The following is a 57671-nucleotide window of genomic DNA, read 5'->3' on the forward strand; positions in this document are numbered from 1 at the left end:
TGCCGACGAATTGATCGATGACGTATTGACCATAGCACTCTTCCCTCAGGTGGGCTGGAAATTCCTCGAAAACCGTCACAACCCAGATGCATTTGAGCCAAAGCCTTCAGCATCTCAATCTAAACAAACAAATACAGAGAAAAGTAAAATGACACAACAACCAAGCACGTACACCATTACCGTCAACAACCAAACGTATGTGGTTGAAGTCAATGAAGGCGGCGATATCACCCAAGTCGCACCAGCTGCTGCACAACCTGTAGCAATCGTCCCAGCGCCGGCTGCCAACGCCGAGCCAATGAATGCACCACTGACTGGTAACATATGGAAAATTCACGCCAAACCAGGTGATACCGTAGAAGAAGGCCAAGTCCTGCTGATACTTGAAGCGATGAAAATGGAAACCGAAATCCGAGCTCCACGTACAGGTCAAATTGCCAGCATTGAAGTCTCTGAAGGCGACGCCGTTGATGTCGGTGCTCCACTACTGCAAATCGCCTAAACAGGAGCTTGTCCCATGGAAAAAGTCTTTGCTCTAGTCAATGATTTTGGTTTGTTCCACCTTGAGGTGGGACAAGCCATTATGATCATTGTCGGCTTACTGCTGCTGTATCTGGCGATCGTCAAACAGTTTGAACCTTTGTTGCTAGTACCGATCGGCTTTGGTGGTATTCTTGCCAACCTTCCCGATGCGGGGCTTGCAATGTCAGCAGTGGAAAACGCGCTGCATGCTGCCAAACCGGAAGTGATGTCTGCCTTTGCCTCGGCACTGAATCTGACTGTGGATTCCGCCGCTGAAATCAAAGCAGCGCTTGCAAGTGCCACGCCCACTCAGCTTACCAATATCCATTTGCTGGCTGAAGAGTATCAATACTCTGATGGCATGTTGTACCTATTTTACAGCGTAGCCATTGCCTCTGGTGCAGGTCCTTTGGTGATCTTTATGGGTGTGGGCGCAATGACTGACTTTGGCCCACTGCTCGCCAACCCGAAAACCTTACTACTCGGCGCTGCCGCGCAGTTTGGCATCTTCGCCACCGTCCTCGGTGCGCTGACCTTAAGCAACTTTGGTCTCATGGACTTCAGCGTTGCCCAAGCAGCCGCAGTTGGTATTATCGGCGGCGCGGATGGTCCAACCGCTATTTACGTGTCTAGTTTGCTAGCGCCTGAGCTTCTCGGTGCGATTGCCGTGGCTGCATACTCTTATATGGCGTTGGTGCCGCTGATTCAGCCACCTATCATGCGCGCGCTCACCACACCATCTGAGCGACAAATTACCATGCAGCAGCTACGTAAAGTAGGCAAGCTAGAGAAAGTATGTTTCCCACTTTTGCTACTTGTACTCATCGCTATGCTCCTGCCTTCGGCAACACCGCTGTTGGGTATGTTCTGCTTTGGTAATCTGATGCGTCAATGTGGCGTGGTCGAACGTCTTTCTGATACTGCACAAAATGCGCTAATCAACATTGTGACGATCTTCCTTGGCCTTTCTGTTGGCTCAAAGCTGATGGCCGATAAGTTCCTTCAGGCAGAAACCATCGGCATTTTGGCCCTGGGAATTGTGGCATTCTGTATCGGCACTGCAGCGGGCGTTCTCATGGCGAAACTGCTTAATCGTTTTACCACCAATCAAGTTAACCCTTTGATTGGTTCAGCTGGCGTTTCGGCGGTGCCGATGGCGGCTCGCGTCTCAAACAAACTCGGCCTTGAAGCCAATGCGCAAAACTTTTTGCTGATGCACGCCATGGGTCCTAACGTTGCTGGGGTAATCGGCTCAGCGGTCGCTGCTGGTGTGATGATCAAATATGTGATCGGTTAGACAAATTGTAGGAAGAGGCTGACAAATGCTATCTAGACTAGATCGAGATCAGTTCTCTTCCTACTTTAGTTTTATAAATTCATCATTCTCAATTTGCCGCGAAGATCACATGCAAAACCAAGCCTTCTATCACCATTTCTGCAGAAACATGACTTTTCGCCAGCGTGTTTGGGCACTGTTGTTTGTGGTCGTGAGTATTCAGTTACTATTGATTGGTGGCTACTTTCACTACATTTTATCCGATACTCTGACGCATCAAGTCAGCACACGTGCGGTGATTCAAGCGCGAGAAATTGCCAGTGATCCACAGTTAATCACGGCGATTGCAGAGCACAATGACGCTGAAGTGGTAAAGCAAATCTCCCGCTTACAGAAAATCTCCGATGCAGACTTTATTGTGGTGGGCGATGACCAAGGCATTCGTCTTGCTCATCCGGATAATCAAAAAATCGGCTATCCGATGCAAGGCGGTGATAACGAACGAGCATTAGAGCAAGGCGAACACTATTACTCGATTCGTAAAGGTAGCCTTGGCTTTGCGATTCGGGGCAAATCTCCGGTGATCTCCCCACAAGGAGAGATTATCGGCGTGGTATCGATCGGTTATTTATTAGATACCGTCAGTTCTTGGTTACTGTTCTACTCATATCCGTTTTTCTTCGCACTACTCATCATTTTGGCCTGCTCAACCTTGGGCGCGTGGGCCTTTTCTCGTCATGTTAAGAAACAGATGTACGGCATGGAGCCTGAAGAAATTGCCCTCTCACTTCGAGTGCAAAATTCGGTGCTGGAAGCGGTGTATGAAGGCATTGTTGCTGTTGATAAACAAGGGAGCTTTCTGTCCGCAAACCAAGAAGCCCTACGTATTCTTGGGATTGCGCACCATTTAGACTATCTTCGCGGACGCATGGTCAACGAATTTATTACCCCATGCGAATTTTTCTACGGCGTGAAAATGAATGGTGACCAGGACATTCAAGAGCGTCAACATGAGGTCATAACCTGTAACGGCGAGACCTTAGTTGCAACACGAGTTCGCATCTGGGAAAACGATAATGATGTTGGCTGGGTAGTAAGTTTTCGACCACGTAACGACAAAAGTACGCTCAATTATCAGCTCAACAATATTCGCCAACAAACCGATAATCTGCGCGTGCTAAGTCATGAGTACGCTAACAAACTTTCCACTATTAGTGGATTGATACAAATTGGTGCCTATGACCAAGCGCTAAAAGCGATTCGTCAAGAAACCGAAACTCATCAACAACTTATTGATTTCATCTCGCAAACCTTCAACTCAAAAGTCATCGCAGGTCTGCTACTTGGTAAATACACCCGCGCCCATGAGTTGGGGTTAACCCTTGAGTTTGACCCATTTTGCCAGCTACACCATCCTCCAACGCGAATTACCGAAGACGAACTCGCCGCGATCATCGGTAATCTGCTCGACAACGCCTATGAAGCCACGCTTAAAAATCCAAGCAGCGATAAACAAATCACCATTTTGCTTTCGGATTATGGTGAAAATGAGCTGATTGTCGAAGTGGCGGATAATGGCACCGGAATTTCGCCCAAAATCGCAGAGTCCCTATTTGAAAAAGGGGTCACAAGCAAAGAGCAACCAGGCCACGGCATCGGACTCTACCTTGTTCATCACTTTGTCACCCGTGCTGGCGGCACGATTGTGGTTGATGACGCAGAACCAGCCGGAACAATTTTTTCTTTATTTATTCCTAACGTGAGTACAGAAGATGGAAACCTATGACGTATTGATCGTCGAAGACGAAACCAACATCGCCGAGTTTCACTCGTATTATTTGCAGCAAACACTGCGCTTTCGACCGATTGGCATTGCCAAAAGCGTGGCGGAAGCTAAAAAGATGATTCAATTGCTTAAGCCGAAACTGGTATTGTTGGATAACTATCTTCCAGATGGCAAAGGTATTGATTTACTGAAGGAAATAACGGCTTCAAAAAGCTCGCCGGATGTCATTTTTATCACAGCTGCGAATGATATGGAAACAGTGCGCGAAGGGGTAAGATGTGGTGTCTTTGACTACCTATTAAAGCCGATTTCGTACGACCGTTTAGCCGACTCGCTGGAGCGCTACCTGAAATACACAAGCTCATTGAAGGCCAACGACAGTATTAACCAGCGCCATGTTGATGAATTGTTTAACTTTCAATCTAAAACTGCGCATCTTCAGCAATTACCTAAAGGTATTGATGAGCTGACGCTTGATAAGGTCACTGAAGCTTTTGATCAAAGTGAAGAACTTTATACCGCTGACACTCTAGGTAAAGAAGTGGGTATCAGTAAAACCACCGCTCGTCGCTACCTTGAATTTCTCACTGCGAAAGGCTTTGTCCATGCTGTTATCCAACACGGCCGAGTTGGCCGCCCAGAACGCGTTTATAAGAAGAAATAATGGAAAATTTTGGCAACACGTAACCACAAACTCGCTGCGTGTTGCCAACTCATTACAGAGTCAGATTGGCAGGAATTACTTCCGTACCTTCAGCGATTTCGAGTGGGCTGTCTAAGTTTTCACTGTGCGCCTTGCACAATGGGATCACGTACAGTTGCTGCTCGTCATTTTGGGTTTTCACTAACACGCCATGAGTATGCTCTACAACGCAATTTACCTCACTGCAATATTTGTCTTGCTGAGAACTAAAGTGTTGCCAGTATGAAAGCCACTCTTGCTTCGCTTTATCATTGATGAGTTCATCAGAAACATTACTTACAATCATATGCAGACCATTTTTGTTGTTTGGAATGCCCTGATTAAACCGAAAATTGGTCAGGGAAGTTACGCCTTAGCTCAAATAAAAGCATGAGCTTAATGCCATCTTCGGTTTTTAAGTTTTTAATTGATTTGGTACAGATTGAGTGCTGATTTCCTGCACTCATCATCTCCCAGCTCTATCACGGTAACGGGTACCTTCCAGCTAATCGTTACTCTTAACCACCCTTAGAATCATATCAACAGCAAACTCCTGTCTTTTCTCAGACTCTTGCGTTGGTTCTTCTCCCAAGAAGAGCACCTATTAAAGCCGCATCCTAAAGGGTGCGGCTTACAAGTACAGTAATTCAGGTATGTGGTGAGCGTATTCCTGCTTATTGGTCGGCTCCTTCCTGAAATACCACATCAATTTGCTGTAGTGCATCTTTCAGAGAACCCGCTTCTGGAACTTCGGGTAGACTGAGTAACTGGATGTCATCAATATTGCGCCGCTCCAGCTCGGCCATCAACTCTTCGGTAAAAACACCCTCTGTTGCACCAAAGCACTGAAGGGGAGATGCATTCCAGACCATACCACCCCAAACTTGCTCAGCATCTGCTTCAACTGCAGAGCACTTGAGACCACAGGTTGGACTGCCATCTCTGAAAACAATGCCAACGACTTTATGGTCGTTATCACGGTATGTTTGAATCTGGTCACAGACCTGCTCAGCAATCTTTCGGCAATGTCGGCGAAACATCGGATTGCTGTACATTTTCTTGACTTGTCCCCAGCGCATAGAGCCTAGGTATGTCACTTCCGGGCAAGGCATTTGGTACATCGCGACATCGTTATCGAGCGCCAAGTCGACTAATTCACGAATCACGGCAGGTTGACTTGCCAAACCTCGCACACATGCGTTCTGGTTAAGAATACAGTGTGACAAGAAAACCAGTTTTCCCGAACGGGCATCCTGCAGACTGTCTTTGATTTGCCCTATTTTTCCTGTCATGTTTTCCTCCAAATATCTCAGTTCATCTACAATCCCTTTTGCTGAAGGCGACAACTATTATGTTGCTATCGTTATTATTGCGTTGAAATATATGCAGTCTTTTTGGTTATTTATTTTCAACCGTTGCCTCAATAGGAGATAGAGGGCAAGTAAGTGCCAACGGGTTCATTGTAAAGGCCATGAGTCATAAGGTTTGTCTGGCAGACAACCTGGAGCCCTTGACTCAAACACCAGCGAAAGAGATCGCCATTATTCGAAGGCACAAGAAATCCAAGACCAGAGAATTCAGGCGCGGCACCAATTAATGCCTTCATGTCATCATTGGACTCAGCTACAGCGTGATTAGCCCAACCAATGCCAGTGGAATACCCTGTGATTCTGCCGAGACGTTCAACAACATTGGCCTTTCCTTGTCGGATCGCATCCACTAACTCGCCGGTACGATTATGACCGTGAACGTTGTAACAAAGTTGATTGCAGGCATGTAAATCTTCTACTCCTGCAGGTCGAACGTCATAGCCTGGGATTTTGTTGGCAAGTGGCTTTCCCTGCATGGCAGAGAATGTTTCCCTGCTGGTACCACCATACTTAATGTAAAGCGCAAACGCGTGATAGTGCCACGCAACCACCATCCCCCGTAGCCCCGGGAAGTGCCGTTGTGTTGCTCGCGTCATTAATGCCTTCATAAGCTGCTGCCCAATCGTACCATTCATGACACGAGGTTCGACTGATACAGGACCTACTCCGCCAATTATCGAACGCTCATCAAGGAAAATGCTGCCGACTATATTTCCATCCTGTTCAGCCACTACTGAGTAGAAACTAGGGTGCTCAAGTCGCATAGTCATAAGGATTGTCGCGAATTCTATCGAATGCACTTCTGAAGGAAATCGGTGTTGTTCGGCAAGGCATTTGAACGCCTCGTAATAAATTCTCCCGCACTCTTTGGCATCTTCAATGGTGCCGGGGCGTAGTGTTAATGTCATAGCAATCCATCCTTTTCGGTGGCGGTTACTATTTTTTCTAAGTATAGAATACACGCACGATATAATTCCTTTCTCCCCAAATTGTTAATTTGAAAAAGGCATTTAATATCTGTTGTAATCTAGTGCTTGTGACACCCCCCTGATTTGAGCCTCTCCAGCTAAACTGGATATCGAACAAAGTGACTTTGAATTACCTAATTTCTTTCACGGATAAATCCCTGCTAATCCGTGACTTTTAACCCTCTTAACACCATGTCAACCACAAACTCCTGAGCTTTTTCAAACTCTTGTGTCGACAGAGGTCCACCTTTAATCAGTCTGATTTCAGTATCGAAGTCGGCGTAAAACTGAGTCGACCCCCAAATCAAAAACAGCAGGTGTAAAGGCTCGACTGGACGAATCAGCCCCTGATCTATCCAGGATTGAATAATAGTGGCTTTGCCTGCGGCCCAGTTGACCATAGGAAACTGTATTGAATCAGCAATAATTGGCGCACCTTGAATTATCTCTTGTGCGAAGATCTTTGACTCTTTGGGATGAGTGCGACTGTATTGCATCTTGCCAACAATATAATTTCGCAGCACAACGTCGGGAGGTAATATGGCAGCTTGTTCTGAAAAGCCATCGTTCCATAACGTGAGTATGTCTTTTAACAGCGCCTTATAGATGCCAGCTTTTGACTTAAAGTAATAAAGCAGGTTCGCTTTGGGTAAATTCACTCTGTCCGCGATCGCCTGCACAGACGTACCTTTGTAGCCATGCTTGACGAATTCATCCGCCGCCGCTTGCAAGATTAGCTCTTCATTACGTCGCCTGATCTCACCGACATTTTCTCGTTTCGTTTGCCCTACATCAACAGTCAAGTTGACTCCTTATCTTTCGAATCTGTGTCCATAAACAGCTCATACCGATCCTAGTAGATAACTATTTGTCCGGCAAAACTCATCGACCTGCTTTACAAGATACGCGCCAACCCTGAGAACGTTCAGCTAACCGTTGATATCGGGGGATCGCCATGGCTCAGCTAAACTTGACCTGCATCAAATAAGTGCAATATGTACAAGATTTAGCACCAAGATTGTACACAATCCAGTCAAACCAATAGTTCCCCTCGAAATATTGGGGTTTTCTGGCACGCCTATTATGCTTGATATATAAGCCTTCAAGCTAAAAGTGAAAAGTTATTTTTAAAAATACGACCAATTGGTCAGGTTTTTGCTTTAGTTCTGTTACAAACAAGAAGTTTTCTAGTTCGTACAAGGACTAAACAAATAACAGATTCATCCTTAGCTTGTGCTTTCGCCAAGACAGCGCGAGCTATATGAGGCTCTTGAGTTGACCATATGGACAGGTTTTTAACAATAATGAATAGAGGAAGTTATGTTAGAGCTCATGATTAACAATGATGTCATTCAAGTGACATCAGCAAAAGCAGACACAATGCTTTTGAATTACTTGCGTGAACAAAAACACATGACAGGCTCTAAAGAAGGGTGTGCCAGTGGGGACTGTGGCGCTTGTACTGTCGTGGTGGTTGATCTCGATGACGAACAAAAACTGAGTTATCGACAAATCAATGCCTGCATCACGCCGATTCACGCTCTGCACGGTAAACAGATCATAACTGTCGAGCACCTCAAACAAAACGATCAGCTTCATCCGGTGCAACAAACCGTAGTTGATCATCACGGCTCGCAATGTGGCTTTTGTACACCGGGTATTGTTATGTCGCTCTATGCTCTGTCGAAGCAAGAAGAAGTGCCACAAAACCCAACTCACTATTTGTCTGGCAACCTGTGTCGATGCACTGGCTACGGTCCACTGATTGATGCGGCAAACACAATTGCCGGGAGCCATATTGATGATCCGCTTAGCGTGTACGAAGAATCGGTCAAAACATGGATGGGAACGGTAATCACCACTGACGACTCAAACTATGCTCGCCCACAAAATCGCAAGCAACTTGCCGAGGCAATAAAGAACATGCCTCAGGCAAAAATGATCGCGGGTGGTACTGATTTAGCACTCGAGGTGACCCAGCAACGTAAACCTTTGACGCAACTGATTGATTTGTCCCACGTCGATGACTTACTGACGATCACTGAAACGTCTGCTGGTTGGCGTGTAGGTGCGTCGGTTCCGATGACACAAGTTCATGAGTTCATTAAACAACACTTCCCTACGGCTGATGAAGTTATCGAACGCTTAGGTAGCCTCACTATCCGACACAGAGCAACGCTTGGTGGCAGTCTGGGTCATGCCTCGCCGATTGGCGATATTGCTCCGCTGCTTATCAGCTTGCATGGTCTGATTGAACTAGACGATGGCGAAGACAAAGTACTGCTGGCTCCGGAAGAATATATCACTGGCTATCGCCAAACCGCACTCCAGCCAAACCAGTGGATCAGCGCCATTCATTTGCCTCAACTGGCTAAAAACGAGCGCCACGCCATCTATAAAGTCAGTAAACGCTACGAAGATGATATTGCGACAGTCACGTTAGGCCTGAACATGGCGTTTGATAACAACCACTGCGTCACCAACTGCATTATCTCTGCTGGAGGTGTTGCGGCGAAGTCAGTGCGCCTCAGTGACTTAGAAGCCTTGTTTATTGGTAATCCATTGTCACTTTCCGTCATACAGCTCGCTCAGGAGAAGGTACCTCAGGTTATCCAACCATTAAGTGATGTACGAGGCAGCAATACCTACCGAATTAAGCTGGTCCAAAACCTGCTAAAACGTTTTTATTTAGAGTCTCAGAATATTGAGACAAGGCTGGTGCAAGATGCGTAAGTTAACTCAGGTTGAATCAGGACAAACCATACTCCCAGAATCCCAACAAATCGTGGGGAAATCTTATAAGCATGAGAGTGCCGCTAAACAAGTCAGCGGAGAAGCGCTTTTTGTCGATGACTACGCGACTCCGGCTGGTTGCTTACACGCCGCCGTCATCACCAGCTCCATCGCTAAAGGTCACATTACTCAGCTCGATTTATCCGAAGTCGAGCGTTCTGAGGGTGTGGTTAAAGTACTGACTGAAGCGTCTATTCCCGGCGAGAAAGACATCGGCACAATTCTAAAAGGTGATCCATTGCTGGCGATAGAAAACGAAATTAAGTATTTCGGACAACCTATTGCCCTGATTCTCGCGACGACACACGAACTTGCCTGGAAGGCTGCGAGTCTGGCTAAGATTGACTATGAAGAATCCGACGATCTTGCTCTCACTTATCCGAAAGCCGCTTCACAAGCACCTTTGTTGCCTTCACACCAGATGGGCAAAAAAGTCGGGCAGACCGTCTTTGAACAGGCTCCAATTTATATTCATGGAGACATCCATGTTGGCGGTCAGGAACACTTCTATTTAGAAGGTCAGGTAAGCCTTGCGGAACTCACCGAAGATGGCGGCATCTTCTTGCGCTCTTCAACCCAAAACCCATCTGAAGTACAAAAGTTGGTGGCCGAAGTGTTGGGTATTGATTTCAATCGGGTTACTGTCGATATGCGTCGCATGGGTGGCGGTTTTGGCGGTAAAGAGAGCCAGGCCGCTCAATGGGCATGTTTGGCAGCACTTGGCGCTCATCACACAAGACGCGCAGTAAAAATGCGCCTTCCTCGTTCGTTAGATATGACGGCCACTGGCAAGCGTCACCCTTTCTACAACCACTATCAGATTGCAGCAGACGATCAAGGCCAGATCATCGCAGCGAATATCGAAGTGAACGGTTTGTGTGGCCACTCACCTGACCTATCCGATGCCATTGTCGATCGTGCGATGTTCCATGCAGATAATGCTTACTCACTGGGTCAGGCCTGCGTGGTAGGTAACAGGCTCAAAACCGACACGGTTTCCCACACCGCATTTCGTGGATTCGGTGGTCCTCAGGGCATGATTGTGATTGAAAAGGCCATGCAGGATTTAGCGCTTCAAGTCGGCGAGGATTCTCTCGATATTCGTTACAAAAACCTGTATCGCGATGGAGCGCAGACCACACCTTACGGTATGGAAGTAGAACAGCACAAGGCGCTACTCGATATCGTGCGTCAGTTGGAGATACAAAGCGACTATCGCGAGCGACGCAAAGCCATCAACCAGTGGAACCAACGCAACCCTGCACTGAAAAAAGGACTGGCATTAACACCGGTCAAATTCGGGATTGCGTTTACTGCCACGCATCTTAACCAAGCGGGTGCTCTGATTCATATCTACACCGATGGTACGCTTCAGGTTTCTCACGGCGGAACCGAGATGGGTCAAGGTCTACACACTAAAGTCCAGCAGATTGTGGCTCAATCGTTCGGCATTGATATCAGTAAGGTACTCGTCACATCAACCCGTACGGATAAAGTGCCAAATACCTCACCAACTGCGGCTTCTTCGGGCGCCGATCTTAACGGTATGGCGGCACATAATGCAGCAATGACGATTAAGCAACGATTACTTGATTTCGCCTGTGATTATTACCAAGTGGAAGAAGCTGACATCGTTAATGGTGAGCTCGTCGGCATTGAATCCTCACCGAAATACCAAAAGCCAGTCAGCTGGGCGGAATTGGTTCAGTTGGCCTATCTAAACCGCATTTCACTCTCTGCAAGCGGGTTCTACCAAACGCCGAAAATTGGTTACGACCGAGGCACCCTAACAGGTCGCCCGTTCTTCTATTTCGCTCTTGGCGCGGCCTGTTCAGAGGTAAATATCGACACACTGACTGGTGAGATGCGGGTTGAAAAAGTCGACATTCTTCATGATGTCGGTAACAGCTTGAATCCGGCGATTGATAAAGGGCAAATTGAAGGCGCATTTATTCAGGGTATGGGCTGGTTAACCACAGAAGAACTGGTTTGGGGTGAGAATGGGCATCTTCTGAGTAACAGTCCGATGAACTACAAAATCCCGACCATTGGTGATTACCCGAAACAGATGCGTGTGGATCTTTACGACCAAGCGAATCCGGAATACAGCATCTACCGTTCGAAAGCCGTTGGCGAGCCACCATTCATGCATGCGAACAGTGTCTGGTGTGCGATTTACGATGCGGTTGCCTCTATCAGTCAACATCAATGTACGCCTGCACTGCACGCGCCTGCGACGGGCGAAGAAATCCTTAATGCTTGTGAACATCAACTGCAGTGGCTCGCGGAGCAATCAATGCAGGAGGAATCTTATGTCGTCGAGAAATGATGCCTACCTGTCTAATCCGGGAATGAACTGGTTAGCCGCCTGCCAGCAGCTTGAGCAACAAGGTCAGGCGTACTGTATTGCAACGGTTTTGGCGTATGTGGGTTCAGTGCCACGCTCCAGTGGCGCGAAGATGGTTATCTCTGCTCAAAGCCAGTTCGATACGCTCGGTGGCGGAAATCTGGAGTACCAAGTGATCGCTAAAGCGCGTGAAAGCCTTGCGTTACAGCGCAGTGAACCACTTATTGAACGCTTTGCGTTGTCTGCAGATCTCGGTCAATGCTGCGGCGGTGCCGTACAAGTGATGTTCGAGTTCTTCCAGACACAAACCCCGCAAGTTGCTATCTTTGGCGCAGGTCATGTTTGCCAGGCACTGACCACCATACTTAGTGGATTATCTTGCCATGTGAAAGTCGTCGATAGCCGTCCTGAGTGGCTTGAGCCTTTATCTCAAAAAGGGATAGAAACGTCCCTATATGCTAACCCAGTCGATGCAATGGAAACACTGAAAGACAACTCTTACGTGCTGATCATGACACAAGACCACGCGCTTGATTTTGAACTGACCCAGCAAGCGCTCGAAAGCCAGCGCTTCTCTTATGTAGGCTTAATTGGATCACAAGGTAAAAGCCAGCGTTTCAGGTTCCGTCTTAAAGAACAGCTAACCAACATTAAGTTGCTCGACCAGCTTACCTGTCCAATTGGTCACCCAGACATCTCTGGCAAGTTACCAATGGAAGTCGCGGTATCCGTCTCAGCTCAATTGATGACTCTGTTCAAGACTCATAAAGCATCGGTGCAAGCCAATGACATGCAGCTAGATGACAAACAGCACAATGAAGAGCAGTGGCAACAAGCCAATCTTGCTCGAAAGAATATCAAGGAAAGCCATTAATGAGTGCAGTAAACCACGCTTTGACCCTGAGTGACGAACAACTAGATAGAATTTGTACCAGCAAACGTTGGCAGCAAGAAATGAACATCCGAATGCCGTTTGACTCAGCAGATTCTTTACTTCGCAGTGCAGAGATAGCTTTTACCAAGCTAAAAGAAAGCGACTGGCTCGAAGCCTTTGCAGGCCACCCGATGATTGGCGATCTCAATAGCCTGAAGAAGAAATACTCACAGGGCAAAGACCTCAGTGAAAAAGAGCAAAAGAGCGTTAAGCATGCTTCGACTAACGTGTTGCAAGAACTGCTTACCCTCAACCGCGAATACCACGACAAATTTGGTTTCATTTTTATCGTGTGTGCCACCAATAAAACTGCAGAAGAGATGCTCAACTTACTTAAAGCCCGAATCAATCAATCCAGGGATGAAGAGCTACATCAAGCAGCAATAGAACAACAAAAAATCAGTAACATCAGAATGGAAGCCTTGTTATGAAACAACTCAGTTGTCACGTTCTGGATACCGCTAACGGCAAACCTGCAGCTGGTATTCGAGTTCAGCTAATCAGCCTCAACGATCAGACATCTCTCGGAGAGGCCACTACCGATCAAGATGGTCGTGCCAAGTTCCCTGAAGTAACGCTGGAAAAACAGGGTTATACGCTTCGTTTTCTTGTCGCGCCTTATTGTGACGCGCAATTTGGCAGCGCTTTCTTTCCTCTCATCGACGTGAACTTTAACGTTTATGACGAGGGTAACTACCACATTCCTCTTCTTTTATCCCCATTCTCTTATTCGAGCTACCGGGGAAGTTAGGGTCTGATGATCCTAGTAGAAGAGTTGATTGTTCTTAAGTGAGGTTGTAAGGCTAAGCCCCTTCACAAAGCACAATTCAGAATTAACAGAACGCAAGTTCAGGGATATAGACGTTAAAAGGAATATGACGATGTGGCCACAACTGTATGAATGGCTGGCGCTGTTTATAAAATGGTTTCATGTGATCTGTGGCATCGCATGGATTGGAGCGAGCTTTTACTTCACGTGGTTGGATAACAACCTGGAAACTCCGCCAAAATGGAAAAAAGATAAAGGAATCAAAGGGGACCTTTGGGCAGTGCATGGTGGGGGCTTTTACGAAGTCGCCAAGTACCAGGTAGGACCGGAGAAAATGCCGGAAAAACTGCATTGGTTTAAATGGGAAGCTTACGCAACGTGGCTAACCGGCTCTGCATTGATGATTTGGATGTACTATTTCAACGCTCAAGCTTACCTGATTGATCCCCGCGTTATGGAACTGACCTCGCTTCAAGCAGTTGGTATTGGTGTTAGCGGAATTTTACTGGGTGTCGTGGTGTATGAAGCTCTGATGCGCTCGCCTTTAAGCCGTAACACCGTACTTTTCAGTGCTGCATTACTCGCTTTTGGTGCACTGTTTTTCTACGGCTTTACCCAACTATTTAGCGGGCGTGGTGCGTTTATCCATATGGGCGCATTAATCGGCTCGATTATGGTCAATAACGTGTTTCACAAGATCATTCCCGGACAACGTAAAATGGTCGCTCAAGTTATGGCGGGCGAAGCCGTTGACCCAGCACCTGGCTTGGAAGGAAAACGTCGCTCGATTCATAACAACTACTTCACTCTGCCAGTGATATTTTTGATGATCAGCAATCACTACCCAATGATCTATCAACATCCACTCAACTGGTTGATTGGCTTTTTCGTTATGATCATCAGCGCGTATATCCGTCATTACTTTAACCTTAAACATGTTGGTAAAAATCAGCCAAGCGTCATTTTAAGCGGTGCGTTTGCGATGTTGGTTCTGGCGGTTGTTATAAGTTGGCAGTCAGCTTCACGCAACAATGTACAAGATAAGATGGCAAGTACAGACAGTCCTCACGCAACTGTAAACAATCAGGTATCACTGACTGAGGAGCAGAAGATCGCGAAAAAAATCATCAGTGAGCGCTGTAGCCAATGTCATAGCTCAACCCCAACAGACGATGTGTTCAAGGTCGCGCCAAGCGGTGCTGTGTTTGACAGCTGGCAAGATATCGAACGCTGGAAAGCCCGAATTCTGGTTCGATCAGTCGAAAGTGCTGATATGCCATTTTTGAATAAAACGAACATGACTGACGAAGAACGACAACGCTTAAAAGAAGTGTTGAATTAACCATCATTGTTCAATTAAAAAACAAAGCCACCTGACGTTCAGATGGCTTTTTTTATTCCTAATTCAAACTATTAAAAGCTTTAAGGAAAAGCGTAAAAACGGGTTATTCATGCACTAAATTGAGCAATTTTGCACCATTAAGCAACAGAACTTGCGGTGAAATTTAATCATCTTTCTCCTAACCTCCTGGAATAACTTGACTAAGCAGTCAGGAAACTTGTGGCACAAAGATTGCTCAAGTGTATTCATAAAATAGTACACAACAATGAATACAAGGAAGTCACTATGTCTCAACAGCAAGCCCACGACCTCATTTATGGGTTAGAAGACAAGCCCAAAGCCAGCGCAGCACTTTATGCCGGTCTACAACATGTACTTGCGAGTTTTGTCGGTATCATTACCCCAACTCTCATCATCGGCGGTGTGCTTGGATTAGGCGAGCATGTCCCTTACCTGATTAGCATGGCGTTAATCGTATCAGGGATTGGCACATTCATTCAGGCTCGTCGTATTGGTCCTATTGGTGCCGGTTTAGTCTGCGTTCAGGGAACAAGCTTCGCCTTTCTGAGTTCAGTACTCGCGGCGGGGTTTATTGCCAAATCTCAAGGCGGTGGTCCGAACGAAATTCTGGCAATGATATTTGGCGTATGCTTTGTCGGTGCGTTCGTGGAAATTATCCTGTCTCAGTTTATCAGCAAGCTCAAACGCATCATCACTCCAGTCGTTGCAGGCATTGTGGTGACAACGATAGGCATCTCTCTGATTAAAGTAGGTATGACCGACCTTGCGGGTGGGTTCAACGCCCCAGATTTCGGCTCATGGAATAATCTCGCGTTAGGGACGGTAGTATTAACGACCATCATCGTTCTGAATCGTTCTAAAAACCTGATGATACGGCTGTCGTCAATTCTAATCGGCATGGTATTAGGTTACGTTTTGGCTGCAATGATGGGCATGATCAACTTAGAAGGCGCATTTAATCAGCCTTTGGTCAGCATCCCTGTGCCATTTAAGTACGGGTTTGATTTTGATTGGTATGCATTTGTTCCAATCGCGGTGATTTATGCCATCACGGCAATTGAGTCCGCTGGTGATATTACCGCGAACTGTATTATCACCAAGCAACCGGTATCTGGACCACAATATCTGAAACGTATTAAGGCTGGCATACTCGGCGATGGCGTAAACTCACTTATTGCTGCTGTGTTTAACACCTTTCCAAATACCACCTTCAGCCAGAACAATAGTGTTATTCACCTGACAGGCATTGCAAGTCGCTATGTCGGCTACTTTGTTGCTCTTATTTTATGTCTACTGGGGTTGTTCCCGCTTATCGGTGCCATTCTGACCACCATTCCTAAGCCAGTTATTGGCGGAGCAACATTAGTCATGTTTGGTACGGTTGCTGCGGCAGGCATCAAAATCATCGCGAATGAAGAATTAGACCGAAGAAACTTGATGATCCTTGCGGTTTCGTTCGGCATCGGATTTGGCGTTATGTTGGTTCCTGAAATTCTGGAAGGAATGCCAAAAGTGCTGCAAAGCGTTTTAGGCTCTCCTGTCACCACCAGCGGTATTGCAGCAATTGTAATGACCTTGGTACTGCCAGAAACAGTAACTAAGAGTGAGAGCGAAAACAGTCACAAAGAAGTGAAAAAGGCACTATCAAAACCCGCGTTAGAGAAATAAATGCCTTAAACCTCAAATAAGGTAAAACTTTGACAACCACTCCGATGATTATGACGTCACTCGGAGTGGTAAGTTGCAACGACTTTGCGTGACTCTTTGAGTAGCCAAAAGTTAAAGCATTTCTGCTTCAAAACGAGCGGTACGGGCTTGAGCGATGGTGCAGTTGGTTTCGGACATTAATTCAGCCAACGTTACATTTGGATTCGCTAGCACTAAACGAATCAGCTTAGCTTCCAGCGGTTCTAACTTGTCTTGATGTGCTGCAAGTCCCGCTTCCATCTTTTTGATGACAAAATTCAGTATTTCCGGTTCTTCTGCTTTGATGTGGTCTAAAAATTTTTTCAAATCCAATGCGTCGCCAGTGACCAGCCAGTTTCTTGAACGTCGCACACGCTTCAATTCACAACCTATCTCCATCGCAACCACTTTAGCTCTCTTAACGTGCTCGCCACCGATACGGTGGACCAACGAAGGCAATGAAATGGCTAGTTTGTTGGAATTCATATAAGACGTCATAACAGTAGAAATTGGCGACTATTTTAAACTCAGATTGCCACTTTTTCATCTTTTAGAAAGTTGGGTACATCATTTACATGTTTAGCTTTAACAACTGGGTAAACGGGCTAAAAGAAGAATAGCGAAATTCCCAAAAGCGCGAATAACGTTCCCAGAATGCTTTTAAATCCCACTTTAACCCCTCGTAGTACGTAGATGACGAGAATGAACAATGGACTGGTCGCGATCAACGTTTGAGCAATAGCTGGATTGGCGTCTTTAAAACCACCACTTGAGCTGAAACAAAGCATCTTGCAGTTAACGGGAGTAAGTGTCAAAAAAACTTGATTCATTTATATTTGTATCAAATACTTAAACAACTAATTTACGTAACTTTTTTCATATAGCAACAAGCACGGGTAAGTAAGATGTTTCTAGATTATTTTGCACTTGGGATACTCATTTTCGTTGCTTTGGTCATCTTCTACGGGATCATCGTTATCCACGATATTCCTTATGAAATAGCCAAAGAAAGAGAGCACCCGCACCAAGACGCGATTCATTACGCTGGTTGGGTGAGTTTGTTCACACTTCATGCCCTTTGGCCTTTTCTGTGGATCTGGGCAACATTATGGCGCAAAGAGCGAGGCTGGGGCTTTAAGCAATTAGAACAAGAAACACACGATATCCATCATCGTCTGGAAGAGCTCATTGATGAAGTAAACGCGCTAAAAAATGAAGTATCGATATTAAAAAAACAAACTCAGCAAAAACCTGCTGCTGAACTAAGCAAAGAGGAAAAATAATGGATTTATTGCTGATCCTGACTTATACAGCCTTCTGTATAGCCATTTTCAAAATTTTTAAGATTCCTCTGAACAAATGGTCGGTTCCAACCGCTGTACTGGGAGGAGTCGTATTGATTGGCACGCTAGTGCTGCTGATGAACTACAACCATCCGTTTACTCAAATAGGTAGCCAGACCTACCCTACTACCCCTATTGTTTCGGGTGTGCGTGGCCGTGTCATTGAAGTACCAGTGCAAGCAAACCAACCGTTAAAAACCGGGGATATACTGTTTAGAATCGACCCTACTCCTTTCGAAGCTGAAGTCACACGCTTGGAAGCAAAAGTCAAAGAAGCAAGCCAAGGTGCTTTAGGGCTTCAATCAGGCCTACAAGAGGCTCAGGCAGGTGTAATTAAAGCCCAAGCTGAACGAGATAAAGCGAAGCGGGAGTTTGACCGATACCAAAGAGGGTTTGATCGTGGTGCATTTACAGAACAAGATCTAGATACTCGACGTCAGGCCTACAAAGCAGCAGAAGCCACTCTGGAAGTCGCATTACAGCAAAAAGAGCAAGCACAAATCGCGCTGAACTCAGAAGTGGGCGGTGAAAACACCCAAGTTGCTCAATTGCTCGCAGAATTGCGTAAAGCGGAGTTTAACTTAGAACAAACAGTGGTTCGTGCACCGACAGATGGCTACGTCACTCAACTTGCTCTGCGTCCAGGCGTGATGGCGGTACCATTGCCACTCGCTCCCGCGATGACCTTTGTACACACTGAAGACGCTCAGTTTTACACAGCGGCATTCAGACAAAACTCGCTGCAACGACTTGAACCTGGCTTTGAAGCAGAATTCATGTTCCGAGCGATTCCAGGACGTGTATTTCGCGGAGAAGTGGTTGAAGTAATCCCAGCAATTGGTGAGAGCCAGTTCCAGGCTCGCGGAACCCTATTAGGTACAGATGCACTTCGCACCACTGGACGAGTTTTCGTGAAACTCAAAATCACCGATGACTTGAGTGAATTCCACCTTCCGATGGGTACGGCGGTCGAAGTTGCGGTTTACTCTCATAGCTTCCACCACGTCTCTATCATGCGTAAAGTGCTTATCCGTATGAAGAGCTGGCAAAACTACCTGTACTTAGACCATTAATGGTTAAACTTTATTCACACCCAATAAGGAGCTGATATCAGCTCCTTATTATTTCTCTCTAAGTTTATATTCTCTCATCAGTTTTCCGTCTCACACACCTTACTTTTGTCCCTATCCTCAGCGATACGTGAGTTCAATCACATGCCCTTTCAAATAACAATTGATTAGTCGCATACGGCTTGGTTGTTGCCTGGATTTGATACACAATAAAATTATCAATAATTCAATGTAAGTAAATGATCTTTAAAGCCGATCACTAAGAAGAGGCTCTCTATGAATCTTTCTGTAAAAACGCTTTTAGCTATCTTAACTGGCGCAGTTCTTTACGGTATTGGTGGTTTACCAATGTTTGGTGTACCCGTGTTTGCCAATACAACACTAAAGCCAGCCATGGCGATACTAGCAGTGTACTCGGTATTGTTTGGTCCGATTGCTGGATTCTTGATTGGTATTATCGGCCACTGGCTCACTGACATGATTGCAGGTTGGGGCGTATGGTTAACTTGGGTTGTGGGATCAGGTATTGTGGGACTGGTCATCGGTTTATTCCCCTATCTGACCCGCCACCGCTTAGAAAACGGGGAATTCAACAGGCGAGACTTCAAATTGTTTGTGATATTGGCTCTCGTAGGTAATGTGTTGGGTTATGGTTGCTCCGCATATCTCGATACCATCTTATATTCAGAGCCATTTAATAAGGTATTGACTCAGATGTTAATCGTTTCCGGCGGTAACACGATTCTAATTTCGCTCATCGGATTCTTCATTATCAAGTCCATTGCCAAACGTAATAAGGCTAGCGACAACTTGTCAGAGACTGAATAAAGCCTGCTCACACCGTATACGGAATAGCGTTTAAATTAACAGAAATGCAAAAATGGGATGCATCAGCATCCCATTCGCGTATCCAGATAAAGTGTTAACTCACTAACCAGTAAACACTAACTCCATCTCAATACGCGGGTTTCATTACCTTCTTCTGGTTTTTCAGGAATATTAAGAGAGAACAACAAACTAACCGCTGCCATGCCCGCACCAATATAGAAAACACTTGAAGGCGACACTAACCAAATCACACCGAATGTGACTGGAATAACAACAGCCGCAATGTGATTGATAGTGAATGCTACACCAGCCGTAGATGCCATATCCGCCGGATCTGCAATTTTCTGGAAATACGTCTTTATCGCTAATGCCAGAGCAAAGAATAGATGATCGACAACATACAGAGCGGCCGCCCATTCCGCGGTTTGCACTAATCCGTAACCAACGAACACAAATATCAGACCAATGTATTCAAACGTCAACGCCTTACGCTCCCCGACAATCCCGATGAATCGACCGATACGTTTGGCAAACAGGAAGTTAAACAGGTAGTTGATCAGAAACAGTAAGGTAATGTCCGCAGCCGAATAGCCGAACTTCTCTACCATTAAGAACCCAGCAAAAACGGTGAAAATCTGACGACGCGCCCCACTCATAAAAGTCAGTGCGTAGTACAACCAATAGCGTTTACGCAGTACCAATTTCTTATTCTGAGGCACGGTGGACTTAAACTGAGGAAAAGCAAACGCCATCACCAGAATCAGCACAAAGCCTATCCCACCAGCAATCATATAAACGGTTTTGAAATCTAGCTTGAGTTGTTCCAACATTACCCACAATGCACCATAGGTAATCAGAGACGCAAGCGCACCGACCGAAATGAACTTACCAAGCATCTCCGGCGCTTCGTCTTTAGAAAGCCACTGCAGAGAAAGAGACTGCTTTAACGTTTCAAAATAGTGAAAACCCGTGGACATTAACAAGGTCGTAAAAAGTAAACCGTACAAAGTGGGGAAGTAACCTGTTATTGCCGTGCCGAATGTCAGCATTGCGAGTGAAACTAGCATGAAGCGTTGCTCGCGAATAAACAGCAAAACAAACACTGCGGTAAACGATAAAAAGCCCGGAACTTCACGCACACTTTGTAGCAAACCAATGTCTGAACCATCAAAGTTGGCTTTTTCAATAACGAAGTTATTTAGCAATGCCATCCAGGTAGAAAAAGCGATGGGAACAATGACGGAAATGAACAATAGGAAATTTTGCGGCGTTTTCCAGCCTTGAGATGAGGTATTCATGATGCATCCTTGAGATATGAAGGCATCATCATAGCTCTAATTGCAACAAATTCGCAATATCATTATTACTTATGAACCAGTGCGATAAACTTATTCTATATTTTTAACTTTTAGCTGATTTTTAAATTCAAAAACGCGTTCCGGACAAACATCAAGACAACGCCCGCAGCTGATGCAGTTTTGATCCATCACTCGGTGATCGCCCTCTTTTAGAGGTTGTCTTAATACCTCTGGCTCTGGGCAAACATAAAAGCAATCCATGCACTTGGTACAAGCTTCACGATGTACCGCCGTTACCCGAATAAGGCTCTTTTTGCCAATCACACCGTAGGTTGCCCCCAAAGGACACAAGTGACCACACCAGCCATGTTCAACCAGTAAAAGATCCAGAACAAAGACGAGTCCCACTAATACCCAGCCCGCTCCCATACCGAAAACCAGTCCTCGGTGTAAAGCTGCGACCGGATCGAGCCAGACCCATAGAATCGTGCCAGAGACGGCACTACCTAACATCAACACGGGTATCAACCAGTAACGAATAGACGGCGACCAGCGATAACTCGCTTTAATATTAAGCTTCCTTCGTAACCATCCAGCAAAGTCAGTAACAACATTCAAAGGGCATACCCACGCGCAAAATGCTCGCGGCGCTACAATCGCATAAACCACAACCACAATCGCTACGCCAAGTAGGGCATTGAATTCAGGAATATGACCTGTGGCCAACGTCTGTAGTACGATCAGTGGGTCACTCATTGGAACGGTACCCAGCAACATACTGGACGAAAGATTACCAGCAAGAATGCCTAACGTTGGCCCTGCCATGAACAGCACAATAATCGTTAACTGACACAGCCTGCGTAAAATCAGAAACCGATGAGCTCTCCACCAGCCAAGCTTTTCAATTGCCTCTTTACCGGCATCTTGCGCTAAGTTTTTAGCCATTATTTACCTCCTTTAAGAGACTCTAATGCACCAGTGGGTACAGGGTTCTTTTCTGGAAGCACGTTCTCTAAAGGCTTATCTATTTCTTGCCAACCGAAATTGTAATGGCTACCGACCTTGCCTTTCGCCAAATCCGTTGGCACAACTTTAATCGCAGAGACATCCAGTACACACGCCTGTTCACACTTCCCGCACCCGGTACAAACCTCCGTGTGAACGGTTGGAATCAGCTTGGCATGGTAACCCGTCCGATCGTTGTGAATGTTCTCTAACGTGATGGCCTCATCGATGAGAGGACACACTCGATAACAAACATCACAGCGTAGTCCCTGCCAGTTGAGGCACGTTTCATGATCAATAAGCACAGCAGTGCCCATTCGAGCATCATCGATATTGGTTAATTCTGGATCAAGCGCTCCGCTCGGACACGCGACCACACAGGGAATGTCATCACACATCTCGCACGGTATATCTCTAGCGGTGAAGTACGGTGATCCGGTAGCGACTGGAGATAACAAAGTAGCAAGTTTTAAGGTGTCATATGGACACGCTTGTACACATAATCCGCAACGAATACAGGCAGATTCAAAATCGCCTTCCGGCAAAGCACCCGGAGGTCGAATAGGGACACCTTTGGTTTCTCGGGCTTGGCTCTGTAAAGACTGTAACCCCAATACACAAGCAGCAGCACCCACACCCATGGCAGTTCGAGCAGTATCACGCAAAAATCGGCGACGACTTTGGGATATTTTTGACGTGGAGGATTTCATCACTTTTCCTCAAAGAAGCTCCTTTATCAAGTTAAGCATAAATAGCGCTAAACGCGTGTCTTCCCCATACCTCATAAGGGGTAACTCAATCCTCTATTGATTCAAATCAACTGTACGTAGCCGTTCACTTCACACTTTGAAAATCTCATTTTTTCCGCCAAAATCGAATTCACCACAATTCCCTGAAAACCTAATGTTCACCAGTATAAAAATTCAACACAAAATCAATCATATTGGCACTTTCAGCTATAAATCACTGATAAAAGCGAAAAGAAACCATAGATAAATGACTAATTTTAAAAGAATTAAACAAGAATATATTTAAAAACACTATTCAAATTCTAAATCAGTGGTTAGATTAAAGTTAAATACACAAAAGAAAAACCACAGGAGAGAAGCATGGAAATAATCGTACGCCCAACCATGGTTGAAGATGCAGCGGCGCTCGTCGAAATCTATTCACAGCCTAAAGCACAACGTGAAACCCTGCAGCTCCCTAAACCTTCGCTCACCATGTGGGTGGAAAGATTGTCTAACATGCCAGCCGGTGTATACAGCTATGTCGCTGAAGTAGATGGCAAGGTCGTCGGTAACATTGGCTTTCATCATTCACAGAGACCAAGAACCGCACATACGGCTTCATTCGGTATTGGAGTACACGATAGCTTTCACGGGATAGGAATTGGTAGCAAGTTAATCGAGACCGTCACCGAGTTAGCAGATAACTGGTTGAATGTAAGGCGAATTCAGATAGAAGTGAATGCAGACAACGACACAGCCATCGGCTTGTATAAAAAACATGGTTTTGAAATTGAAGGCGAAGCAATTGATGCATGTTTCCGAAATGGGGAATTCATTAATACCTATTACATGGCGCGTATCAGACCCAATAAAAATTAAAACCAAGCCTCCACACCGGAGGCTTTTTCATTCCTGATTACACTTTCAGTGAAGCCATGGCTTTAGCCGTTAACGCTTCGGTGTATGGATTGATCTTCCAGTGTTTCGGGCTCCAGCCTTTTATAAAACGCTGAAAATCAGCCCAGGCGACAGCAAACAGTGGGCGCCACTCTCGCTCAACATCTTTAGGGTCAAACTGCGATTGGTAGATGTGAAGTGCATGCGTCAACTCCGCGAAATACGTATCGAGTACCCAACTTTCCATCTCAAAGCACTCAGATGGCTCCACAGCACTACTCATAAAAAGCGCGACATCCTTCATAGCACATCCATGACCAACATACTGAAAATCCACAGCAGCAACCGATGATTCCATTTCGTTAAAGCAGAAGTTAGCTAATTTGGCATCCCCATGAACGATAGTTTGATACTTTGCGCCGTTAAGTGCTCTATCAATCAGGATTGCCGCGGCTTTTAACTCAATATCCTCTAAAGCTTTTAACTCATCCGGACGAGTAGCCAAATGCCAATAAGTTCCGGTTTGCCAAAGCTGACTATTGTGGACACCTATATAACGAGCATGAAAATGTGCCAGCCAGGAGAGACAAGCACGTAAGTGGGCTTGGGATGCGGTCGTGATCACTTTGGGGAAACCCGATTGTGCGAGATCTTCCATGACGATCAGCCACTCGTTATCCGTTTGAAAGCATTTCAAGCCTTTCGGGATTCGACACCGCTCGTCGACAGATTGGCTAAAGTGTTCATACCAACTCACTTCCACCTGATAAGAATGTAGCTTACGTTGATGTGAAAGATCAGTATTCCAGCCTCGCGGATGCTCTGCTGGTTTTGGAAGCTTCACATGTTTCACAATAACCGTACACTCAGGAAAAATAAGCCGAACCAGTTCGCCATATCCTCCCCATAATGGTTGAATCACCTCAATAGAAATCAGCTCACCTAGTTTTAGCTCATCACCAATGTTCTGGTAAAAGGGGTTAATAACTTTCATTCCTATGCCAAAAGATGTGCCCACTGTTTATTCTTATTAATATAGTGCTCCACATAAGGGCAAACTGGCACTACTTTATAACCTAGTGATTCAATCTCTGGCAGTACCGCTTCCATCATCACTTTACCGCAGCCTTTTCCTCTAAGCTCTTCAGGAACCATGGTCGAGGTTATATGCATCACACCATCTTTCAACTGGTACACCACTTTAGCTTTGAAGTTTTGTTCAAGCTCGACCCAAAAGATGCCATTTTCAATGTCGTGACTCACTATTTGCATAACTTACTCTCTTATTTTTCACTAACTTATTGAATCTAACTATATCACTGAATAAAATCACTACCACGCTAGGAAGCACCGTCATTTCATATCAGTCCCCCTTCCAGGTACGACAATAATAATGAGAAATATGATAACCAGTGCCAGAGATGGCAAAATTCCTTCTCAGACCAAGAAGGCAGAACGTCAGGCAACCACATTAAACAGCACCGATGCAATGGCAATGGTAGAACACGGCAGTGAAGTTACTTTAAACGTAACTACGCCAGTCGGCACCAAGTTTCTCACCACCAGCACCTTTGTTGGCTGCCATTCAAACCACACAGCACTAATAGAAGTACCGAATATCTCTGATGAAGATCTCAAGTACTACTTTCAGGAAGGCTTCTGGATTAACGTTAAAGCCTATTCGCAACGTGGCGAGGGAGCGATCATTCCTTTTAGGGCTCAATTACAACATCGTTTAGGAGAGCCGTTCCCGATATTGGTACTCAACTTGCCTAACACGATGCAAGTGTATCAACTGAGAAAAGAAGTGCGCTATGAAGTCAATTTGAGCGCACACGTACGACTTGATGGACATCGCAATGAATGTGAGATTCGCGATATTTCTCGTAGTGGCTGCCGCTTTGTCACTTCGCCAATGAGTCGCCCACTCCAAGTCGGTGACCTAATTTCGTTAGATTTAGCTATGCCGGGAGATAACCGCTTGTTAGCTCCGCTGAATGGCCGTATCTGTAATTTGCAAAAATCGACCCACTACTCCCGCTACGGCGTGGAATTTGATGATGTAGGCAAAGCGAACGCAAAAGGCTTACTCAGCCATCTCAAGTTTGACGGTACGAAACTAAAGTTAAAGTCATAAAAAGTTGGGGTTCTTCTTACGATAGGCACAAAGAAAAAACAACACGAAATATGAAATAGAAAAAGGCACTCGAAAGTGCCTTTTCTCAATGAAAAGCTGGTAGATATTATTCAGATCATTACCGATAACCTTGGTTACTTTCTTAAAGCATTGAGCTTAGCCTGAGCAATACCAAATATCGTATCGATAGGGTAAGAACCTTCCTCAGTCGGCTCGCCAGCTACTTTTCCGGTGAACAGTTCGATCGCTTCGGTGACATGATCGATCGCCCAGATATGAAACTCGCCTTTTTCCACCGCGTGAACGATATCTGAACGCAACATCAGATTGTGCACATTTGATGCAGGAATGATAACACCTTGTCCACTATGACGGCCTTTAATCACACATACATCGTAAAAGCCTTCAATCTTTTCATTTACGCCACCTATCGGCTGTGCTTCACCAAACTGGTTCATGGAACCGGTGATTGCAATGTCCTGATGATTAGGTTGTTTCGAAAACGCAGACACTACGGCACAAAGTTCAGCCATACTAGCGCTATCGCCATCGATACCACCGTACGACTGCTCAAAGGTAATCGTGGTCGTTAGAGGTACCCGTGCCGTTTTACCAAATACGGATGACAGATACGCAGACAAAATCATCACCCCTTTGGAGTGAATACTGCCCCCCAAGTCAACGCTGCGTTCGATATCAATCACATCGCCATCACCGTAGCATGTGGTCGCAGTTATACGGTTCGGCACACCAAACATGTAATCACTGGTACTCAGTACAGACAATGCGTTGACCTGACCAACAGCCGTGCCTTCAGTACGTATCAAGGTTGTCCCATTTACGTACGTCTCCATCACATTGTCACGCAAACGGCTGACACGCATTTCTTGATTCTTCATTGCCTCTTGTACATGTCCTGTTCGAATCATGTTGGAGTTAGCCTGACGTGCGACATAATTGGACTCACGGAGTAAATTGGCAATATTCGCAGAATGCAGTGACAGCTTGGTTTGATCACCAGAAAGACGAGAACTGTACTCTATGATGCGGGCAATGGCTTTTCTGTCACAGTGCAGCATGTGGTTATCGTTGACAACGCTGGATATAAAACGCGCATAATGCAGTTCAGACTCAGGTGTACGTGGCATTTCATCTTCGAAGTCAGCAGTCACTCGGAACAACTCGCTAAACTCAGGATCATAGTGTTGCAACAGCTGATAAGTTCGGTAGTCACCAAACAAGATGATCTTGATGTCCAACGGGATAGGTTCTGGATCTAACGAGACCGCACCGGTTAACGTCACTTCTTTCTCTAATGAGGTAAAACTCAGCTGACGAGAACGAATGGCTCGTTTCAATCCATCCCATACATACGGTTGTTCCAGCACTTTCTGCGCGTCCATCAGAAGCACGCCACCATTAGCTTTGTGTAAGCTCCCTGGGCGGATAAGTGAGAAATCGGTAAATACGGTGCCTTTGAACGTTGCCGTTTCTATCGAACCAAACAAAGAGTGATAGTTTGGGTTTTCCTCAACCACAATTGGGAAATCACTATTGCTCCTGCTAACCAGTACGTTTACTTTGTAGCGACGAGGAAACTTATTATCTAATGAGGCACTGGCAATTTCACCCAGCTCACCACTCTGATCGAGAAAGATATCTGCATTTTCTACAATGTCTTTCTGTAACTCAGTAAGATAAGTTTTGATGTCGGGATACTGTGAATAATCAACTTTCAAGCTTTTAATGAAGTGAGTTATCACGTCTAATGTCACTTCGTCATTTAGCTTTTTAATCTTTTCGCTAAACGTATCTTCCCATTCGGTAAGCTCACGAACCATAGAGCGCAATGTCACTTCAAGTTCATCGATAGCATCACTGAACTGCTCTTGCTCTTTTTTGCTCAACGCATCGAATGATTCTTCGGTGTGTAACTCTTCACCATTCATTGCGACAAATTGGTAATCACCCTGGTTCGTAATGATCAGGCTGATCCCTTTTTCTTTCGCTTTACTGCTGATTCTATCCAACTCATTTTGCTGCTTGCTGGCTAACTGATTCTTCAATCGCTCTGAACGACTAAAGTACATCTCGTTATCAAAGGCCAGTGGCAACGCATTAAGCAATTTCCCCATTAAGGCTTCTATATCAACTCGTAGTTTGTTACCTACACCACAAGGTAGCTTTAACACCTTTGGCGTACGAGTGTCTTCAAAGTTCGCGACGTAGCACCAGTCAAACAACTCTTCTACGTCGTGTTGATGACGGTTCAGGTAGCGCAGAATCATGGTCCGCTTACCTAGCCCATTCTGACCAATAGCGTAAATATTGTAACCTTTCTCCTTGATAGACATCGCAAACTCAACCGCTTTTTGAGCGCGTTCTTGCCCTACGATTTCATCAATAGGAGGTAATTCCTTGGTCGACTTACATGGCATATTCTCTAGATCAGCTACAGAATACAGCTGCTTGGGTTCCAATCTTAGTATTGCCATATCCGCTTCCTTTTTCTTATTGTCGTCACTTCAGTGTAGAGATTATTTATTTAATTTTAAGTGATTTACGTTGCATCACGGTTTAGTTGAACACTTTACAAGCAACAAAACAACACGAAATTTAAAACAACGACACTTGCAATTGATAATTATTTTCATTTAATATTTGAGTAATTCGAATGTTTGGGAGATGGAAATGAATATTGAGCGATGCTGGATGCACTACATGAAAGCAAGGCAATTAATGCAACAAGGCCACTGGCCTGAAGCTCATCGTTTATACGAAGATGTGCTCAATCACTTACCTAACCACATTCATTCTGCGCTGGAAAACGACCAGACGAAGCCCTGTCAATTCGTTTGTTTGATTAGCGGACTACGTGATGCGAGTGTGGCGCAATCAGAAATTCTCAACAGACTTGGGTTACAGCGCGACGCCTTTTCGGCACTCAACCAAACATATGCTCTTTTTCAATTTTTACAGTTGGAAAACCACTATCTTATTGAACGCTTGAGTAGCCTGCTTGCTCAGCAAAGTGAAAACCTACTTGCACATATGGCAGCGTTTTGCTCTGCCCAACGTAATGCGGAGTGGATGCTAGAACTGCAACGTGTCACTCACGCACACGAACAGTTTTTACAACTTCAGACGATGATATCTGCAGAGCCAGCGACTTCTCGTGTTTACAATTAAGCCACAAATACCAGTAAATGGATAGACGCCTCATTTGGTAATGAAAACAATGAAAATCAATGTGATACTGCTTATTTTCATCGCCTTGTCACACATTTGAACTAGGATTAAATAGAAATAAAAACTTCGTGTTTCTAGAGAATGGGCGTAGCTGCCTTTCGGTTTGGCCGCCGAGACTGGTTGGTGCAAAGAGTCAGACTTAGTCAACCTGACTCAACATACTGATAATCGGTATGACTTGAGTTCCCCCAACCATGAAAAATGCCGCGATTCTGTCGCGGCATTTTTTATTACCAGCAAAGCGTTATACGTCTTCAACCCCCATATTAAAGAGAGTAAACGCATACACATCGGTGGTGAGATCGATTTGCTTGCTGAGCGGCATACCCGCACCATGTCCTGCATTCACATCGATACGAATCAATACCGGATTTTCACCCTGATGCTTGTCCTGTAGCTCGGCAATGAACTTGTAGGAATGTGCTGGCACTACGCGATCATCATGATCCGCAGTTGTGACTAATGTCGCCGGATACTGCACATCCTCTTTGACATTATGTACAGGTGAGTAGCCAAGTAGATACTGGAACATCTCCTCACTTTGCTCAGAGGTGCCGTAGTCGTACTTCCAGCCTTCACCAGAGGTAAAGGTGTGGTAACGCAGCATATCAAGCACACCAACAGCAGGCAGAGCCACTTTGAACAACTCAGGTCTCTGAGTCATGCACGCGCCCACCAGCAACCCACCATTCGAACCCCCGCGAATTGCCAGACGCTCTGAGCTGGTATAGTCATGCTCAATCAGGTACTCCGCAGCCGCGATAAAATCATCAAACACATTCTGCTTTTGTTGCTGAGTACCCGCGTTATGCCATGCCTTACCGTATTCACCGCCACCTCGCATATTCGCGACGGCGTAGATACCACCTAACTCAAGCCAGTTGGCCACATTACCAGAGAACATTGGTGTCAGGCTGATATTAAAACCACCGTAACCGTAAAGCATGGTCGGCGCTGTACCATCAAACTTAGTTCCTTTCTTATAGGAGATGATCATCGGTACTTGCGTACCATCTTTTGAGGTGTAGAAAACCTGCTTCGACTCATAGTCATTTCGATCAAATGGCGCTTTAGATTCCTGATAAAGCTTCGATTCACCCGTTTCGACATCAAAAGAGAAAATCGTCGGTGGCGTTACGTAGTTAGTAAACGTGTAGTAAAGCGTAGTTTCTTCTTTCTTCCCAGCTAAGCCATATGCCGTGCCTTCACTTGGCAATTCAACATCACGAATCCACTCACCTTGGTAGTTGTATTGCTGAACTTTCGACAGCACATCAACCATATAAGTAGCAAATAAGTAACCACCACCTTTACCGATTTCTAACGGTTGAGCTTGTTCAGCAATGACCTCTGCCCAATGTGAGGATTGAGTGTTGTAACTAACGACTTTGCCATTTGGCGCTTCAAGATTGGTGTAAAAAAGCAGTGTTTCATCCTGACTATCAATCAGATAAGTGTCGCCTTGTGTGGTTTCGCGTAACGTCACAATCTCTTGTGCTGCTGAGTTCAAGTCGATATAAAACAGGCGGTTGCCGGAAGTTGATTCCGCACCAGAGATAATTAGGTAGCGATCATCCGTCGTTGTCGTTCCTGAGACATAGCGGTGCTTCTCAGATTCTAGTGAACCAAAAATGACCCTGTCTTCTGACTGTGCGGTACCCAGTTCATGATAATAAAGTTTGTGCTGCTCGGTACGTGCAGACAGTTCACTGCCTTCTGGTTTATCGTAACTGGAATAATAGAAGCCTTTACTGCCCAACCAGGAAATCGAGGTAAATTTTGCGTCGACGATTTCAGGCTCTAGCTGCGCTCTGGTTTCTGCATCAATGACAAAAATCTTGCGCCAATCGCTACCACCTTCAGAGATTGAATACGCGACTAAGCGGTTATCTTTTGAGAAACTCACTTCTCCAAGCGATGTTGTACCCTCTTCAGAGAAGCGGTTTGGATCCAGGAATACTTCCGCTTCACCCTCTCCTTTTCGACGATAGAGCACGCTTTGATTTTGCAATCCATCATTTTTGTAGAAGTAAGTGTAATCACCACGAACAAATGGCTGTGAGTATTTTTCGTAGTTTTGACTGTTTGCGACCAGATCGCGGATTTTCTGGCGATAAGGAATTTGGCCAAGAAAGTCAAAAGTCACTGAATTTTGACTTGAAACCCAGTTTGCCGTTTCTTCGCTACGGTCATCTTCCAACCAACGATAAGGATCGGCGATATCGTGTCCAAAATAGTTGTCCACGATAGCGTCTTTACGAGTTTTTGGGTAATACATAACGTCCGTGTTGCTCCGATTATCTATTATTTTGATTGTAATTGAGATTAATTCTCAACACATAGCTTAGGGCACCACCGTTTGATTTCAACTAAAAGATTGAAACATTTATTAAATCTATGAATGACTTAAAAATAATGAGATATCGTTAAGTAGCGTTCACGAATATGCTCAATTAACAGTTTCACTTTGTTTGGCGGTTGACGAGTAAACGGATACACCGCATAGATACCGAGCTTTTTACCGACTAACTCAGGGAAAATATCGACTAACTGACCATTTCGAATATCGTGATAAACCAAACAACGCGGAACATACGCGATACCGTGACCACCTAACGCCGCTTTGCGAAGCGCAGTAGCATTATCGGTAGAGAAACTACCCGAAACTCTGACGATATAGTTGCCTTCATCACTCTTAAATTCCCAGTCAGAAGCACCTGTAGTCTGGTAGGCATATTGGAAGCAGTTATGACGAGTCAAATCAATCGGTTCTATTGGCTTACCATTCTTGGCAATATAAGAGGGCGAAGCACACACGACCCATTGCGAGTCAAGAATATGGCGCGCAATTAAGCTGGAATCTTCCAGATAACCAGTACGAATAACCAGATCGTAGCCGTCCGCCACTAAATCAACAAAGCGATTATCAAGAGACATATCGACCGTTAATCCCGGATGAAGATTACAAAACTCCGCTACGGCATCAGCAAGAATCAGGTCTCCGGAAATGGTTGGTACGGACATCTTAATATGACCGCTTACATTCTCTCCAAAGCCTGCAACTGCATCCATAGCCTCCTGAGTGGCTTGCTTCACATTTTTAGCACTGTTCAGCAACACCTTTCCAGCTTCAGTCAGCGTCAATTTACGCGTTGTTCGATATAATAGCTGGGCCCCTATTTCTTCCTCCAGCCTTGCCATTCTTTTGCTAACTACTGAATTTGTAAGGTTATTTGCTTCTGCCACCTTACTAAAACTACCTAGTTCGATTACCTGAGAAAACAGGATTAAGTCGTCTGCTCGCATCGTATTATGTCACTTTTGGAATTAATTATTTTCATTATTTCCCTATATTAAAAAAAAATAAAGGAGTAGATTCACGCCCTGTTAACAAAACGATCACAACAAAACCATTACAACAAAAAGTCGCCTCTACAACGGAACACTGTTCGAAAGTCTGCGAACGAAGGATGTACAAATGAGTGAAACCCTACTTGCCCTAGTGGCATTTTCGCCAATTGTTGTTGCCGCCATTTTACTGGTTGGTCTCAACTGGCCTGCAAAGAAAGCCATGCCCGTTGCGTTCGGTATTACCGTCGCTATCGCCCTAATCTTCTGGGATATGTCAGCTACTCGCGTACTGGCGTCTGTGTTCCAAGGCTTAGGAATTACTGTCTCTGTCCTTTGGATCGTGTTTGGTGCCATCTTCTTACTCAACACTTTAAAACACACCGGAGCGATCACTACTATCCGTAACGGATTTACGGACATCTCAGCCGACCGTCGTGTTCAGGCAATCATCATCGCATGGTGTTTTGGCTCGTTCATTGAAGGTGCATCTGGCTTCGGTACGCCAGCTGCAATTGCTGCACCTTTGCTAGTGGCAATTGGGTTCCCTGCTTTAGCAGCGGTACTGATGGGTATGATGATTCAATCTACCCCGGTATCGTTCGGTGCAGTAGGTACACCAATCATTGTTGGCGTAAACAAAGGATTGGATTCGCATAACATTACTGAAACATTAGTAAGCCAAGGCTCAACGTGGGAAGCATACCTACAGCACATTACTGCCAACGTCGCTGTGATTCACGCTGTGGTTGGCACCATGATTCCAGTGTTGATGGCGATGATGTTAACACGATTCTTCGGCAAAAACAGAAGCTGGAGTGAAGGTCTGGATATCCTGCCATTCGCTCTGTTTGCTGGGATTTCATTTACGGTACCTTACGCGCTGACAGGTATTTTCCTAGGCCCTGAGTTCCCGTCTCTGATTGGTGGTTTGGTCGGTCTTGCGATTGTTGTCACTGCAGCGAAAAAAGGCTTCCTGGTACCGAAAACAACATGGGATTTTGAGAGTGAAGACAAGTGGCCTGCAGAATGGCTAGGTTCTCTTAAAATGAACATGCAAGAAAACCACGGCAAACCTATGAGCCTGGTTAAAGCTTGGCTACCATACGTGATGTTGGCAGTGATTCTTGTTGCAAGCCGTGTTAGCGCTGATTTTAAAGTCTTCCTGCAAAACATCAACGTATCGTTCAATAACATTCTGGGTGAAGCAGGTGTCAGCGCAGCAATTCAGCCGCTATACCTACCTGGTGGCATCCTAGTGTTCGTCGCTCTGCTTGCAGCAGTACTACAAAATGGCAGCGCTAAACCACTACGTGAAGCCTTTGGTGAATCCAGTAAAACACTAATCGGAGCAGGCTTCGTACTGGTGTTCACAATTCCGATGGTACGTATCTTCATCAACTCAGGTGTAAATGGTGCTGACCTCGCAAGCATGCCAGTAACGACAGCGAACTTTGCCTCTGACCTTGTTGGTGCTGCATTCCCGGCATTGAGTGCCACTGTCGGCGCGCTAGGTGCGTTCATCGCTGGCTCTAACACGGTATCGAACATGATGTTCAGCCAGTTCCAGTATGAAGTTGCTCAGACGTTATCTATCTCAAGTGTAGTAGTGGTTTCTCTGCAAGCTGTCGGTGCTGCTGCGGGTAACATGATTGCCATTCACAACGTTGTAGCGGCATCAGCAACTGTAGGTCTATTGGGACGTGAAGGTACAACTCTGCGCAAAACCATCATCCCAACTTTCTACTACGTTGTTATGACAGGCATTATCGGTCTGGTACTGATTTACGGACTCCAGATGACAGATGCCTTAATGAAATAAACGAAGATGCAGGGTGTCATCGCCCTGCCCTGTTCAGACACAGCTATCATCAGGAGTCCCCCCGACAAGCTAATTTAGCTTTCGATATCCCCCGATAGCTGTGTCACCTTAAATCATTTTGCATAGCTGATTGAATACTTGAGCACTGATTGTTCAATCAATTATGTAAATTGGTTACCTGAATGACTCGCTCTTAATAGTCGTGATTTTCTGATAACCCTTATTCTGATGTCGTCAGCTACACCGTAGCGATGAGAAACAAACGCTCCACAACTTTGCTTAGATTAAACGCTAGGACACAATTATGATTATATCTGCTTCTACCGATTACCGCGCAGCCGCTAAAGCCAAGCTACCTCCGTTCTTATTCCATTATATTGATGGCGGCTCTTACGATGAACGTACTCTGAAGCGCAACACTGACGATTTAGGCGATGTCGCTCTTCGTCAGCGCGTCCTGCGTGACATGGCGGACTTAAGTCTGGAAACTGAAATCTTTGGTGAGAAGTTGGCAATGCCTATCGCATTAGCCCCTGTAGGTTTGACGGGTATGTACGCACGCCGAGGCGAAGTTCAGGCAGCCAAGGCAGCTGAGAAAAAAGGCATCCCGTTCACCATGTCTACCGTGTCAGTTTGTCCGATTGAAGAAGTAGCCCCAGCCATTGAGCGTCCAATGTGGTTCCAGCTATATGTATTGAAAGACCGCGGCTTTATGAAAAACGTTCTTGAACGTGCAAAAGCAGCGGGCGTTACTACGCTGGTATTCACGGTTGATATGCCTGTTCCGGGCGCACGTTACCGTGACATGCACTCAGGTATGAGTGGCCCTAACGCAGCCATGCGCCGCGTATTTCAGGCGATGCGCCATCCTAGTTGGGCACTGGATGTCGGTATGCTTGGCAAGCCGCACGATTTAGGCAACATCTCTACTTACCGTGGTGAGCCAACTAAGCTGGAGGATTACATTGGCTGGTTAGGCGCTAACTTTGATCCTTCCATCTCCTGGAAAGATTTGGAGTGGATTCGTGACTTTTGGGATGGCCCAATGGTAATCAAAGGTATTCTGGACGAAGAAGATGCGAAAGACGCGGTACGCTTCGGTGCAGATGGTATTGTGGTATCAAACCACGGTGGTCGTCAGTTAGATGGCGTTCTTTCTACCGCTAAAGCACTGCCAAGCATCGCAGACGCCGTAAAAGGTGACCTGAAGATCTTTGCTGATTCAGGTATTCGTACTGGTTTGGATGTTGTTCGCATGCTGGCACTCGGTGCAGACTGTACACTTCTGGGTCGTTCGTTTGTCTATGCACTGGCGGCACAAGGTGGTGCTGGTGTTGAGAACTTGCTTGATCTGTACGACAAAGAAATGCGCGTAGCTATGACATTAACAGGCGCGAAAACCATCGCCGATCTGTCACAAGACTCTTTAGTAAAAATGTCTTAGTCGCACCAAACGCACTAAGAAAAAAGAAGAAAAGCGAAAAACAAAAAACGAGCCATCTAAGGCTCGTTTTTTATCGCTATAAAACAATTCAAAATAACAAGGGCTTCGATTTACAGTCATTCAAATACTGGTTGAAACCGGATGTTACTCTAAGGTTAGCGCACTTGGTGAACGTACTCGATCACAACTTGGTTGCCATCAATAAACACATTGCTAATGTCACCATCCACTGTCACTCGATTCTGTAGGAGAACAGATCCGATAGCAGCCATATCTCGTTCCGTTAAAGTCGGAATCACCTGATTAGGGCGCACATGTAGCTGTTCACATAACTGTTTTACAAAACCTAGCGTCAGGGGAGAACTACCACGTAATAAACCTGAAAATTCATGTAAACTCAAACCCAGGCGTTTCGCCATGTCCATTTGAGTGATGTGCATTTTGGCTTTCTGTGACATCCAGGTGTTGTAGAGCGCATTCCGATCCAGCTCTGTAAATTCCATATCTGCCTCCGCTAATTTAAGTGGCCATACCCTCTCACACTTACCTGACCTTAATGTTAGCGATAAGTCAGAGTACTTATAATTAATGGTTCTTGTTGTGTCAGGTATTGTTGTTCAACTCTACTCAAAATACGGACAGTTAAATAAGGTTTATCTTAAATTTCTGGGGTGTGCGTTTAATATCTGCTACCTTTCCCTCAATGTTTATTAGAAATAAAGTTACTTATGTCACAGTGGTTTATCAATTTTCAAAACTATGTTCAGACACATAGTGAAGAGTGGAGCGGAAGCGTTCTTTTTATCACACTAGCCAGCTTTTTAGCGTGGGTGGCTTGGCGAATCGTCCGCTCCCGTCTCGCAATACTAGTCGAGAAGACACCCTTCCATTGGGATGATATGCTGCTCGAAGCGTTAAAAGCACCCGTGAGTACACTCATTTGGTGCTGGCCTGCGACAGTGTCCCTCGGCATCATATTAGAAAGCGAACTGAACGATAAAATAGACTGGTTGAGCACGCTAAAGCTCATTTTAATCATCAGCGTATTAGTCTGGACTCTAATGAGGTTAATCACCAATGTAGAAGACTATGTCCTTGAGAAAAATAATCGTGATGAGACTACCGTACAAGCCATAGCTAAAGTCGCTCGATTGTTCTTTGCCACATTAGGCATTTTGACCATCATGCAGTCATTTGGTCTGTCTCTTTCAGGTCTTCTCACCTTTGGTGGTGTGGGTGGTTTGATAGTGGGTTTGGCTGCCAAGGATTTATTGTCGAACTTCTTTGGTGGTTTGATGATCTACTTCGATCGCCCCTTCAAAGTTGGTGACTGGATCCGCTCACCAGACCGCGAAATAGAAGGTACTGTTGAACGTATCGGATGGCGTATGACCATTATTCGCACGTTTGATAAGCGCCCGTTATACGTACCAAACTCTGTGTTCAGTAGCATCGTAGTAGAAAACCCGTCTCGAATGTTGAATCGACGTATCTATGAAAAAATCGGTCTTCGTTATGACGACGCTGAAAAAATGCCGGAGATCATCGAGGCAATAAAAGGAATGTTGAAGACTCATAAAGACATTGATGCACGCCAAACACTGATTGTGAACTTTGATTCGTTTGGTCCGTCATCGTTAAACTTCTTCATTTATACCTTCACAAAAACGGTGAATTGGGTTCGCTACCACGAGGTAAAGCAGGACGTCTTACTTCAGGTAGTCAGCATCATCAGAGAGCACAATGCTGATATTGCTTACCCTACTCAAACCCTTAAGTTGGACCCGATTCAAATGGCCAACGCGAAAGAACAAGACGACAGCGGCTTTTAAGCATCACACCAACACAAAGCCCACTCTACTCGGAGTGGGCTTTGTGCATCGTGGTTCAGACAAACACTATTGTTTTGTCAAAACCATACGTGCATTCAAAGGCTGAACCGGACGGTTGTTCTCACCCATCGCTTTTTCAAACTTTTCAGTTTGCTCAGCAGAAATGGTTTGTGGCTCCTTAATCACAAACCAACGCACACCTTCTGAACAAGGTGGTGTGGTTAGTGAACCATTGAAGCGGTAGTAATCTTTGTCACTCGGAATCAGTGCACTGGTATCAAATGGTGCACGAATGGTAACGTTGTTATCTTTTTCCGGGATAGTTTCGAGTAATTTCTCAAGCGCAGGGTTTGCATCACCCTTTTCGAAGAATACCGCTACAACTGCTAGGTTACCGTCTTTATCAGCGTGAACATAATGTGCTTCTAAAGGATAGGATTTACCATCTACATGGTTTTCAGATGGCGTGTGAAAATGGAACTGTTTCAGATTGAATTCCTTACCATCAATCAGCAGATTATTCTCACCTTCTAAACTGGTTTGCAGTGTATGGCCATTGTTCGTCAGAGAGATAGCTTTACCTTTGTAATCCAGCTGAAGTTTAGCTAACTCAGACTGAGTAGCTGACTGGATATTAATCGGACTCTGGTTTTTGCCTTGTGCACATTCAGAAGCAAACTCGCCCCAATGTTCAGGCCCGTGGTTACCTTCGTATCCCCAGTTTGCTGCATGCGCTGAACCAAACAATGCCAGTGACAAACCAAGTGCTGCGAGTGACTTATTCATAGTGTTACCTTATTCCATCAAGTGAAGTATTTAAACCCCGCTATACTAATCCCAGCCGATTAGGTCGTAATAGTATGCAAACTATGATTGCACAAAAAATTTGGAAGCAACGCCTCTAGTTATGTAAGTGATAGTGTATTTAGAAGCTACAAGGTTCACAGAAAATCAACAAAAACCGAGCATCACTGTGATATCTAGCGACTTAATCACATTAACGCACCAACCTGCTAAATCTCTCCTTGCGATTTCCTTCACGTGCCACCGTTGACATCACGACCTTGTAGGAACGCACCTAAATGGAAAGAGTTTCACTCTGCTTTATAATATAGAGCTAAAGCTCTATCCAGACAAGAACGCAGGCCACGACTCCAAGAACAACGTGGTTTGGTTATAAACATACTCTATCTAGTTAAATTTCGAATAACGCACTCGAACAACCAACCCAAAATATGCAACTTAACTTATAAGAATCTACTATAAATTAGTGATATTGATTTGTTGATATCAAAGGCGACATAACTTGGGTATCGAAAACCACAATGAGCCGCCTAAGCCGCGTTATTTTTCAAACTATCTGTGACAGCCGCTATAAAATACAGCAAAGGAGGTTGGCAATGGTCATGAGAATCTTATCAATCGACGGAGGCGGAATTAGAGGAATACTGCCTGGCCAGATATTAGTCGCGCTCGAACGTAAATTGCAAAAAAAAACAGGCAATCCCAATGCCAGAATAGGTGATTATTTCGATATGGTCGCTGGTACAAGTACAGGGGCAATTTTAGGTGCTGCATATGTTTGTCCCGATGGGAAGAATGGCGGTAGGCCAAAATTTTCAGCAGAGGAAGCCGTCAACTTTTATCTCGAAGATGGAGATGAAATCTTTGACGTTGGATTTTGGAGGTCTATTGCTACGCTGAGGGGAGGACGTGATGAAAAATACTCGGCAAAGGAACTTGAGAGAGTATTAAGTGAAGCCTTTGGAGAAACAAAACTTAGTGAGTTGTTAAAACCAACCTGTTTCGTTTCTTATGATGTAACCCGACGGCTGCCGAGAATATTTAAACAACATACTGCGATAGAAAAAAATAGAGATTTCTTGGTTCGAGATCTTTTGAGGGGAAGTACTGCCGCGCCAACATATTTTGAAGCAGCGCGAATATACTCGCTACCTCCGTTGAAGCAAAAGTTTATACTCGTCGATGGAGGCATGGTAGCCAATGACCCTGCCTTATGTGCTTATTCAGAGGCAATTAAATTTGACGGTGTATCTGGAATTAAGGATATGGTTATTCTATCTCTAGGTACAGGAAAACGATTACAAGGCTACACCTATTCAGAAGTTAAGGATTGGGGGCCTTTAGGCTGGGCAAAACCATCTATTGACATCGCCTTAGAAGGTGGTCCACAAATGACTGAATACTACTTAAAGCAAATATCTTCCACCGTAAAAAACTCCAAGTATTACAGAATTCAGCCAGAGTTGTATGGGGCTGATCCAGCTCTTGATAATGCAACACCAGAGAACCTTGAAAACTTACGTGATGCGGGCATAAGAAACGCGGAAGCACATGATAAGCAACTAGATAATATTGCGGACATGTTGATTAAACTAGAAAATAAAATTCAGCAATGACATAACACATTTGAGCCTTCTACCTATCATTAGGTAATAACATTCCTTTGGCTGCGCTAGCAGCCAATTCTTATCGAATAACATAGTTTACCCAATCGCCCCAACCTCCAGTGTTTTACTGATCGTCTCTTTCACATGCCATAGCTGATCGCCGAGCTGGCGTTCCCAGCTGTCCATATCGCAGTGCAGTTCTTGATTATGTTCATTACATAGCAGGAAGGAAAACATATCCGAAGCCTTACCTCCCATCGAATGGGTTTGGTTTTCTTAAGTACATCGCTGAAAGCATTAAAAGCGCAGCGCCACCTCACCCACTTGTATCCAGAGAATGAGCATGAAGTCGAATTGCCAGGAGATGCTTACCAAACAGAAAAGCTCCGTTTCGTGTTCAACCCTAAAGCCGTTCGCCAACAAAAAGGAAGCGACTACGACTATTATGGAAAACACGCGTTAGTAAGAATCTGGGCTGACCTTTGCAAAAAGGGTGACATACCATTCCGGAATCAATACCGACTTAGACACACGTACGCCAGCTGGGCAATCACCCACGCGAACGTCAATGTCAGTTACCTAGCTCAACAGATGGGCCACTCAGACATCACGATGGTTGCCAAGGTGTACGGGAAGTGGTTGATAGAATCTAATAAAAAGAGTCGGATAGGGTTTAGAGGGAGCTACAGAAGGTTAAGTGACCTTTTGTAGCTCACTTTTGGTCATCAGTGACTTTGCTAAATTAGCAAAAAATGGATTAGCTCAAGTATCGGAAATTTCGATAGGCAAAGTTCAAGACCTGACCCTATAATCCCATATACATAACAATAAATCTCATCGAGGATGTAGATAGTTTCTTGATACTACTCTTTGTATATTCCGGATGTTTGATAGAGAATCAATTAAGTGTATCACTATATCAGAAATAGCTTATTTTTCATTAACCTTACTAACAAACACAGCTGACAGAATAGAAAAAATCGCCATTATTAAGAAAAACAGTGTATAACCATCATCTTCCATCCATACTGTACCCAAATATAAAATTGTAGGTGTGATAAAGCTGACTAAAGATTTTGCTATATTATTAGTCGTATTCATTATAGCAATATCTTTTGCATAATTATTCTTAGAAGGTAATACTTGATTAACTAAAGCTAGGTCTACTGAATTAAAAATTCCCCAAAAGAATTGATAAAAAAATGAAATAATAATCACATATATTATCGATTCAGAGTAAGAGTAGCAGAACATGCAAATGGCTATACTAATGGAGGAGAAAACAATGAAAGGTTTCTTTACTCTCTTTTTATCAGATAAGTAACCACACAGTATTCCAGAAGCTATCATTAAAATAACACCTAACGACGTAATCGCTTGTAACTCAAAAACTTTATCTTCTGTCAGGTTAAATCTAACTATGTAAAATAGCGTCATCATACTCAAGCCAGAAGTTACAATATGAATACAAAATCTACTCAATAAAGTCCAAGTAAAATTTGGATACAGAGAAAATTTAGGATAGAAATATTGAAAATAATCTCCCTCTTTGTGCCTGTTATTAACAGACATACCACCTATACATTCTAAATCAACAAACCTACAAATAGCCAAATTACAAACTAGTTGTATCGAAGCAATTAGGAGTATCTTGTTTTCTATGGATATACTAGAAAATCCTCCCATAATAATTATACTAATGGCCATTACAACTAGTGGTATTAGACTTCCGGTTAATCCAGATACTTTTCCAAAGCTATTAGATTTGAACATTTTTGGTATCAGTACAAAGTATAACAATGATACTAGACCATATGAAAAATTAGACAACACCCAAAATGTTATTAGTATAATTATATTATTAGAATATGACAGAAAGAACATGGATAAGAATCCTGTCACACTCCCTATTAGAATCAATTTTCTACTATTAAATACATTTGAATTATATTTATCAAATAAATAGCCTCCAATAGGATTTAATATACATATAGATAAACTAACAATTCCTAATGAAATTGGAAACCAAAAATGAGCGAGTTCTTCTCCAACAATACGTATGATATTAAATTGACCCACACCATAGGTTAATAAAACAGGCGGTATTATTGAGGTCGCAACACCAACGATAATGGATATAATAATTTTATTTATATTCATATAACCTTAGAATATATTAACCTCTATACATAATCAGCCATTACATTCTTTTCTATAAACCAATGGTGTAATCCCTGTCATTGACTTAAAAAACCTTGTGAAAGACGCTTGAGATGAAAACCCTAACAACTCTGAAATATACCTTATAGAATACTTACTCTCATATAAATGACTCATTGATAACTCTAACAAAACATTGTTTAGTATTTCGCTATATGTTCTTTTAATTTTTGATAGTTGTCTCTGTAAAGTCCACACAGGGATGTTTATTTGAGAGGCTACATATTCAATTGAACACTTTCCATCAGGATTAGAATGATAAAAACCACGAATAATAACTGATATACTCTCGATAAAATCAACGTCTTGATAAATATCCACGTCTTGAGTTATGAATGGTTTTAGGTTACACCTATCCTTAACTTGGGACAGACCTGGATTATAGTTTTTAAAATTATCATTCAAGCCAAGTGAATTTACAATTATTGATGTTTTGGGTTTATTAAAATTCACTTCACATTTTAAATCTCGAGTTATTTCTCTTTCAAATGATGGTTGACTTCCCGATACAAAGTTCATTGTTATTTTATAATCATTAGGATTAGGGATGTAAAATCGGACCAACTCCATGAGGATAATCATATTTCCTAATGGTAAATAAATACTACTTCTCAAATCCTCATTTGGAGGTAAAAAAATTATTTCTATTTCATTATTATTTAACCATATTAACTTACTACTATTATGTTCACTTCCTCCACTAATCAATAAATAGTATTTAATTGCAGTTATCAAACTCTCACTATTCAAACACACTAGTCCGAACTGTGGAAATACGCTTGAAAAGTTAAATAAAACATCTTCTTTTCTATCGTATATTCTTAAGATATTAAACCCTAACCTTTCGGCTCTATAAATTAAATCATAATATTCTAAAATTGGAACCCTATTGTTTTTCCTGTAAATCAAATCATTTTTAAAATCAAGAAGTTCAACAACATCATGGTAAGTTAAGTTATCACCCATTGATTTGCATATAATTTGTTTGCATAAAAAATAAGGAACAAAAGTCATTTTTGAATAATACATTAAGGCAAAAATTAACAATATCACTAGTGATAAAAATGGACAACACAACGTAACTTGAGATTGTGATCTTATTCAAACAACGAGCCTACTGTTGTTTAAAGGTAAAAAACTGTCCTTAAATGAAAAAAACCTTCACTCGATACTATGTATTATAAATGCCGTATTTTAGAGGTGAAATGTAGAGCATGGATATATTATTAGAATTTTCCACTTTATATTTAACCATATAAGATACCCACATTACCCCCCAATAGATTTATTTTTGTATTTCACAAAACGTATGTAAGCGCTTAGTTCGGTTACATTGTAGGAGTTCACATGAACATAACACCCTTATTCACAAAGCATAAATGTTCGATTGCTGTAATTATCGCTATTAGCGGTCTAATGCTCGGATGTAATGACTCCAGTGCGGATAAAACAGAACTTACTGGTGATGCCTATTACAAAAGTATTGCCATGGACTACCTATCTCATATGACACTAAGTGAAAAAATAGACGTTGTATCGGGATCAGACATTGGGCTTTCTGCTAATCCAATTAACTTAAAAAGAAGTGCGTGGGGATCAGTAGGTACTATCAATGGCGTATTGAACGAAGAACTCGATTTACCCGCAGTAAAACTTTCTGACGGTCCTGCAGGAGTAAAATCCGCCCCTTATCTCGTTGATGAAGAATTGTCAGATTCCTATGCCACCGCATTTCCTATTGGGTCATTACTAGCGTCAACCTGGGACGTAGCTTTAGTAGAGGAGCTTGCTAAATCTTTAGGTGATGAAGCAAAAGAGCTTGGCACTGATTTTCTTCTTACTCCAGGAATGAACATTCAACGGAATCCGCTGGCAGGAAGAAACTTTGAATACTTTTCAGAAGATCCTATTGTTTCGGGAAAAATGGCAGCCGCTATCGTTAATGGGGTTCAATCTCAAGGTGTTGGCGCAACACTAAAGCACTTCTTTGGTAATGAGTCTGAAAGTAATCGTTTATACGTAGATACTATTGCTACTCCACGGACACTGCGAGAAATATATCTAAAGGGATTCAGAATCGCGATAGATGAGTCTCAACCATGGTCAATTATGTCTAGCTATAACAAAGTGAATGGTTCTTACGTCGGCCACCGCAAAGATGCAATTACTGACATGCTGCGTGGAGAATGGGGCTTTAACGGATTTGTCATGACCGACTGGGGGGCAGATGACGTAAACAATGACACAGATTCTCCAGCGAGACTCATGAACGCTGGTAACGATCTGGTCATGGCTGGAGGCGACCATATAAAAGAAGCACTCCAAGCTTCTATTGAAAACGGTGATTTAGATGAAAGTACACTCGATGAAAATGTAGTAAGAATTCTAACTCAAGCGCAAAAAACGTTATCTTACAATGACTACGATTATAGCGGCGTACCCAATTCTGAGCAGAGCATAGAAATTGCTCGCCGTGCGGGTGCCGAAGGTATGGTACTTGTAAAAAATGAGAGCGCTTTGCCAATCAATAGTGATACACAAAGCGTAGCGATGTTTGGAGTAGCTCAAAATGCTACCTATAAAGGTGGATTAGGCAGCGGCAATGTATTGTCAAAATACACTATCGATATAGCAACGGGGCTTTCAGAACGATTTACCGTAAACGAAGATTTGAAAGCGTGGTATCAAACTTATTTTGACTCCAATAAAATTGCCCACAATGATAGCTGGGGTCCATTGGCCTATTACGAAATCGATGAAGCTCCTGTTTCCGGTAATAGTGAACTTGAAACTTTAGTATCTGAATCTGCGTTGGTTGATGACATCGCTGTTATATCTGTAAGCCGCCAGGCAGGTGAAGGGGCTGATCGAACTGCTACCGAAGGGGACTATTATCTTACTACAGATGAAATGGATATGATTACTCAAGTTTCATCAGCATTTCACGAGCAAGGTAAGAAAGTAGTTGTTGTTATTAACAATAATGGAGTTATCGATACGTCCAGATGGAGTGATAAAGTAGATTCGATTCTAATCGCTTATATGGGTGGACAAGAAATGGGCTATCAAGTCGCAGACTTGCTTTCCGGAGATGTAAACCCAAGTGGTAAATTGGCTCAAACGTTCCCTAAAAGTTATACCGATGTTCCAAACTCTGCTTCTTTCCCTGGCATCGATGAAGATAATGATGGAGAAGTAGATAAGATTTACTACAACGAAGGTATTTACGTTGGCTATCGTTACTACTCTTCCAAAGGTGTAGATGTATCTTACCCATTTGGATACGGCCTTTCATATACGACCTTTACGATAGATTCTGCTTCAATAAGTAATAATGATTTGAGTGATGGATATTCAGGGCATCTGACAATCTCTGCAACAGTGACCAATACAGGCAATGTTTCAGGGAAAGAAGTAGCGCAGGTATATGTAACCGCTCCAGAAGTTAAATTGAAGAAGCCAACTATTGAGTTAAAAGCTTTTGCCAAAACATCTGAGTTGGCCCCGGGAAAATCTGAGACTCTGACATTCAATGTTTCGTCTTTTGAGCTCGCTAGCTTTGACCCTAGTTCAAATGCGTGGATCATTGAACCAGGCACATATAATGTTTACATATCAAACTCATCTGACATATCTAATACGTCACCAATATCATTTGATGTAGGTGAAGAAATTGTTGTAGCCCAAACATCACCAGGGTCTTTGGGGATAATCGATGACTCTATAATAGATATTGATGTTGAATAATCGATAAGAATAGTTAAGCCTCGATATCGGCTCTAATTTAGTTAGAGCCGATATCAATTATCGACGAACTCATTGTTCAACCCTATTAAAGTACAAGAAAGCTAGCCAGATTCAGACTATCACATAGCAAATTTAAAGGTCTTTAATATCGATGTGTTTTTTACCAAATACATGAGAATAATTTAGCCAAAATGATTACTGTCATTCAAGCTAAGAATACTGATCCAAGAAAGAACGGAGCAGATATGCGTTACGCAACCATGTCAAACACATTAGTTGTAGCTGATTGATATCAAGCATGTGGGATCCATTTGGGTAGTTATTTCAACTTCTCAGCAGCGGCTAGGAATCCCGCGCGAAGAATCATTTTCTCGGGAACTGCTTCATACGTCTGGTTTCCAATATTAATGGTCCGGCATTCATTATCGCCACAAGGACCACAACAAGTATTTTGTCCTGTAGCAGCACCGACCCATTCTTCGATGGTTCGACCATCGATCAAAATCTTGTTAGATTCTAGTGGATTTTCCTCGAAAACTGTTTGGCTGATAGAACGCTTTTCCATGAGCACTTCGATACCAACTTCTGCCATACAGCGCTTAAGTTTGCCGCATGCAACATCTGTTGCGTCACCAGTACAAGAACACCGCTCGCACGTTTGTCCATCGCTATCAACCAAACGCTGCCATTCGATAGTCATTGTCTTCATTTTCCCCTCCATGCAACAGCCTATTAAGTTGTAAATGGCCAACAATGTAATGGTCAATAATGTCTCGTTCACGCTTTAACATTAGGCAAATTAGGTCAAATATTCGAGGAAAAATGATGCCACGGCGACAATACTAAAAACGTTTAGGGGCAAAAATGAGGTAAGAATTCTTGGGGCTTTTTAGGACTTTCGTTTGAAGGCTAAATGTTTTTTTTTGGGGGGGGGGGGGCTAAATGGGGCTATATTTTCCACTTTACTGTATATGCATACATATTGTTCCAAAAGAAAAAGCGCCCCTTTCGGAGCGCTTAGAATCTTATTCCCAATCAAGGATAACTTTACCGGAAGCCCCGCTACGCATAGCGTCGAAGCCTTTTTGGAAGTCATCAACTTTGAAGTGGTGCGTGATAATTGGCGTCAAATCTAGGCCAGATTGAATCAATGAAGCCATCTTGTACCAAGTTTCGAACATTTCACGACCGTAGATACCTTTGATCACCAGACCTTTGAAGATCACTTGGTTCCAATCGATACCCATGTCTGATGGTGGAATACCTAGTAGCGCAATACGGCCACCGTGGTTCATCGTTTTTAGCATTGAGTTGAATGCCGCTGGGTTACCAGACATTTCCAGGCCTACGTCAAATCCTTCAGTCATGCCTAGTTCTGCCATCACGTCTTCTAGCGTCTGTTCCGCTACGTTCACTGCACGGGTAACACCCATCTTACGAGCAAGATCCAGACGGTATTCGTTAACGTCCGTGATCACTACGTGGCGAGCACCAACGTGTTTTGCAACTGCTGCTGCCATGATACCGATCGGGCCTGCGCCAGTGATCAGTACATCTTCACCAACCAAGTCGAATGAAAGCGCTGTGTGTACTGCGTTGCCAAACGGGTCAAAGATAGACGCTAGATCGTCAGAAATTCCATCTGGGATCTTGAACGCATTGAACGCTGGGATAACCAGATATTCTGCGAACGCACCTTCACGGTTTACGCCTACACCAATAGTGTTACGACATAGGTGCGTACGGCCGCCACGACAGTTACGGCAGTGACCACAAGTGATGTGACCTTCGCCAGATACGCGGTCACCAATTTCAAAGCCACGAACTTCCTGGCCAATCGCAACAACTTCACCCACGTATTCGTGACCCACAACCATAGGTACTGGAATGGTTTTTTGTGACCATTCATCCCAGTTGTAGATATGAACATCTGTACCACAAATTGCGGTCTTCTTAATCTTGATCAGGATGTCATTGTGGCCAATTTCAGGCTTGTCCACTTCAGTCATCCAAATACCTTCTTCAGGCTTTAGCTTTGATAATGCTTTAATTTTCATAATGTAACCTAAAATAAAGGTCCTAGAATCCAGGTCCCAGGACCTAGAAATCTTAAATAATACCCATGTCCTTACCGACTTGGATAAACGCGTCAATCGCACGATCTAGCTGCTCACGACTGTGTGCCGCAGACATTTGTGTACGAATACGCGCCTGACCTTTTGGTACAACCGGGAATGAGAAGCCGATTACGTAGATGCCTTTCTCAAGAGCACGCTCAGCAAACTCAGCGGCTACTTTTGCATCACCTAGCATGATTGGAATGATCGCATGGTCAGCACCACCCATTGTGAAACCTGCCGCTTCCATACGTGCACGGAAGTGCGCTGCGTTTTCCCATAAACGGTCACGTAAGTCTCCACTCTCTTCTAGCAGGTCTAGAACTCGAATAGACGCATTCACGATTGCTGGTGCTACAGAGTTTGAGAATAGGTATGGACGAGAACGTTGACGTAGCCAATCGATCACTTCCTTCTTACCAGATGTGTAACCGCCTGAAGCACCGCCCAATGCTTTACCAAGCGTGCCTGTAATAATGTCGATACGGTCAACAACGTCGTGGTACTCATGCGTACCAGCACCTGTTTTACCCATGAAACCAACAGCGTGAGAGTCATCAACCATTGTCAATGCGCCATATTTCTCTGCAAGGTCACAGATAGCTGGAAGGTTTGCAACTACACCGTCCATTGAGAACACACCGTCTGTTACGATAAGAATGTGACGTGCACCCGCTTCTTTTGCCGCGATTAATTGTTGCTCTAGCTCTTCCATGTTGTTGTTTGAGTAACGGAAGCGCATCGCTTTACACAGACGAACGCCATCGATAATAGAAGCATGGTTTAGCGCATCTGAGATGATTGCGTCTTCTTTATCAAGAATCGTTTCGAACAGACCTGCGTTTGCATCAAAACATGACGTGTAAAGAATTGTATCTTCTTTGCCCAGGAACTTAGAAAGCTTCTGCTCTAACTCCTTGTGAATGTCTTGAGTACCACAGATAAAACGTACTGACGCCATACCAAAACCATGCTCGTCCATACCCGCTTTACCCGCTTCGATAAGCGCTGGGTGGTTAGCTAGGCCTAGGTAGTTGTTTGCACAGAAGTTCAGTACTTCTTCGCCGGAAGAGATTTTAACAGCCGCTTGCTGTTGAGACGTGATAATACGCTCTGCTTTGTAAAGACCTTCAGCCTTCACTTCTTCAATTTGCTGCTTAATCTGTTGGTAAAATGCAGAAGACATTCGCAATTCCTTCTTGATTATTTTGGCGAGTATTCACTCGTTTTGAATTTGGTTTAGCCTTTATGTGACGGGCGTCACCGGCGATCACTTTTCAATTAATTGTAGTGTAATTCAAAGCAGGGAGAGCGATTATCCCTTGGGGTGGAAAAGCATTAATGAACTTGAGGCACAAATATCATTAATGCTTTTCTATGATCTTGTATTGAAAGGATTTATAGCCAAGGTGGCTGTTTTAGTAAGGCCTCAAATTCCGCAGCAGCTACTGGACGGCTATAGTAGAAACCTTGTCCAAACTCACAGTTTAGATCATTGAGGTAATCCACATGGCGATGGTCCTCAATTCCCTCGGCAACGATTTTGAGATTCAATGCTTTTGCCATTGCGATAATAACATTGACCAACTCGCGGTCTGAGTCGTTTTCAAATACGTTCTGCATAAATGAGCGATCGATTTTTAAACGATCGAAAGGGAATTTTTGCAAGTAACTTAATGCCGAGTAGCCCGTTCCAAAATCGTCAATCGTCAGTTTAGTTCCGAGAGCACGCAAATTATCCAGCATGTCTAACAGTTGCTGGTCATGGTTGAAGAGCAAGCTTTCCGTGACCTCGACATCAAACTTATCTGGTGGCAGCCCAGAATCAATCAGACTTTGCTTAATGAGTTCCAGTAATCTTTCACAATAGCGGAATTGTACGCTAGAGAAGTTTACCGACATAAACAGAGGAGAAATAGCTTGCCACTGTGCTGCTTGATGACACGCTTGCTGAATAGCAAACTCCCCCACTTGGTGGATCAAGCCATTTTTCTCAGCTATAGAAATGAACTCTTCGGGATTAACAAAGCCGTATTTCTCATCCTGCCAACGCATCAAAGCTTCCGCCCCGACAATTTTACCGCTTTTCAGTTCAATAATGGGCTGATAGTACAGTTCCAGCGATTGAGTCGAAATAGCATTGCGGAGCCTACTTTCTAAATCCAGATAACGTTGCAAATCTTGGTTCATATTCTGATTGTAGAAGCAGAAAGCATCACGACCATCCTGCTTCACACGGTACATCGCCATATCAGCACAGGCCAGTAATTGCTCAGCATTATCGCCATCATCAGGGTAGACCGACATTCCAACACTACTGGTTATGAAAAACTCATGATTTTGCCAAGTTAACGGAGTATCAAAAGCTGATAAGACACTTGAAGCCACACGCTTAGCGGTATCGGTATCCGGCAGATCAGGGACAACCAATAAGAACTCATCTCCACCAATTCTGGCTAGCAAGTCCGTTTTTCTCGCGACGCGATGCAAACGCTGAGCACTGAGTTTGAGAACTTCATCCCCAACAAAATGCCCCATAGAATCATTAATCTGCTTGAAATGGTCCAAATCGATGAACATAACTAGTACTTTGGAACCACTACGGGCCGCACGAACCAATTCAAGCGCCAACCTTTCTGAACCGTAGCTACGATTAGGTAAATTAGTTAACGTGTCGTATTTGGCTTGAAACTCGAGTTCTTTTTCCGACGCTTTGCGACGCTCTATTTCATTGGTTAATTTTTTGTTTTGCTTAGAAAGAATATCCTTGCGCTTTTTTTCTTCTTCTAATTTTATCTTCAATTCAATTCTATTGTTGTTTGCGACAAACGCATAACAAAGACCAATAACAATCATTATTGCCAGAACACTAAGACCAAGAGTAAAAAGACGAGAAGTATAAATATCACTTTCATCTAGCGGTTCAAACCAAGCCATAAGTTTGAAATGATGCTGTTCCACCGGCACTTCAAAGTATATTTTATTATCTAAGTTTGTAGGGGATGAATAATTATCATCTTTATTTTCAGTCGAATTTTTAGTAATAGAATCCCATACTACCATCTCGACATCTTTAATTTTGAGCACCATTCGACTGTAACGATCTTCGTGCTCTTGATTAGTCAGTTGTTCAATAACGACATTTGTATTGATATCAGCAAGTAAAAAAGCAACATGCTTGCCAGAAAATTCCACTTTTTTTATCACTGTAATAAGAGTGGAGCCATTTTTTTGATATGCGTAAACTTCTTCTGAATCCCCTGCATCAATCTTCAGCATCTTGGGATCTAACCGGTCTAAGACTTCCGGCTCTGTACTCACAATCGTCTTTCCATCACTGCCAACGAGCATAATCTTAGTGTAAATATTATTATTATTGATTAGTTTGCTGTTAACCTTCTTTCCTAAACGATGCTTTAAATTAATTAAACTTGCCCCCAATCCATATTCCATTGACATTCCGGAAGCTAAGTTTGCGAAAAAGGTTTGAACTGTTCTATCACCAGATAAATTACTAATATCCTCACTAACAACCGTAAATAAATTATCGAGTGTACTTGAATAACTTTTTACTTTTAAATCCAGTTCTCTGTACTGTGATTCTTTTAATTTACTTTGACCAAGACTTGTAACAACGATAAGCATAGCCAAATAAGCAGACACCAATATTGCACTTATTGTTATTATCTTTCTGCTGGATATTTTCTTAACAGCCTTTTTCATTAATTTTTCTTATGGTCTTCTACGAAGTAATCGTTATAAAAGTAGTAAATAGATGGATAATACTTTTTGACGAGTTTTTCGTATGTTCCATCTTTCTTAATAGAATCTAAATATTTATCAAATGCTTCACGTAATTCTGGTGAATTTTTACGAAACGCAACCGCCATTTTTTGATTTTCAGATACCGGACCAATAACTTTGATTTCACCTGGCCATTTTTCTAGTGCTATCAGAGTGTCAGCCACATCCAGTAGAGTACTTTCAGCATCGTTCTTCATGATTGCAGGAACCATCTCGTTAAGCAGACGGTCACCATCCGGCAAAATGACTTTTGCTCCGGTGTCATACAAATCGTAGAGGTTAGGATCAAGGCAAGAATGTTCCAGAGCCAGTACTTCTCGCCCATTAATCAGATTTTTAACTGTACTAATATCCTCATCGATTGAACCACTTGGCTGAATCGGTGAGAGTGCGGAATCCGTTCTGGAGACTAACCAGACACCAGACGGAAAGTAATCCTGTGAAAAATCGAGAACCTCTGTTCTCCAGTCAAGAATTGTCACACCGTTGGCAATCAAATCGCCTTCAATAGGCATGGCCTTACCTAACACCGCTTTCTTGCCTTCATATTTGACATTTTGGCCTATAAGCTTACCGACCATATCGCTCCACTGTGCAGGTACGTATTCATACCTGACGCCTAACTGCTCAGCGAAACCTTTTACTATGTCGACATCAAACCCTGTTAGCGTATCTATTTCACCTTGTTCAATGTAAGAGACAAAATTGGCATACGGGACACCGATATGACGTAATACACCACTTTCACGGATCTCTTTTAGATCATTCGAATAAGCTGAAGACGAAACAACGATAGCTGTCATTATCCCCAACGCCGTTATGGTTCGTTTAAGTATATTGACTGACATAGTAATTAACCTTTTTATTCCATATAAGCGCCCAAAATGGACGCTTATATGGTAAACAATAACTTTAGAATGAATAGTACAAGTCTGTAATCGCTTGAACTAGCCCTTCTACATCTTGCTCATCATGGAACAAGTGAGTGGAAATACGAAGCGCGTAAGTCTCATCTTCATCATCTTTATACAATTTAAAATCCGTTGTACGAATGATGTAGCCATACTCCTCGCGCAAGCGATCTCGGAACTCAGTGAGAGTAACGCCGTCCTTCACATCATAAAATGGGTTGAACGTCGTGATACCACTCTTTAGACCTTCTACATTTGGCGAGAAGATTTTCGCATCTGGCAAAGCCTCAGCGAGTAACTCTTTACACAGACTACCTAAAGCAAGAACACGCTCTTCAATTCGGTCTCGACCAATCTCATCCCACATTTTACAGCTATCAGTTAACGCTTGTTTCGCTGGGAAGTTATCGTTACCAATGTACTGAAGCTGGATCTGTTTGCTCATGTTCGCATGAGAAAGTGATGAGTTAATCAACCAAAGTGGGTTCTCACGATCCCAATACTCATTTAAACGCTCACCTTTTCGTACGTATAAAATACCAGTTGCGCCAGCGCCACACTGCCATTTATGGCCAGATCCTGCATAAAAGTCACAGTCTAAATCGTGGAAATCAAGATCGAGCATACCAATGGTGTGAGCACCATCGATCATCGTAGGGATGTAGTTATCATTCGCTAGTTTACAAATCGCTTTGGCAGGTAAAGCCGTGCCTGTTTTGTAAGTGATGTGAGAGAAAACAATTAGACGTACGTTATCATGCGCTTCAATCGCTTCGCGAAATGCTTCAACGTATGCATCTTCAGACACATCTTCCGTACCGGTAAATACTGGAAGTTGAATTTCAACAACATCTACACCAAAGCGATTTTTAGCAACATTGAGTGGAGAAAGCGCAGCAGCGTGCTCATGGTGCGTTGTTAAGATTACATCACCCGGTTCAAAGTGCAGACCATTGATGATTGTACATAAGCCATCTGTGGTATTACGGCTAAGGACAATTTCGTCCTCGTCAGCGCCAAATCCCGCAGCAATTTCCGCAGCCATATTGGTAACCTGTGGCCAAGAACCAAACTTGCCTTGCATATCCCATGGGTATGTTGCGACCAGCTTGTTATTGTCTGCGTAGTTTTCCAGTACATGCTTCGGCATAGAACCTGTTGTACCGATGTTCATGTACGTAGTTTTCTTGTCTAAAACGAACTGTTTTTGTACTTTACGCCAAAATTGTCTATCGTTTTTACTACCTAGACCTTGGCTGCTCCAGTTAATTTTCTGCTCACCCGCTTGTGCTATGCCTGAAAAGGCGGAAGCACTCACACCAGCAACAACGGCACCCGTTGCTCCTTTCAGAAAATTACGGCGGCTGCGATCAGTCAGAGTAGATTCCTTGTTGCCCATCTTTTTCATTCCTTGTCGAAATTAGCCATCATATTGTTAACTTAAACACGTAACTATCTGTTACTAAAACATTATTACTTATTCAAACCAGAGTTTAATTTTTTTCTCTGCCATTAAGTGACTTTGGTTCCACTTTTTCAACTAAAATAATGATATGAGCAACATTTTACATACAATATGATATTCACATTGGCTCATATTGAAATATTAGCTATATTGACTATGTTTTAACGTAAAACTTTTGTCATTTTTCTTATTTCAAACATTCTCAGCCTTGCCAGAAATTTCTGTACGATTATTTTTTATTTAATTTTCAATGCCTTAACTCTTATCTAGCAAGCACTATTGAATATTCTCATATCAAAAAACATCCAATGTACTAAGTTTTATAAAGCCACTTAAGTAAGTGCCGATATTGACTTATTGTCAGGCCACACAGCAGTCGCCAGAAAAGCATGAAGCTAAAGTATGCCTCTGTACTGGAGAATTGAGCTTTAGAGGCACAATCATCTGAATACCGAAAATGGAAGGGTAAGCCATGTTAAAAGGATTACTGAGTATTTCTGCAACTGTTGCTTTGTTAGGAACCGTTGTGCCTACCGCAGCCGCACAATCAATTACGATGACCGACCTCAATACCAATCAATCTGTTGGAACTATTGAACTATCAGAAAGTCAGTATGGTGTTGTATTTTCGCCTAAATTATCAGGAATCCCATCTGGACTACACGGCTTCCATGTACACGTAAATCCATCATGCGATAGCGCTGAAAAAGATGGCAAAACCGTGTTGGGAGGTGGTGCTGGCGGACATTACGATCCCGGCAATACTGGCAAGCACGGTTATCCTTGGACAGGAGATAATCATCTCGGGGACCTACCGGCCTTATATGCAGACATGGAAGGAAACGCCAACCAACCCGTTTTGGCTCCACGCCTGAAATTATCAGACTTAAAAGACAGAGCCTTGATGATTCACGCAGGTGGCGATAACCACTCCGATCAACCTGCCATGTTGGGTGGTGGTGGCGCACGCATTGTTTGTGGTGTGATCAACTAGGCAGGAGTCAAACGCTTTGCTGATTCACACTTCTCTCATACCGCGGGAAGTGTGAATCGTTGGGTAAATCGTGAGGCCGTTGTATCAGTCTCTAAGTAACTGTGATGCAACATTAAAATGGACTGAACAATTTTAGTTCCAATACCTAATGCGCCTTTGTGAGACTCTGATTCAATGTGATTGGAAAGCGTAAAGTGGGCACTTGCTCTGTCATCACTGAGATTTATTCGACAAACTACGGTCGACCTTGACGGACTATGGCGTAATGCATTTTCCAGCAAGTTAAGCAGCACCCTTTCCAGCAACCCTTTATCTCCAATGGTCTGTATTTGCTCTTCCATTTCTACACTTAACGTAACTTCCTTATGCTGAAATTGACTTTGCATCGTTTCAGCACACTCTGTCACTAACTCAGCCAGATCGACTGGAAGATATTCGTAGCTTGGTAGTGTGGCTTCTTTTTTTGCCTCTTCGAGTAACGCATGCAATTGCCTGGAAAGTTTTTCTCCATTTCGAAAAGCTACATCAATAAGAGGGTCCGATTCAGGATGTTGTAATCGCCACGTTTCTAAATATCCCAATACGCTTGAAAGTGGTGTCTTTAAATCGTGACTTAACTGCACAAGACTTTGACGACGGTGAGTAGACTGATATTCAAGGTGTAAAAATTGCTGCTGGATGTGCTTCGCCATCAATTGATAAGAATGAGCGACGGGTATTAACTCTGGAACCTGATGAGTAAACTCCGGATGTAGACGAAAATCATGTTCCGCCTGCTGTTGCAATTGATCGGTCACGCGCTCTATAGGATTAAGAAGACTGCGCTTCACCAACACATAAGCACCGAATGCGAAGCCTAATATGGAGAGTAACACCAGCCCGGCGAGTGCGAGGTAAGGTGTATCAACTTGTGCATTGGCAATCGCGGTGTGACGGGAGCTACCGATCACCACATAAAGATAACCTACCGTTGAGCCAAGCTCTTTAATCGACGCAACGGAAAACACTTTATGTTCATCCCGATTTCGCGGGTCGTCGCCTAAAATCGGAAAAGGGTCACCACGTAAAAACTGCTTGATAGGAGCGAGATCCACAGACTCAAGCAATTCTGTCCCGTCCGGAGCGGCATGTGTGGTGATATTTCCCTGGCTATCAAGAAAATAGATTTCGAAGTCAGGTCCAATCAACATTAAAGTATGGAAGATCGATTTTAGCGCTTTCGGGTTGTAATCTGTCCCTATCATCAACGGATTATCATCGCGCATATGGCTGGCGAGTTCTTTGTGTAAACTCTGCTGAGTGCGAAGTTCGATGGTCTCTTTCTGCCAGTTATAAGTCAGCGCAATGGCAGCCGCTGCCAAACAAAACCATATCGTGGTAAACACCACCAAACGAGATTTAAAGCTCATCCTACCGTCTCCTGGATAACACCAATCGTAGTAAATAGCTGGTTCATTGATGCGACTGAAATTTGTAACCCACACCCCAAACTGTCTGGATAAAATGATGCTCGGAATCCGAGAGCATCAACTTAGAGCGTAAGCGATTAATGGTGCTACAAACCGTGTGATGATATCCGGCGTGATTGGTATTCCAAACATGATCAAGCAGTTCATCTTTGCTATAGACTCTACCGGGACGAGTCGCGAGGAACTGTAACAACGAGAACTCCGTCGCCGTCAGCGAAACATCTTTATTGTTGAGTAAAACCTGATGCAACTCCGGCACAATCTTTAACGCGCCAAAATTCAAAACGTTTTCGGTCTCCGTCTGTTTGGTCTTTTTATCCGTCGTTTGATTAACTCGGCGCAACACATTCCTGACTCGAGCTTGAAACTCCAGCACACTAAAGGGTTTCGTTATGTAGTCGTCAACATCTGCCTCTAAGCCATCGACTTTGTCCATTTCACTGTCTCTCGCGGTCAGCACTAGAACTGGTGTCCAATCTTGCTGCTGACGCAAGTAATGGCAAAGTTCTAAACCATCACCATCTGGCAATCCCCTATCGAGGATCACCAGATCAAAAGTCTGTCGCTGATACTCCGCTTTACCCTTTTCGATGCTAACGACTCGCGTGACATAATGCCCTTGAAACTTAAGGTGCATTTGAACCAGGTCGGCTAAATCGTTATCGTCTTCTATCAGCAAAATGTTCGCTGCCAAATTGATTGCTGGGTTAATAGATTGCTGCGCCATGATCCTTTCCCTGCGAATGACTTTCCCTAGCTATGACTTTCCCTATCTATGAAAAGTCTCATTCAGCACATGACCGGATCAAACCACACTTTCTTTCAGAAAAAGGCTCCGGCGGCGGAATAAGAATAAATCCTAGAAGCAACCGCCGGAACCTGCTTTTATTCTATCCGCGTGATCGTTACCTTCGCACCCGGGTTTAGAAATCGATGATTTGCAGACAAAGTAGAATTCGTCAGCCCATCATCGCGGCTAATAATTCCAGCATGAAAAGCGACCATATCAGCGTTGTCGTTACGCTCTGCATTG

Annotated in this window: 50 protein-coding genes and 2 pseudogenes (2 of these 52 only partly in view); 24 read left to right on the top strand and 28 right to left on the bottom strand. The window is 43.8% G+C overall.

Annotation, left to right across the window (positions count from 1 at the left end; genetic code table 11):
• From oadA to WJM94_RS06350, 4 genes are all read left to right on the top strand, one after another.
• Positions 1-502 carry the end of a sodium-extruding oxaloacetate decarboxylase subunit alpha gene (gene oadA, locus WJM94_RS06335; protein ID WP_444493391.1) on the top strand. 1286 nt of this gene lie to the left of the window's left edge, so the window shows 502 of its 1788 coding nt (coding positions 1287-1788); its start codon lies beyond the left edge, outside the window; the stop codon is at positions 500-502.
• A 15-nt stretch (positions 503-517) separates the two neighbouring features.
• A complete protein-coding gene (locus WJM94_RS06340) occupies positions 518-1819 on the top strand; it encodes a sodium ion-translocating decarboxylase subunit beta (RefSeq protein WP_444493392.1) in 1302 nt (433 codons plus the stop codon).
• 109 nt (positions 1820-1928) lie between these two features.
• Positions 1929-3584 (top strand): ATP-binding protein, encoded by a 1656-nt coding sequence (locus WJM94_RS06345; protein WP_444493393.1) that lies wholly within the window; start codon positions 1929-1931, stop codon positions 3582-3584.
• On the top strand, positions 3571-4248 hold the full coding sequence (locus tag WJM94_RS06350) for a response regulator (protein ID WP_444493394.1): 678 nt from the start codon (positions 3571-3573) through the stop codon (positions 4246-4248). The genes WJM94_RS06345 and WJM94_RS06350 overlap by 14 nt, the downstream gene beginning before the upstream one ends.
• 52 nt (positions 4249-4300) lie before the next feature.
• Here the strand turns inward: WJM94_RS06350 and WJM94_RS06355 are convergent, their stop codons facing one another.
• From WJM94_RS06355 to WJM94_RS06370, 4 genes are all read right to left on the bottom strand, one after another.
• Complete coding sequence (locus WJM94_RS06355; protein ID WP_444493395.1) at positions 4301-4573, bottom strand: hypothetical protein; 273 nt, start codon at positions 4571-4573, stop codon at positions 4301-4303.
• A 367-nt stretch (positions 4574-4940) separates the two neighbouring features.
• Complete coding sequence (locus WJM94_RS06360; protein WP_444493396.1) at positions 4941-5558, bottom strand: CD3072 family TudS-related putative desulfidase; 618 nt, start codon at positions 5556-5558, stop codon at positions 4941-4943.
• A 128-nt stretch (positions 5559-5686) separates the two neighbouring features.
• Entirely contained in the window at positions 5687-6544 is an 858-nt protein-coding gene (locus tag WJM94_RS06365; protein ID WP_444493397.1) for a GNAT family N-acetyltransferase, read from the bottom strand.
• A gap of 221 nt (positions 6545-6765) precedes the next feature.
• The gene (locus tag WJM94_RS06370) at positions 6766-7407 is read right to left on the bottom strand and encodes a TetR/AcrR family transcriptional regulator (RefSeq protein WP_444493398.1); all 642 of its coding nucleotides are present in this window, start codon (positions 7405-7407) and stop codon (positions 6766-6768) included.
• Between the two features lie 517 nt (positions 7408-7924).
• Here WJM94_RS06370 and xdhA point away from each other — a divergent pair.
• From xdhA to WJM94_RS06405, 7 genes are all read left to right on the top strand, one after another.
• Positions 7925-9337 (top strand): xanthine dehydrogenase small subunit, encoded by a 1413-nt coding sequence (gene xdhA, locus WJM94_RS06375; protein ID WP_444493399.1) that lies wholly within the window; start codon positions 7925-7927, stop codon positions 9335-9337.
• Positions 9330-11726, top strand: a complete 2397-nt coding sequence (gene xdhB / locus WJM94_RS06380) for a xanthine dehydrogenase molybdopterin binding subunit (protein ID WP_444493400.1) — start codon at positions 9330-9332, stop codon at positions 11724-11726. Before xdhA ends, xdhB begins: the two co-directional genes overlap by 8 nt.
• Entirely contained in the window at positions 11710-12618 is a 909-nt protein-coding gene (gene xdhC, locus WJM94_RS06385) for a xanthine dehydrogenase accessory protein XdhC (protein WP_444493401.1), read from the top strand. Before xdhB ends, xdhC begins: the two co-directional genes overlap by 17 nt.
• Positions 12618-13109 carry a 2-oxo-4-hydroxy-4-carboxy-5-ureidoimidazoline decarboxylase gene (locus tag WJM94_RS06390; protein WP_444493402.1) on the top strand — a complete coding sequence of 164 codons (492 nt, stop codon included), beginning with the start codon at positions 12618-12620 and terminating at the stop codon, positions 13107-13109. The genes xdhC and WJM94_RS06390 overlap by 1 nt, the downstream gene beginning before the upstream one ends.
• A complete protein-coding gene (gene uraH / locus WJM94_RS06395; RefSeq protein ID WP_444493403.1) occupies positions 13106-13429 on the top strand; it encodes a hydroxyisourate hydrolase in 324 nt (107 codons plus the stop codon). The genes WJM94_RS06390 and uraH overlap by 4 nt, the downstream gene beginning before the upstream one ends.
• A gap of 130 nt (positions 13430-13559) precedes the next feature.
• Positions 13560-14789, top strand: coding sequence for a urate hydroxylase PuuD (locus WJM94_RS06400; protein ID WP_444493404.1), 1230 nt, complete (start codon positions 13560-13562; stop codon positions 14787-14789).
• 285 nt (positions 14790-15074) lie between these two features.
• Positions 15075-16478, top strand: a complete 1404-nt coding sequence (locus WJM94_RS06405; RefSeq protein ID WP_444493405.1) for a uracil-xanthine permease family protein — start codon at positions 15075-15077, stop codon at positions 16476-16478.
• Positions 16479-16589: 111 nt separating this feature from the next.
• Here the strand turns inward: WJM94_RS06405 and WJM94_RS06410 are convergent, their stop codons facing one another.
• Together WJM94_RS06410 and WJM94_RS06415 are read right to left on the bottom strand one after the other, a co-directional pair.
• Complete coding sequence (locus tag WJM94_RS06410; protein WP_444493406.1) at positions 16590-16982, bottom strand: ribosome recycling factor family protein; 393 nt, start codon at positions 16980-16982, stop codon at positions 16590-16592.
• Positions 16983-17101: 119 nt separating this feature from the next.
• A pseudogene (locus WJM94_RS06415) lies at positions 17102-17254 on the bottom strand (EamA family transporter); the annotation flags it as partial.
• A gap of 147 nt (positions 17255-17401) precedes the next feature.
• Here WJM94_RS06415 and WJM94_RS06420 point away from each other — a divergent pair.
• The 3 genes from WJM94_RS06420 to WJM94_RS06430 all read left to right on the top strand — a co-directional run bounded on the left by WJM94_RS06420 (position 17402) and on the right by WJM94_RS06430 (position 19737).
• Positions 17402-17779, top strand: a complete 378-nt coding sequence (locus WJM94_RS06420) for a DUF3302 domain-containing protein (RefSeq protein WP_444493407.1) — start codon at positions 17402-17404, stop codon at positions 17777-17779.
• Positions 17779-18912, top strand: a complete 1134-nt coding sequence (locus WJM94_RS06425; protein ID WP_444493408.1) for an HlyD family secretion protein — start codon at positions 17779-17781, stop codon at positions 18910-18912. Before WJM94_RS06420 ends, WJM94_RS06425 begins: the two co-directional genes overlap by 1 nt.
• Before the next feature lie 273 nt (positions 18913-19185).
• Positions 19186-19737: an ECF-type riboflavin transporter substrate-binding protein gene (locus WJM94_RS06430; RefSeq protein WP_444493409.1), complete on the top strand. Its 552-nt coding sequence runs from the start codon at positions 19186-19188 to the stop codon at positions 19735-19737.
• A gap of 116 nt (positions 19738-19853) precedes the next feature.
• On the opposite strand, the gene WJM94_RS06435 is transcribed toward WJM94_RS06430, so the two are convergent.
• The 3 genes from WJM94_RS06435 to napG form a co-directional block, all read right to left on the bottom strand.
• Positions 19854-21035, bottom strand: coding sequence for an MFS transporter (locus tag WJM94_RS06435; protein WP_444493410.1), 1182 nt, complete (start codon positions 21033-21035; stop codon positions 19854-19856).
• 90 nt (positions 21036-21125) lie between these two features.
• A complete protein-coding gene (gene napH / locus WJM94_RS06440; RefSeq protein ID WP_444493411.1) occupies positions 21126-21980 on the bottom strand; it encodes a quinol dehydrogenase ferredoxin subunit NapH in 855 nt (284 codons plus the stop codon).
• Positions 21980-22750: a ferredoxin-type protein NapG gene (gene napG / locus WJM94_RS06445; RefSeq protein ID WP_444493412.1), complete on the bottom strand. Its 771-nt coding sequence runs from the start codon at positions 22748-22750 to the stop codon at positions 21980-21982. The genes napH and napG overlap by 1 nt, the downstream gene beginning before the upstream one ends.
• A gap of 399 nt (positions 22751-23149) precedes the next feature.
• Here napG and WJM94_RS06450 point away from each other — a divergent pair, with 399 nt between their 5' ends.
• Positions 23150-23650, top strand: coding sequence for a GNAT family N-acetyltransferase (locus tag WJM94_RS06450; RefSeq protein ID WP_444493413.1), 501 nt, complete (start codon positions 23150-23152; stop codon positions 23648-23650).
• Between the two features lie 37 nt (positions 23651-23687).
• Here the strand turns inward: WJM94_RS06450 and WJM94_RS06455 are convergent, their stop codons facing one another.
• Complete coding sequence (locus tag WJM94_RS06455) at positions 23688-24662, bottom strand: phosphotransferase (RefSeq protein ID WP_444493414.1); 975 nt, start codon at positions 24660-24662, stop codon at positions 23688-23690.
• Positions 24663-24664: 2 nt separating this feature from the next.
• Positions 24665-24940, bottom strand: coding sequence for a GNAT family N-acetyltransferase (locus WJM94_RS06460; protein WP_444493415.1), 276 nt, complete (start codon positions 24938-24940; stop codon positions 24665-24667).
• 130 nt (positions 24941-25070) lie between these two features.
• Here WJM94_RS06460 and WJM94_RS06465 point away from each other — a divergent pair, with 130 nt between their 5' ends.
• A complete protein-coding gene (locus WJM94_RS06465) occupies positions 25071-25805 on the top strand; it encodes a flagellar brake protein (RefSeq protein ID WP_444493531.1) in 735 nt (244 codons plus the stop codon).
• 134 nt (positions 25806-25939) lie between these two features.
• Here the strand turns inward: WJM94_RS06465 and WJM94_RS06470 are convergent, their stop codons facing one another.
• On the bottom strand, positions 25940-28300 hold the full coding sequence (locus tag WJM94_RS06470; RefSeq protein WP_444493416.1) for a Lon protease family protein: 2361 nt from the start codon (positions 28298-28300) through the stop codon (positions 25940-25942).
• A gap of 196 nt (positions 28301-28496) precedes the next feature.
• Between WJM94_RS06470 and WJM94_RS06475 the strand changes: the two genes are divergently transcribed.
• Positions 28497-28994 carry a hypothetical protein gene (locus WJM94_RS06475; RefSeq protein ID WP_444493417.1) on the top strand — a complete coding sequence of 166 codons (498 nt, stop codon included), beginning with the start codon at positions 28497-28499 and terminating at the stop codon, positions 28992-28994.
• A gap of 304 nt (positions 28995-29298) precedes the next feature.
• On the opposite strand, the gene WJM94_RS06480 is transcribed toward WJM94_RS06475, so the two are convergent.
• Positions 29299-31332 carry a prolyl oligopeptidase family serine peptidase gene (locus WJM94_RS06480; RefSeq protein WP_444493418.1) on the bottom strand — a complete coding sequence of 678 codons (2034 nt, stop codon included), beginning with the start codon at positions 31330-31332 and terminating at the stop codon, positions 29299-29301.
• A gap of 128 nt (positions 31333-31460) precedes the next feature.
• Positions 31461-32360, bottom strand: coding sequence for a LysR family transcriptional regulator (locus WJM94_RS06485; protein ID WP_444493419.1), 900 nt, complete (start codon positions 32358-32360; stop codon positions 31461-31463).
• Between the two features lie 172 nt (positions 32361-32532).
• Here WJM94_RS06485 and WJM94_RS06490 point away from each other — a divergent pair, with 172 nt between their 5' ends.
• Together WJM94_RS06490 and lldD are read left to right on the top strand one after the other, a co-directional pair.
• Positions 32533-34224, top strand: a complete 1692-nt coding sequence (locus tag WJM94_RS06490; RefSeq protein WP_444493420.1) for an L-lactate permease — start codon at positions 32533-32535, stop codon at positions 34222-34224.
• Positions 34225-34528: 304 nt separating this feature from the next.
• On the top strand, positions 34529-35668 hold the full coding sequence (gene lldD / locus WJM94_RS06495; RefSeq protein ID WP_444493421.1) for an FMN-dependent L-lactate dehydrogenase LldD: 1140 nt from the start codon (positions 34529-34531) through the stop codon (positions 35666-35668).
• Between the two features lie 155 nt (positions 35669-35823).
• Here the strand turns inward: lldD and WJM94_RS06500 are convergent, their stop codons facing one another.
• The gene (locus tag WJM94_RS06500; RefSeq protein WP_444493422.1) at positions 35824-36171 is read right to left on the bottom strand and encodes a helix-turn-helix domain-containing protein; all 348 of its coding nucleotides are present in this window, start codon (positions 36169-36171) and stop codon (positions 35824-35826) included.
• Positions 36172-36396: 225 nt separating this feature from the next.
• Between WJM94_RS06500 and WJM94_RS06505 the strand changes: the two genes are divergently transcribed.
• Entirely contained in the window at positions 36397-37500 is a 1104-nt protein-coding gene (locus tag WJM94_RS06505) for a mechanosensitive ion channel family protein (protein ID WP_444493423.1), read from the top strand.
• 66 nt (positions 37501-37566) lie between these two features.
• Here WJM94_RS06505 and WJM94_RS06510 read toward each other — a convergent pair whose 3' ends face one another.
• Positions 37567-38286 carry a carbonic anhydrase gene (locus WJM94_RS06510; RefSeq protein ID WP_444493424.1) on the bottom strand — a complete coding sequence of 240 codons (720 nt, stop codon included), beginning with the start codon at positions 38284-38286 and terminating at the stop codon, positions 37567-37569.
• Between the two features lie 614 nt (positions 38287-38900).
• On the opposite strand from WJM94_RS06510, the gene WJM94_RS06515 reads away from it, so the two are divergent.
• Entirely contained in the window at positions 38901-39920 is a 1020-nt protein-coding gene (locus WJM94_RS06515; RefSeq protein ID WP_444493425.1) for a patatin-like phospholipase family protein, read from the top strand.
• A gap of 87 nt (positions 39921-40007) precedes the next feature.
• Here WJM94_RS06515 and WJM94_RS06520 read toward each other — a convergent pair whose 3' ends face one another.
• The gene (locus WJM94_RS06520) at positions 40008-40169 is read right to left on the bottom strand and encodes a DUF968 domain-containing protein (protein ID WP_444493426.1); all 162 of its coding nucleotides are present in this window, start codon (positions 40167-40169) and stop codon (positions 40008-40010) included.
• Between the two features lie 291 nt (positions 40170-40460).
• On the opposite strand from WJM94_RS06520, the pseudogene WJM94_RS06525 reads away from it, so the two are divergent.
• A pseudogene (locus tag WJM94_RS06525) lies at positions 40461-40571 on the top strand (integrase); the annotation flags it as partial.
• 270 nt (positions 40572-40841) lie between these two features.
• Here the strand turns inward: WJM94_RS06525 and WJM94_RS06530 are convergent.
• Both WJM94_RS06530 and WJM94_RS06535 read right to left on the bottom strand, forming a co-directional pair.
• Positions 40842-42071, bottom strand: a complete 1230-nt coding sequence (locus WJM94_RS06530) for an MFS transporter (RefSeq protein WP_444493427.1) — start codon at positions 42069-42071, stop codon at positions 40842-40844.
• A 33-nt stretch (positions 42072-42104) separates the two neighbouring features.
• On the bottom strand, positions 42105-43097 hold the full coding sequence (locus tag WJM94_RS06535; protein ID WP_444493428.1) for a helix-turn-helix domain-containing protein: 993 nt from the start codon (positions 43095-43097) through the stop codon (positions 42105-42107).
• Positions 43098-43478: 381 nt separating this feature from the next.
• On the opposite strand from WJM94_RS06535, the gene WJM94_RS06540 reads away from it, so the two are divergent.
• The gene (locus WJM94_RS06540; protein WP_444493429.1) at positions 43479-45878 is read left to right on the top strand and encodes a glycoside hydrolase family 3 N-terminal domain-containing protein; all 2400 of its coding nucleotides are present in this window, start codon (positions 43479-43481) and stop codon (positions 45876-45878) included.
• 319 nt (positions 45879-46197) lie between these two features.
• Here WJM94_RS06540 and WJM94_RS06545 read toward each other — a convergent pair whose 3' ends face one another.
• The 6 genes from WJM94_RS06545 to WJM94_RS06570 form a co-directional block, all read right to left on the bottom strand.
• Positions 46198-46587 (bottom strand): DUF2703 domain-containing protein, encoded by a 390-nt coding sequence (locus tag WJM94_RS06545; RefSeq protein ID WP_444493430.1) that lies wholly within the window; start codon positions 46585-46587, stop codon positions 46198-46200.
• 316 nt (positions 46588-46903) lie between these two features.
• Positions 46904-47935: an L-threonine 3-dehydrogenase gene (gene tdh / locus WJM94_RS06550; protein ID WP_444493431.1), complete on the bottom strand. Its 1032-nt coding sequence runs from the start codon at positions 47933-47935 to the stop codon at positions 46904-46906.
• Positions 47936-47987: 52 nt separating this feature from the next.
• Positions 47988-49181 (bottom strand): glycine C-acetyltransferase, encoded by a 1194-nt coding sequence (locus tag WJM94_RS06555; protein ID WP_444493432.1) that lies wholly within the window; start codon positions 49179-49181, stop codon positions 47988-47990.
• Between the two features lie 212 nt (positions 49182-49393).
• Positions 49394-51718: a putative bifunctional diguanylate cyclase/phosphodiesterase gene (locus WJM94_RS06560; RefSeq protein WP_444493433.1), complete on the bottom strand. Its 2325-nt coding sequence runs from the start codon at positions 51716-51718 to the stop codon at positions 49394-49396.
• The gene (locus tag WJM94_RS06565; protein WP_444493434.1) at positions 51718-52647 is read right to left on the bottom strand and encodes a transporter substrate-binding domain-containing protein; all 930 of its coding nucleotides are present in this window, start codon (positions 52645-52647) and stop codon (positions 51718-51720) included. The genes WJM94_RS06560 and WJM94_RS06565 overlap by 1 nt, the downstream gene beginning before the upstream one ends.
• Before the next feature lie 64 nt (positions 52648-52711).
• Positions 52712-54109: an aminotransferase class V-fold PLP-dependent enzyme gene (locus tag WJM94_RS06570; RefSeq protein WP_444493435.1), complete on the bottom strand. Its 1398-nt coding sequence runs from the start codon at positions 54107-54109 to the stop codon at positions 52712-52714.
• Positions 54110-54647: 538 nt separating this feature from the next.
• Between WJM94_RS06570 and sodC the strand changes: the two genes are divergently transcribed.
• A complete protein-coding gene (sodC, locus tag WJM94_RS06575) occupies positions 54648-55169 on the top strand; it encodes a superoxide dismutase [Cu-Zn] SodC (RefSeq protein ID WP_444493436.1) in 522 nt (173 codons plus the stop codon).
• A gap of 35 nt (positions 55170-55204) precedes the next feature.
• Here the strand turns inward: sodC and WJM94_RS06580 are convergent, their stop codons facing one another.
• The 3 genes from WJM94_RS06580 to WJM94_RS06590 all read right to left on the bottom strand — a co-directional run.
• On the bottom strand, positions 55205-56578 hold the full coding sequence (locus tag WJM94_RS06580) for a sensor histidine kinase (protein WP_444493437.1): 1374 nt from the start codon (positions 56576-56578) through the stop codon (positions 55205-55207).
• Positions 56579-56621: 43 nt separating this feature from the next.
• The gene (locus WJM94_RS06585) at positions 56622-57365 is read right to left on the bottom strand and encodes a response regulator transcription factor (protein WP_444493438.1); all 744 of its coding nucleotides are present in this window, start codon (positions 57363-57365) and stop codon (positions 56622-56624) included.
• A gap of 158 nt (positions 57366-57523) precedes the next feature.
• Positions 57524-57671, bottom strand: the final stretch of a protein-coding gene (locus WJM94_RS06590; protein ID WP_444493439.1) for a spondin domain-containing protein. The gene runs 548 nt beyond the window's last position; only the last 148 of its 696 coding nucleotides appear in the window; its start codon lies beyond the right edge, outside the window; the stop codon is at positions 57524-57526.

This window comes from Vibrio sp. YIC-376 (assembly GCF_052353105.1).
GTDB lineage: Bacteria > Pseudomonadota > Gammaproteobacteria > Enterobacterales > Vibrionaceae > Vibrio.

Coding starts and splice junctions, on each gene's coding strand:
- WJM94_RS06555 (WP_444493432.1), bottom strand. CDS start 49,181: ATGTCTTCTGCATTTTACCAACAGATTAAGCAGCAAATTGAAGAAGTG.
- WJM94_RS06565 (WP_444493434.1), bottom strand. CDS start 52,647: ATGTCAGTCAATATACTTAAACGAACCATAACGGCGTTGGGGATAATG.
- WJM94_RS06530 (WP_444493427.1), bottom strand. CDS start 42,071: ATGAATATAAATAAAATTATTATATCCATTATCGTTGGTGTTGCGACC.
- WJM94_RS06420 (WP_444493407.1), top strand. CDS start 17,402: ATGTTTCTAGATTATTTTGCACTTGGGATACTCATTTTCGTTGCTTTG.
- WJM94_RS06400 (WP_444493404.1), top strand. CDS start 13,560: ATGTGGCCACAACTGTATGAATGGCTGGCGCTGTTTATAAAATGGTTT.
- WJM94_RS06345 (WP_444493393.1), top strand. CDS start 1,929: ATGCAAAACCAAGCCTTCTATCACCATTTCTGCAGAAACATGACTTTT.
- WJM94_RS06485 (WP_444493419.1), bottom strand. CDS start 32,360: ATGCGAGCAGACGACTTAATCCTGTTTTCTCAGGTAATCGAACTAGGT.
- WJM94_RS06460 (WP_444493415.1), bottom strand. CDS start 24,940: ATGCAAATAGTGAGTCACGACATTGAAAATGGCATCTTTTGGGTCGAG.
- WJM94_RS06340 (WP_444493392.1), top strand. CDS start 518: ATGGAAAAAGTCTTTGCTCTAGTCAATGATTTTGGTTTGTTCCACCTT.
- WJM94_RS06560 (WP_444493433.1), bottom strand. CDS start 51,718: ATGAAAAAGGCTGTTAAGAAAATATCCAGCAGAAAGATAATAACAATA.
- sodC (WP_444493436.1), top strand. CDS start 54,648: ATGTTAAAAGGATTACTGAGTATTTCTGCAACTGTTGCTTTGTTAGGA.
- WJM94_RS06490 (WP_444493420.1), top strand. CDS start 32,533: ATGAGTGAAACCCTACTTGCCCTAGTGGCATTTTCGCCAATTGTTGTT.
- tdh (WP_444493431.1), bottom strand. CDS start 47,935: ATGAAAATTAAAGCATTATCAAAGCTAAAGCCTGAAGAAGGTATTTGG.
- WJM94_RS06435 (WP_444493410.1), bottom strand. CDS start 21,035: ATGAATACCTCATCTCAAGGCTGGAAAACGCCGCAAAATTTCCTATTG.
- WJM94_RS06480 (WP_444493418.1), bottom strand. CDS start 31,332: ATGTATTACCCAAAAACTCGTAAAGACGCTATCGTGGACAACTATTTT.
- xdhA (WP_444493399.1), top strand. CDS start 7,925: ATGTTAGAGCTCATGATTAACAATGATGTCATTCAAGTGACATCAGCA.
- lldD (WP_444493421.1), top strand. CDS start 34,529: ATGATTATATCTGCTTCTACCGATTACCGCGCAGCCGCTAAAGCCAAG.
- WJM94_RS06570 (WP_444493435.1), bottom strand. CDS start 54,109: ATGGGCAACAAGGAATCTACTCTGACTGATCGCAGCCGCCGTAATTTT.
- WJM94_RS06425 (WP_444493408.1), top strand. CDS start 17,779: ATGGATTTATTGCTGATCCTGACTTATACAGCCTTCTGTATAGCCATT.
- WJM94_RS06505 (WP_444493423.1), top strand. CDS start 36,397: ATGTCACAGTGGTTTATCAATTTTCAAAACTATGTTCAGACACATAGT.
- WJM94_RS06350 (WP_444493394.1), top strand. CDS start 3,571: ATGGAAACCTATGACGTATTGATCGTCGAAGACGAAACCAACATCGCC.
- WJM94_RS06455 (WP_444493414.1), bottom strand. CDS start 24,662: ATGAAAGTTATTAACCCCTTTTACCAGAACATTGGTGATGAGCTAAAA.
- WJM94_RS06355 (WP_444493395.1), bottom strand. CDS start 4,573: ATGATTGTAAGTAATGTTTCTGATGAACTCATCAATGATAAAGCGAAG.
- WJM94_RS06580 (WP_444493437.1), bottom strand. CDS start 56,578: ATGAGCTTTAAATCTCGTTTGGTGGTGTTTACCACGATATGGTTTTGT.
- napH (WP_444493411.1), bottom strand. CDS start 21,980: ATGGCTAAAAACTTAGCGCAAGATGCCGGTAAAGAGGCAATTGAAAAG.
- WJM94_RS06545 (WP_444493430.1), bottom strand. CDS start 46,587: ATGAAGACAATGACTATCGAATGGCAGCGTTTGGTTGATAGCGATGGA.
- WJM94_RS06515 (WP_444493425.1), top strand. CDS start 38,901: ATGGTCATGAGAATCTTATCAATCGACGGAGGCGGAATTAGAGGAATA.
- WJM94_RS06360 (WP_444493396.1), bottom strand. CDS start 5,558: ATGACAGGAAAAATAGGGCAAATCAAAGACAGTCTGCAGGATGCCCGT.
- WJM94_RS06365 (WP_444493397.1), bottom strand. CDS start 6,544: ATGACATTAACACTACGCCCCGGCACCATTGAAGATGCCAAAGAGTGC.
- WJM94_RS06405 (WP_444493405.1), top strand. CDS start 15,075: ATGTCTCAACAGCAAGCCCACGACCTCATTTATGGGTTAGAAGACAAG.
- napG (WP_444493412.1), bottom strand. CDS start 22,750: ATGAAATCCTCCACGTCAAAAATATCCCAAAGTCGTCGCCGATTTTTG.
- WJM94_RS06540 (WP_444493429.1), top strand. CDS start 43,479: ATGAACATAACACCCTTATTCACAAAGCATAAATGTTCGATTGCTGTA.
- xdhB (WP_444493400.1), top strand. CDS start 9,330: ATGCGTAAGTTAACTCAGGTTGAATCAGGACAAACCATACTCCCAGAA.
- WJM94_RS06500 (WP_444493422.1), bottom strand. CDS start 36,171: ATGGAATTTACAGAGCTGGATCGGAATGCGCTCTACAACACCTGGATG.
- WJM94_RS06390 (WP_444493402.1), top strand. CDS start 12,618: ATGAGTGCAGTAAACCACGCTTTGACCCTGAGTGACGAACAACTAGAT.
- uraH (WP_444493403.1), top strand. CDS start 13,106: ATGAAACAACTCAGTTGTCACGTTCTGGATACCGCTAACGGCAAACCT.
- WJM94_RS06430 (WP_444493409.1), top strand. CDS start 19,186: ATGAATCTTTCTGTAAAAACGCTTTTAGCTATCTTAACTGGCGCAGTT.
- xdhC (WP_444493401.1), top strand. CDS start 11,710: ATGTCGTCGAGAAATGATGCCTACCTGTCTAATCCGGGAATGAACTGG.
- WJM94_RS06520 (WP_444493426.1), bottom strand. CDS start 40,169: ATGGGAGGTAAGGCTTCGGATATGTTTTCCTTCCTGCTATGTAATGAA.
- WJM94_RS06410 (WP_444493406.1), bottom strand. CDS start 16,982: ATGAATTCCAACAAACTAGCCATTTCATTGCCTTCGTTGGTCCACCGT.
- WJM94_RS06535 (WP_444493428.1), bottom strand. CDS start 43,097: ATGGGTGATAACTTAACTTACCATGATGTTGTTGAACTTCTTGATTTT.
- WJM94_RS06465 (WP_444493531.1), top strand. CDS start 25,071: ATGATAACCAGTGCCAGAGATGGCAAAATTCCTTCTCAGACCAAGAAG.
- WJM94_RS06450 (WP_444493413.1), top strand. CDS start 23,150: ATGGAAATAATCGTACGCCCAACCATGGTTGAAGATGCAGCGGCGCTC.
- WJM94_RS06470 (WP_444493416.1), bottom strand. CDS start 28,300: ATGGCAATACTAAGATTGGAACCCAAGCAGCTGTATTCTGTAGCTGAT.
- WJM94_RS06475 (WP_444493417.1), top strand. CDS start 28,497: ATGAATATTGAGCGATGCTGGATGCACTACATGAAAGCAAGGCAATTA.
- WJM94_RS06585 (WP_444493438.1), bottom strand. CDS start 57,365: ATGGCGCAGCAATCTATTAACCCAGCAATCAATTTGGCAGCGAACATT.
- WJM94_RS06510 (WP_444493424.1), bottom strand. CDS start 38,286: ATGAATAAGTCACTCGCAGCACTTGGTTTGTCACTGGCATTGTTTGGT.